Source organism: Streptomyces sp. NPDC001502, assembly GCF_042894785.1.
Lineage (GTDB): Bacteria > Actinomycetota > Actinomycetes > Streptomycetales > Streptomycetaceae > Streptomyces > Streptomyces kutzneri.
Genome location: NZ_JBIAVW010000016.1, coordinates 55,754 through 111,463, shown reverse-complemented (window position 1 = coordinate 111,463; position 55,710 = coordinate 55,754). Strand labels below are relative to the sequence as shown.

Sequence of the window (55,710 nt, the reverse complement as noted above, 5' to 3'; positions counted from 1 at the left end):
CAGGGCCACTCGTCAGGCGCGTGGGTACTTCCGGGGCCAACGTTCCTGGCAGGGCGACTTGCGTAGGGTCCCTGGGCTCGCCTTCAGGAGGGGTGTCGTCGCCTGACCCTGTTCGCCTCCTCGCGACGGGCCTTGAGCTGGTCCGGGCCGGGTCGCCCCGCCCGCCGCCGTCGAGAGGCCGACAGCGGGCGAGGAGTTGGCGGTGCAGGGGGCGGAGCTGACGCGCAGGGTGTAGCCCCGGCCGCGCCGTACTGTCGGGCAGGCAGGGACCTTACGGCCCTCAGCACATCTTCCCGATCTTCGATGCCCGCGCCCGCTCTCCGGAGTTCTCCGGGTGGATTCGCTCGGCCCCAGGCAGTGCCTGTGGGAGACGATGGTGTGGCTTCCCGGCCCGTCGTTGCTCCGCGAGTCCAGGACAAGGGCGTCTCCACCTGGGCTCATCGTGATCTGTTCACCACAGAAGTCGCAGCCCCAGGCCAGCGACTCCAGGTCGGCAGGTCGGATGCTGAGCCGTACTGATACCGGCGGATGCCGGCGATGGGTTTGCTCGATCACTGCATCGATCTGCGAACCGATGGGTGGAAAGAGCGCGAGGAGTTCGTCATGGCTGCTCGTGGTCCGGGAGAACTGCTGGATCATGTCGATGGAGGCCGACAGGCCGACGTTCTCGTAACCGGCGATCTCAACGACCACACCCCATGGGTGATGGCTGGCTTTCGCCCAGCAGGCCGCGCCCGGTAGCGCTCACGTCGGAGCCGACCATTGTGCTCCGGGCCTGCAAGACGTCATCGGATTGGCGGCGGTCGCACTGGAACGGACCGAAGTCCACATGGTCGCGGGTCTTGTGGTGCGGCTCCGGCTCGGCCCATCGCGCCGAGCTTGTCCACGCACAGGCGGGCCCGTCCGCTGCCCTCGGGACGACGATCTCCGCCTTCGCGTAGCCGGCCTCAGTGAGCCGGTCGGCCACCGGTGCGGCGGGCGGCGAACATGTCGCGCCGAACACCACCAGGGCCTCGACGGCCGCGACCGCGCCGGCCACCGCCGTACGCGGTACTGCCTCCTCCACCGCCGGGCGTGGTGGGTGATGCGGGTGATGATGGATACGCGGCAGCGTCGAGAACTACTCGGCTGAGGCCAGCCGACGCAGCAACCTCCGGCCCCGAGGTGTCAGGTTCGGGTCCTGGGCCAGCTCGTCGCGCACCGCCATTGCCGACGGATGGCCGACCTTGGCCCCGAGGTGCACCGCCACCACGCGCAGCTGCTCTTCCAGGTCGGGGTCGCGGGCGAAGCGCAGGAGATCCTCCGCGCCCCGGGGGTCGCTGTGGAGCGCGACCACGTAGGCCGCGTTGATCCGCGTCAGGGCCGGACAGGCGGGATCGTCGGCGATGGCCTTCAACCGCGCGACACCGTATGCCTCGTCGATCGCGACCACGGCAATCGCAGCCTTGAACCAGAACTCGCCCTCGGCACGGGCGTCGATCCAGCTGGCGAGGAGGTCGAGGCCGCGTTGCCGACGAAGATCGGTGAGCTGACATGCGATGCCGAGCCGGACGTCGTGGTCCAGCCCTGGATTGGACGCCAGGTCCACGATCAGGTCGAGGCCGCTCTCGTCACCGGCGCGGACAATTGCCGTTGCCGCCGCCATTTGGCCCTGCACACTGGTCAGCCTCGGCGAGAGGGCCAGCTCCCGCAGTGCCCCCAGGCCCTCGGCCCGGCTCTCGGCAAAGGCGAGCAACGCACTGGCCGCATCGACCCGGGAGTCGTCAATCGCCAGGGCGGCGAGGGTCTCGGCCATCGGCACAGAGCCCGGATCCAGCTGATTCACCCCGTCGATGTCGATCGAGGCCCCGAACCGGCCTCGCCTACCGACCTTGATGTGCTGCTTGAGCTTCTGTACGGCCCGGGCCTGCACCTCGGCCGGGAGGTAGGTGCCGAGCCGCTTCTGGGCGGCGAGGAACGTACAGCCGCTGATGCCGGCAGATGACGGCAGCTTGCCGAGATCCGCCGCGGCGGAGTCAGCGAGCCGGTCGATGAGGAAGCCGAGGTAGGACGTGTTCTCACCATAGGCAGACGCCCACATCCACTGGCCCCAGGCGCCTACAAGGCGGTAACCAGGAGCTGGCCGCCATGGCCAGTGGCGGTGCCGGTGGCCGTCGAGGACACGCCTCAGCTCCGTCAAGCCGCGCTCGCGCGGATCGCCGAAAGCGCAGGCGGCCAGGAACTCCTCGTACGTGCGATGCGCGAACTCCAGCTCCTCGCCCTGCTGCTGGAGCACCCCGCTGCGCCGGAAGCATGCGATGAGCTGCTCTCTCCACCACTTGACCGGCACTCCGCCGGGCGGCTTCGCGAGATCCTGCTCCAGCAGGACGTCCAGGACGGACCGGACCACGCTGCTTTCCCGCCGGCGGGCGGCTACCGTCTCCAGCAGCGTACGAAGGTCCGCGGGCGGCAGCGTGCCCAGAGCGACGACGCGTTCCCCCACCGTGGGGCTGCGCCAGGCCGGTGCCCCGGTGTCGCCTTGCTTGCCCGCGTGATGCTCCGGCCGGGTATCGGTGCGCGGCGTCGTCGCCATCAGCTGGCTGATGAAGAAGTCATAGATCTCCCCGCGGGTGCTACCCAGAGGCCGGTCGGGATGGGCCCGGTGCAACTGGCAGACAATGGCACCGATCATGGGCAGCTTGACCAGGTCGGCGAGACGTGCCTCGGCGACCGCAGCCATGAGGCTGTCGACGTGATCCGGACCGAGCCACGCCGCGGCCAGCTCCCGGACGTCACCCGCCTCCAACCGCAAGAGCTCGAAACAGACAGGCGCCACCTCCCTCAGATCACTCTGCTCCTCCTCGGACAGGTGTCGCGTGGCGATCACGAGGCGGTGGGTCTCTCGCCGTTCTGCGGCCCATCGGACCGTATCCCGCAGCACCTCCCGGCGTGCCTGTGCGTTGGTGATCTCGTCGAGGCCGTCGAGCAGAACCAACCAGTGAGAGCCGGGCGCAGGCGGGTGGGCGAAGAACGGTGCCGCGAGGGGCGCTTCGCTGAGTAACGGGGCGTGAACGAGGACCGGCAGCGCGGCAGACCGGACTCCGTTCCCCCACTGGCGGCAGACGTCGAGCAGGTGACGTCGTAGAAGCTCGGTCTTGCCGCCACCGGGATCCCCGAGCACCACTACGAGCGGCGCGCTGGTGAAGACGGCGGCGCTCGCCGGCTGGACCATCGAAGGGTCGGCGGGCCGCCCGTCGTGCCAACTCACCACCGACTGGGCAACATAGGGTTCGGAAGTCTCTGCCTGGCGGCAGACATCGGCGAGGTACGCCTCCAACTGGGTTCGGTCCTCGTCCACGAGGACCGTCTCACCGCTCCGTCCGCCCGTCTTGGCCGCGGACCGATCCGCGGCCGCATGCTCGCCCCGAGCCGGCTGGGCTCGCTCGACCAGCCTTCGCCAGTACTGCCCGTTCGGCTGTCCTTCTTCGGCCCAATCGGACCATAACCGAACCAGCGCCAACACCACGTCCGCGTCCTGAGGAACCTGGGCCTTCGCCACTTCTGTCGGGACCCATTCGCTGAGGGCCTTACCCCGAAACGTGATCGAATAGGGCGGCTTTTTGAGCGCCTTCTCGATCTCGCGCTGCGAGAACGCCTTACCGGCTTCGCCTCTGCGGGCCTCGGCCCGACCCTGCAGCGCGCGCATCTCGTCGTACAACCTGCGGGCGTCTCGTGTGGCGATGACGACCTCCTCGTTGCTGCCCGGGCCTGTCCGTGCCCGGCACGGGCACTGCGGGCACGGCCTACGACCAGCAGCGTAGGACGCTTTTGCCCAATCCGCCCGCCCTTCCGGACGGGCGGCCAGCTCCTGCGGAGCCTTGCTCCTGCACCCCGGCAACAGGCCGGGCACCCCTGGGAGTTCTCCGTGAAGAAGGACAAGAACAGCACCGCTCGGCGGCTCGGTCGTGCTGCGATGTTCAGCGCCGTACGCGGTTTGGCCTCGGCCGTCGGAGCTGCTTCCCTGGCCTGGGTCACCTGGTGGATCCAGAGCCGCTGAAGGAGCAAAGGAGCAGGGGATTTCGCCGACTGCCAGGATGCCGGCCCCCCGGTCCTCGTCATCGGCCTGGTACTCGCGGGAAGCGACCTGCTGGGCCGCCGTCGCCCGGATGCCCGGCGAGCAACGTCAGACGGCGCGGCTTCCTGAATGCCGCGTGGCGCAACTCATCGGCCGATTTCACAGAATCCGCCGGCAATCCGGAAGCACGTACGGGTGGCAAGCTAACGAGAAGGCCCTCACCTGGTCACTTGCACCGAGGGCAGCAGCGCGTCGCTGCGCGGCACCCCGTTCACCCCGCAGCGATGGCGCTTCTTCCTCGGACACCGCATCACCTGTTCCAGGCCCCGGGCAGCCGGTCGGGGCGCCGCGGGCAGCGAGGGCCGGTGCGCTGCGGGCCGGGCCGGCCGATCCGACCGCGCGTACGGGGACCGCCGGTGGCCGACCGCGTGCGGGACGCGGGGGAGAAGCGAGTGGTCGGGCACCTTGTCCGGTCCTCGGTAGCCGTAGGGGCGGCCGAGGACCGGGCGGGTCGTCGGGTCAGGGGTCAGGTCGTGCGGCGGATCTTGCGCGGGACGGCCATGAACCGGTTGCCCGGCGATGGGCACCCACACCAACTGCGCGCGCTCACCGGGGAACTCCAGCGTGCCGGTGGCGGCAGCGAGGATCTGCAACGCGCGGACCTGGTCCAGGGCGTCGACCACCGGGTCGGCCGAGGTGGTCGGCAGCGCGCTCCGGAGCACGTGCTCTCGTGTCTCGGAGCGGTCGACGCGTTCGCCGTGCCGGGACTCGGGATTCGGGGCTCAGGACAGCCAGCGGCCGGTGCCCTGTCCCATGCTCCGCCATCACGCGGAGGGCATCGGGTCTCCAGGACCGGAGTGCTCTTGTGCGGGGTGGGCCTGGCTAAGAAGACGGACGGGCCGGGGGCCGGGACGGGCTCGCGGGCCATGACGAGGGTTGGGCCGGTCACGAAGTGGCTCCGTTCTGCGCCCCGGCGCGGGCGGCGTGCTGCGGGGTCCAGGGCAGAGCCAGACCGTCCTCGGCCTGGCGGGGCACCACGTGGACGTGAAGGTGTTCTTCGCGGTTCGCATGTCTCATGAGACGTGGGCTCCTGGCCGTGAGGCGGTGGGGTGGTTCACCCGCTTCGGGTGTCGTGCGCAAGGTTGATGTCAGTGGGATGCGCAGGGTTATGACAGTGGTGGCGCAGAGTCCGTGAAGCTCCTATAGATCGTCAAGCGGTCTGGAGGAGCGATTTCGGTGTGATGTGTGGGCTGGTGAGGTGCTTGTAGACCTCGCGGGCGATGAAGCGTTTGAGGCAACGCAGGATGTCCTTCTTGGACATGCCTTGGGCCGTGCGGCGGGCGACGTAGTCCTTTGTCCGGTCGTCGTAGCGCATGCGGACGAGGGCGATCATGTGGAGGGCGTTGTTGGCGGCGCGGTCTCCGCCCCGGTCGAGGCGGTGGCGGTTGGTGCGGCCTGATGAGGCGGGGACGGGGGCTGCCGCGCACAGGTGCGCGAACGATGCCTCCGACCGGAGTCGTTCGGGGTTGTCCCCTGCGGTGATGAGGAGCTGGCCCGCCGTCTCGGTCCCGACTCCGAGGAGGGCGACCAGTTCCGGGGCGGCCTGGGCGACCAGGGGCCCCAGCTCGGCGTTGGCGTCGTTGATCTCCTCGGTGAGGTACTCGTGGCGGCGGGCCAGACGCCGCAGCGCGACCCGGACCGTGTGTATCGGGTCGCTGGTCTGGCCGGTGGGGCGGGAGCGTGCGAGCGTGTGGATCAGTTCGGTGGTGGGCAGGCCGCGCAGTTTCTCTCGGACCTCGCTGGGGGCGGTGACGATCAAGGTGCGAATCTGGTTGATGGTCTGGGTGCGGGACTTGACGGCGCTGCGGCGCACTACACGCAGGGAACGGATGGCCTCCACGACGCCGTCGCGGGTCTTGGGAGTGCCGCCGGCCCGGCCGGAGAGCACGGCGGTCGCCGCGGCGTAGGCGTCGACGGGGTCGGACTTGCCGTTGGCGCGGCGGGCCCTGCGGTCGGGCCGGTCCACGTCGACGACGGTGATCTGCTCTGCCCGCAGGTGGCGGGCGAGCTCTGCGCCGTAGGCGCCCGTCCCCTCGACGCCGACGGCCAAAAGATCGGCGTGGGAGCGAAGCCAGTGCAGCAGTCGGTGGTAGCCGTCGGGAGTGGTGGGGAACGCCTCGGTGGCCAGGTGGCGGCCGATGGAGTCGATCACGGCCGCCTGGTGGAAGTCGGTGTGGGTATCGACACCGCCGACCACCGCTATCTCATCTGCCATGCTGTTCGGTACTGCCCTTCTGACGCGCAATCGCGGGAGGGCACGCGCCGGTCGGGCGTCAGGACAAGACTGTGATGGGACCTTTGGCCGGGCTCCTATGAGGTCACAGGCGCCCGACCGGACACGTGCGGAACAGCACCGCCCGGACGGCCGACGGTTCACAAGAAGGACAGCGTGAGCGTCAGTCAGTAGGAGAGTCAGACCTCCGAGCGGTGCGATCTACATCCTCACAGTCAGTAGGTGCGGGCGGCTCGGGGAGCATTCGCAGGCTGCAGAGCACGTTGTCGTGAAAGCGGTCGATGATGTCGCCGTGGGTGACCATCTCGGCGGCGGCGAGGTCGTCGAGGGCTCGCGGCGGGTCCCTAGGGGTCCCGCAGGATGGCGGCGCCGTCCTGGCCGGGGGCGGCTCCTGATGAGGCTCTCTGAAATTGGCTCTGACCGGAGTCTCGGTTTCGTGAAGGCGTCGTTGCACGAGGAGTGGACGACATGGACGAGGGGGCGCGGGCGTAGCTGCTGAGTGCCTTTTTCGGGGAAGCCTTCGCTTCCATGCGCGGGTCTGATAGGAGTTGATCATGGATGTTGAAAATGTTGGCCCGATGGAACGCCTGATTGCCGAGCGGGCATGTGAGCGACTGATCATCGAGTTCGTCCGTCAGCTCGACCTCGGGGACCCGAGCTCGGTGGCGGACCTATTCACCCCGGACGGGGTCTGGGAATGGCCCGCCGGAGATCGCCGCATAGCGGGCCGCGAGGCGCTTCGTGACTACTTCGACGGTCGGCCCGCGGACCGGCTGTCGCGGCGGATGTGTACCAACATCCTGGTCACCGTGACCTCTCCGGACACGGCCGCTGCCACCACATACTTCGCCACGTACCGAGTCGACGGCTACTCCGAGGGCATGGTGCCGCCCCGGCCTCCGGCTCAAGTGGGGCATTACGAAGACACGTTCCGCAAGGTGGACGGAATCTGGCTGCTCGCCACCCGGACCCTGTTTCTGTCCTTCGCCGGTCCCACGGAACACCTCGCCCATCCCGGCCAATCGTGACGATGACCTGCCGAGCTCTGAGCTCCCAGGCGCCGTTGTCAAAGAGTCTCATCACTCCGGCGGAGGCCCGGCCGTCTCTACGCGCACACGTAGCCCTACGTAGACTCGCTCGGGCTGTCCAACTGGGCTAAACGGGGGATGAGATGACCATACGCACCATACGTACGGCCGCGCGGATCGTCGGCCGGCGTACCGCACTGCGCTACCTCGCGATCGGGGCCGGCGCGGCGTTCCTGGCGGCGTGTACGGGCAAGGACAAGCCGTCGGCACAGGCTTCCGCCGCCCCGCCCTCGGCCGACACGCCCTCGACAGCCGTCTCCGGCTCCGCTCCCCCCACTTCGTCCGCACCTTCGAAGACCCCCGGCGGGCAGGGTGTGATCGAGCGTTCCGTGGAGGCCTTCCTCACGGGCACCTGGAGCGTTCGGACCGCCACGCCCGGCGGCCAGACCCTTCGGGGCAGGGCGACCGTGCAGGGCCAGGAGGAGGCGAACGGGAGGTGGACCATCGAATGGGATGGTGGGGCCGGCACCTGGAAGGGAGGCTTCGTCTTCCGCGGCGACCGTCTGATGATGCAGGTCAACGAGGGCCCCAAGCAGGGCGCCAAGGGTGCCGCCTCCGCCCACGACGTACCCGGCCAAGTGGGCGACGGCTTCGACCTGACCCTGCCCTGGCAGCCTCCGGAGAAGGGCGGCACCGGCGACGGCGAGCGACTTTCGGTCGGTTACACGAAGAACACCCTCACCATCCGCCACGTCAATGCCTCGGGCAGCACGACCATCCACACCGCCACCCGGGCCTGACAGCGAGGGCGTGCCCCGCAACACAGTCCATACCGCCCAACCCCGTCACCAGGTCTGCGGGCGGGATGGGCTCGACCGTGAACTCCGGAACGGTCTGAGCCATGGGTTCCACAGAAGGGTGATCTTGCCGAAGCTCCCGCGCCGCGCTCGGTGCCTATTGGACGCCTCGGGTCGGTAGCCCGTAACCGCGCTCTGGTGCGGCGCCGGGCCGGCACCCTGGATCGCCAGGCTACGGCAGGCGAACCGGGCCTCCTTGGAACGCAACCGCACCGGCGGCCGGAGATCACCAACAGCATCCAGAAGTTGAGCCGGAATCTGAGACGGCTGGCTAGGCCGTCTCTTACGGATCTTGCCTGACCCTCCCCCAGCCCCAGGGGGCTGGGAGGTGCCCCCTGCCGCCTGGCACCGCACCTCATCCCCCGGACTTCGTCCGGGGGGACCCCCGGGTTGTCGGGGCGCCCAAGTACGTCCGGTACTCGGGCGCCCCTCCGCCCGGGGGCCCCTCCCAGCGGTAGCTGGGGGAGAGGCACGGCACCAGACGACACGGGCTTAGCCGGCAAGATCCGAAAGAGACGACCTAGCCCACAGGCCAGTGCGGGTTCGGCATGCCGTCATCGCTCATGTGCGCCCGCTGCCAGATCTCGTGCCACCTGTATGGGATCTCCGGCACGATCCGGTGCCGCCGCTCGCACGGACACGGCGTCGGCGCCCACGCGCACCGGCTGCACAGCTCGACCCAGCCGTGCCCGATCGAGTTCGGCTCCGGCGGTCCCTCGTTCCCGCAGGCCGTGCAGCCGGGCAGCTCAGCGCCGTCCAGAAGGGCGTTCTGCCGCCGGACGTACTCGGACAATCGCAGCGACGGGTGGCGGAACGGCGCGTCGTACCAGGCGCGGTCTGATCCCTCCCACCTGTTAGGCAGCCACCACGGCCGAGGGTTCGGTACATCCCGCTGCCCGGCCCGCTTCTCCGCCCGACGCTGCGCGGCGTACCCCTGCGCCCGCGCGAGCCACAGCAGCCGCGCCTCGTGCAGTTCCTCCACCGCCCGCACCAGCGCATCCGGATCCGCCTCCAGCCGCCGCGGGATCGCGGCGCTGAGCGTGAGGTGGTGGTACGTCGCCCGCAGGCCGTAGGGGGCAAAGACGGTGAGGCAGGTGCGCAGCGCGCTGTGCCGCTGGTGGAGGGGGAGCCGGACGTCGTGCACGCGCGCTCGGTGGGTCAGGAAGCTGGTCATGGTGTGGGCCCCAGGTCCAGGGCCCGGGCCAGGGCGGCGGTGACGGCGGCGGCGTGTGCCGGCAGGTGTTGTGCGGCCCAGGGTCCGGCGAGGCTGAGGAAGTCCAGCAAGTCCTGCTGGGCGCCGGTGACGAGCGCGCGTACCTGGTCCACTGGCAGCTCGATCACCGGGCTTCCCTCCTTCGCATGGGCGTCGAGAGTCAGCCGAACGGTGTCGCCGGCACGTTCGGCCGCTGAGGACGGGTCGTGGCCGAAGTAGGAGCAGCCGGTGCCGTCGAGCACCTCCAGCCAGTCCCGCCAGGTTTCCAGGCCGTTGCAGCAGCCCGGCTCGACGAAGACGGTGCCGGTGGCGGTGTCGGTCACCCGGAAGCCCCCGGCGGCGAACAGGTCGGTCATGGTGAGCAGCCCGTGCAGGAACGCGCCGAGCGGGTCGGTCGGGCACGGTCCGTGCTCCTCCTCCGGCTCGAAGTCGTTGCAGGCGGCGATCCTCATGACCGCCGTGCCGACCTCCGCCGGTGTCAGTTCCCCGTCCAGCACGAGGTAGCCGTACGGCTCGTGCTCGCCGACAGGCCAGAGCGCGAAGTCCTCGGCAGCGAAGATCTCCAGAACGGGTTGCATCACCATCACACAGGGATGATGCAGGACCCACTGCCACGCCGCCACGGGCTTTGGCTGCGGTGGCGGTCGGCGTACAGCGGCCGCAGCGACCGTGGCGGGCACGGCGGCCGTGGCCGGCACGGCGGCTCGGGCGCACGCGGTGTCAGGGCCGGGCGAAGGGCTGGACGGCGAAGCGGACGCCCTGCCCGGAGGCGGCGGGCGTCGCGGCGAGGAAGCCGGGTTCGGCCTGCACGATGTCGCCCGGCAGCACCTTTGATCCAGCCGGTGGGGCGCTGGAGATCGACGCGGAGCGCGGTGAAGTCCGAGAGCCGCACCCGGTGGGGGGCCGCGCTGCAACGGCGGGGCCACAGCCGAGTGCGGATCAGCTTCGCCGCCTCGGTGCCGTCGGGCCGGGCGGGCAAGCCGCGTGGGAAGCCCGGCAGGTGGCGGCGTGGACGTTGGCGCCCTGAGCGGCCTCCGTCTCCGTCATGACGTTGCCTGCGGCGGTGCGGTCCGCGCGGTGCGTGCAGCCGAGGCAGGCGACGGCGTAGAGCGTGCCTGGCGGAGTGCAGTTGTTCTGCAGCTGTCGCATTCCCGCCGAGGGCGGGGCGCGCATGTTGGGGCAAGTCCAGTGCAGGGCCCTGTTGTTGTGGTGTGCTGATCCGTGGACTCAGCAGAGCGCGGACTGCCGTAAACGTCGATGCGGAGATGCACATGGAGTTCGGAACCGCAACGCAACTGATCACTGTTGGAGCCACTCTGAGCGGCGTTGTCCTGACGCTTCTGGCCAACGCCTACCTCGAGCACCGCAGGGCGCGGGACACGCGCGAACTTGAGTCGATGCGTTTGGATGCGGAGCGTTCGACGTGGCTGCGGGAGGAGCGTACGAAGGCTTATGCCGGGCTCTCGCTTGCAGGCGAGGAGGTGCTGCAGTTCATACGTTCTGAGATGCCACTGCTCATCGGCCCGGCCGGTGCCGCTCGACGTGCTGATGCGGAGGCTCGCTGGCACGAACTTCGCACCGAGCTCCGGAAGGCCTATAACCAGGTCGCACTCTTTGGCGCCGACCAGGCACGGACAGCCAGTCGGCACATGTGGCGGACCGCACGTAGCGGAGGGAACGACTTTCTACGTGGCCTCGGCCCCGACGACGTATCCACCTCCGATCAGCTCGAACTCTCCGAGCAGATCAGGGCGATCACAGCGGACCTCGGGACGGCTGGCGATCGGTTCCTGGAAGCCTGCCGTAAAGATCTGCAGGGCGAATGACCCCCCGTGAGTAGTACGTGCAGCGCCCACAGCCCCGGAACTCGCCGGAAGGGCGGAGTTTTGGCCACGCGGCCACGTGGCGCCTTACGGCCAGGGCCTGTCGCTGGCGCCGATGACCGGCAAGTTGTTCGATGCGAACTTACGGCACGGAGTCGTCGGCGACCGCTCCGAAGATGGATGGGCCCTGTGAGCTGGCACCAGTGCCCATCCCGAATGCCGCGAATGCCGCCCAGATCCCTCTCTTCGCCGACGCGTGTGCCGGGACGGGGAGGGCACCACTGTCCCGTAGATCGTCAAGTGTGAGGAGGAGCTCGTCCCGGCCGTCCAGAAGGCTCGGATTGACAGGCAGACCCTTCATCGACTCGATGACCAACTGGAGGCTGAGGTTCGCCCCAATCCTACGGTTCATCTCCAACAGGACGGCGCACCAGAGGCTTCCGATCTCGTAGGTGGACAGAGTGCTCAGGGAGGCGAACCCGATCTTGTCTGCGGGGAAGTTCTCGTCATACGGGAACTGCCGCAATCCTCGGTCGTCGTCGGTGAGCCACTGCCCGATGAGCGAGGTGCCCAGCACGGCGCACGCGACGTAGTCGCCCCAGCCTTCGCCCATGCCGCGGCTTTGAGCTTCCAGTAGCGGGCTGCGGGTCGCTCCGCCGCCGACCAGCCGGCTGCTCACGCCGTGCATGTATTCGTGAATGACGATGGTCATGTCAAGGGCGGTATGCCGCCCGGTGTTCCGGTCAGGGCCCAAGCGCATGATCGGGATACTGGCCAGGTTCCACCAGTGAGCGGTGTTCAGGATGGGCGCTGCGTGGACTTCCACCTTCACTGGTCCGGAGGGCAGTCCGAGGGCGCTCACCACGCCGTCCTGGTAGCTCCCGTTCGGCTCGCGGAACCCCAGCAGGTAAGTCAGGTCGTGCATGAGGCACGTGCCGTAGAACGCGTTGAGGACCATTTGATCGACACCTTGGGCATCCGCGGGGTTGAAGATCACAGCGCCGTCGACGTTGTCGCCGGTGATGGACGGACCGCTCGCGCCTGACCGTGCCACCGACGCATAACCGGCGGTGTCGTGGCCGGCTACCCAGTCGGGGGGCGACGGAGGCAGGTCAGGAGGCGTCCCCAGCCCATAGGCCTGCCAGTCGAGCGGAAAGGTCACGACCGTTCTCGCAGTGTCCGGATCGCTTTGGTAGACGCTTCCCCGGCAGTGAGCGCCCGGCACGAGTTGCGTGCAGTACAGGATGGCTCCGTCACGGCCGTCGACCACGACGCGGAAAGCGCCGTCCATCTCGGAGAGTGCGATCGTGATGTCCCATGCCACCCGGAGCTCCTTCGCGAGGGGGAACCAGGTGAGGCTGGCCGTGACGGGCTCGTCGACCCCTTGTTGCTTCAGAACGGTCGGCTGGCCGGCCATGTGAGTGAAACGTGCCACGACTTCCGGGAGGTTCCATGTCACGCCTGCGGGCGCGGCAGGCCGAGGCGGTCCCGGCTGATCTCCCACGGCAGCGTGATTCTCGTCGGTTGCCAACACGTGCAGGGTGGCGTTGCGAACTGCTGCCTCGACCGTGACCTCTACGGACACTTCAGGGGGGCTCGCCTGGCCCACCAGCCGGGCCCGGGTGTCCTGAACTTCCTCTGACGACGAGAACCGTACCGACTGGCCGGCCTGAAAGACGGGCAGTCCGCGCCACTGCTGCTCAAGGTGAATCGTTGTCGCCCCCGCCCCGTTGGGCGGCGGAGCAGGCAGGGGGCTGAAGGTGACCGATTTCGACTGATCGGCGCCGAGAATCATGGTCGTGATCTGGGCGACCGTGAGCGCTCGCTCGACGAGACTGCCAGTGTTCTGCTGTGCCCCCAGGGGCAGATCCTGCTGATGGAGCGTGAAGGTCAGATACGCGTCTGCGTCGCGAAGATCGACCTCGATGGGCATGGTGACTCCCTTTTCTGCCTAGGCGTCCGTTTGTTCACCTGGCGAGACCGGTTCCGGGCAGCGGGGGCGTCGCGCAGCGCCGCAGCCACTGCGGCGAGAGCACGGCATGGGCCGAACCTGCACTGGCGAGGGCCAGTTGGGTGGCCGGGCCCAGGAAGCCCACCCACAGGTCAGGGGTGACGACCGACGGGTGTTCGGACGACCACACGGTGGCTCCGCCCTGCGCGTGGTGCAGCAGCCTCAAGGCGTCAGTGGCCTGAGCGATACGGTGACGGGCCCGGCCGGAGTGATCCGGCAGCGCCCCGAGCATGCGCCACGTCTCCAGCACCCCGGCCAGGCCGTGGCACATCGTGGGATTGTCCAGGACGGGCGTGGCTCGGTCGAACGCCGTGGCCGCCAGCTGCCAAGCAGCGTCGTCCGCGGCCCGGGGACCGGGGGACTGAAGGAGACACCACAGGTAGCCCGCCACTCCATGGCACCAGTGATGCGCCGCATGGCTGCCGCCCGACGTGGTCGTCAGAATGTTGGCCTTGTCGGCTGTCAGCCCGTGATCGGGGATACTGTTCAAGGCGTCGTAGGCGAGATCCGTCGTCGCCGTGCAGCCGGTGGACCTTCCCCATACCGCGAGGGCCATCGCCACACCTGCTGTTCCGTGTGCGGCCCCGACGTATACCCGTCCGGACGGATCGAACTCCGGATTGGGAAGCCAGCCGGCCAATCCGTCGACCAGCCGGGCTGAGGCCCGGACCCTCATCACCTGCTGTTCGGCGAGGCCGCGTCCCCAAGACGAACCCAGAACGGCGTCGAGAAGACTGCCTGCCCATACGATGCCGGCCGCTCCCGAAAAGAGGTCGTAGTCCGGGATGCGACTGTCGGCCGCATGCTCGAAGCGTCGCCGTGCAGCGGCGATGAGATCGGTTCGGCCCAGTCGCGCTCCCGCCACGGCCAGTGCCACCGACACACCGCTGTTGCCGGTGAAGAACCCCTGCGCATCCGGCAGCGGTGGCCGTGCTGCGAGCCATTCTGCCGCGAGCGTGATGTCATCGGTGAAGTGCAAGGTACCCAGCGCTGCGTCAAGCGTCGCCAGCGCGATGATGATCCCGGCAGCTCCCAGGTTCAGGCCTTCGCAGTCGTATGCGGCAAGAAGGTGTGAGTTGCGCCAGTGCTGGGTCCTGCCCCGGACCACCGTGAACTGCCGGGTCGCCGTCCCCGCGCTCATCGCCGCGCTGCATGCCCAGCGTCGGTCAAGTACGCCGCGGTACATTTCGGATTCGTCCATGGTCTCAGTCCGCATGGCGGGAAGGACTGCTCTCAGCTGTCGCGCCACTTGGTCCGCGGTGGGTCTATGTGGTGGATCAGGGTCGTGACATGCCTTCACGATCGAGGCGGCCGTCAAGTGCCCGTGTCGCCGCAGCAGGCCGATCTGGCGGCCGGCATTGTTCTGCGGCGGGAGATGGCCCGGGCAATGCCCCATGACCGCGTGGGTCACACAGGATCCGAGACCGTAGACGTCATACGCCGGGTCGACGGCGGCGTGCCACCCTTCCGGGGGTACGTATCCTTGTGTACCGGCTGGTACTGGGTGTTCTGCCCCAAACGGCGCGGCAAGTTCGAGGTCGACCAGGCGCAAACCCTCTGGTCCGATACGCACGTTGGACAGCTTCAGGTCCCGGTGCACAAGGCCACGTGCATGCAGCTTGGCCACTGTCGCCGCGAGTTCGGGCAGGTGCTCGATTCGATCGTGCCCGGGTAGCTGTTCCGGCTGGATTCCTCCCGCGTCGGAGACGACGAGTTTCCCGCCCGGCAGATCGTGAGCCAAAACCTCGGGGGCGATGCGCGAGTCCTTGAGGAGAAGCAGCGCTTGCCTCTCGTTCTCGAGCCGGGTCACCGCGTCGTTGCCGAAGTCGTCGCTTTCCACTCCTCGCTCCCGGTGCCGGATGATCACCAGGCGGCGGTCGGAGAGTCTCAGCGCAAGCACCACATGTCCGCGGAAATTCGCTGTGAGAACCTTCATCGGGAGGTATGTGGTGCCGTCGATCTCGATCGGGGCACCCGCCTGGGCGGTGCCCATCCGATGGGCGGCCGGCACAGGGGGAACAGCCCAGTCCGGCTGCCGGCCCCGAGTGTCGCGTACATCCGGATGCAGCGTTCCGTCCGGGGCTCGAAGGGCCGTCCGGATGACGCCTACGGAGTCGGTGACCACGCCGGTTGCCTGGAATGCTCCGTACCGGATGAACAAGGCGCCACCTGATCCCACCGGCAGATCGGACGTCACGGCGGGCGCGCGGTCGGGACGCCACAGCGTGTCCAGACGATCGATGAGCCCGGGAAGCGTGTCCTCGGAGGACGGATAGACGGTGACGATCTTGCCGACCTGGGACGCCCCTGCGAGCCCGGCGTTGATCCGAACCAGCGAATCCAGGTCAGCAGGGAGTTTGAACGTCGTTCCGGACTCCACCAGCTCGGGGAGCACGACCTGGAGCAGGTCGAGCGCATCGATCGGTGCGGCGGCGACGTGCAGCTTCCACCCCTGGCCAGGCAACTCGTATCCGAACTCGCACACCCGCCACGAGATCACACCGTCGCGTCGTACGCTCGTGCGCCAACCCCGTGCAAGCTGAGCCGTGAACGCATCGAGGGCAGCCGCGTACTGAGCGTGGAGGCGTTCACCGGTCACGGCGCATGCCATGGCATGCCTTCCGTCCGCCGACCGTCGGGCGCGCCAGAGCGATCACCGGGGCCGGCTACGAAGGCCAGCCAGGGCGGCGAACCGTCTGGCCACCGCAGGCGGCTGCCTCCGGGGCAGGGCGTCAAGGGCAGCTCAACGGCTGGACGGTCAAGCGCATGGTGCCGCATGGGCACATCGAGGGGCAGCGCCGTGTACGTGCCGGGCGGCCACGACATGGTCCGCTCGCCCGACGCGGGCCTCGCACAGTAGAAGTCCTGGGAGAGAAGTTTGCGGGCCGACGACAGTTCACCCTTGCACAAGTGGTCGCGGGCGTCGTTGACGCGAACCGGAGACCGATACCGATCGGTGACAGCGACACGAATCCCGAGGCGATCGCAGTACTTCTGAATGGTGGAAGCGCTGCCGCGAACACCTCGGCCGAGAGACTGGCCTTGGCCCAACAGGAATTCTTCGACCTTCACGTGCCGGCGAAGTCCGTTCAGAATGAGCGAAGCTCCTTCCTGTTCGACTTCCCAGCGGCTCAGGCTGATCACCAAGCGGCTCTGTACACCGCACTGCGCTTGGAACCACAACCGGTACTCGACGTCCTGGAATGCGGGACGGGTTTGTGGTCCCCGAAGGATGGCCACAGGGTCGGGGTCCAAAGTAACCACCAGGACGCTCAAGCCCTTGTCCTCAGCAGCCGACACCGTGTCACGGAAGAACGCAGCCTGGGCGTCAGAGACCGGGTCCCAAACGCCCACCACCGCGACGTGGCCTCCGGACGTCCTCGCGTCGACGCGTTCCCGCACCAAAAACCCCGCAGATCAGCCACTCAGCCTGAGTCGGTGCCTTAGGAAATAACAATGTTGGTGATGGCGCAGGTGATATAGCAGTCACCGCTCGCCCCGGCGACACCGGCCGCCAGCAGAAGCTCCCGCTGAACATCCAACGCCAGACCCCGTTCTGAAAGGACCGTACCGGGATCGGCCTCGAATCGGGCCTTGAGATCGGCATCCGTCGTGAGCGCGGCGTTGAACTGCGACCAGAACTCGCGTACAGCCGCCTCATCCGGGATGATCGTGGCTTCCTTGACCTGGACGTAAAAGCCCTGCTGCTGATTGGTAGACACAGGTAGCCCCTTCTACGATTCACGACGCTGGCCCCATACCTATCAGCAGGCCGAACACGTCGACTCGTCGGCGCGTCCACGCAAATGGGTGATGCCGTCAGACGAGTGTGGAGACAGCGCCAGAGGCGGAGTTGGCGCGCGAGGGACCGCAGGTGTGTGTCATCGTGCAACCCGCCCAGGGAGACGACCGGACGCGAGTCTCAGATCCGAGCAACCCGAACGAGTATCTGAGCTCCGTGCGAACACCGCCTACTGCCGATGTGATCAACGCATGCACGCCACTGACATGGATGCCGATACTCAGGTCCAGGTGGTCGTGGCCCGGCCGCTGCCTGATGCCGGAGCCGCTGATCTGCAGTGGTGCGGTGTGCGTCGCGATGGAGGAGCGGATCGGCTGGTCGACCAGTGCGAAGGCGCCACTGGAGGTCTCGCTGCCGATCTGAACGCGCGGGACGGTCAGCAGGTGGTGCAGCGCTTGGCCGAGGACTTCGGCCGCGCCGTTGAGCTGGATCAGAACCGCGCAGATACCGGAGAGGCCGAGCAGGGCTTTGGGGGACGTCGGGTTCGGGGGGCTGACATCCGAAGCCCGGCTCGGCGAGACGTTCGGCGGGTGGCGCCCGCATCGTTGAAGGACCCGATGCGCGAGGTCGACGACGCTTTCCGCGAGTGGACCGTCGCCGACGGCGCTTCCTACGTCACTATCGCCCGCCACCTGCTGAACCTGGAAGAGAACGCCCATGCCGCGCCGCGGTGAGTACACCCGGAACGTTCCGCTTCCCGGGCAAGCTGACAAGGAGCAACCTTTGGCGGGAGGCCGACGTCAGCCGAGCCACCATGAATCGCGCCACTTGTTTGTCAGCCATCTGTGACGCCTCAACGCGCGAACTCGGGGGCCTTCTCCGTTGGCAACGTGCGCATTGTGCGAAGCGGTGACAGGAAGTTGGAGAGGACACTCAGCGTCATGCCGGCTGCGCCAATCCACAAAGTGCCTGTTGCCCCGAACGCAGAGCCCGAGGCTCCACCCAAAAGCCCACCGAGAGGAATGCCACCCCAGGAAACAAATCGAGCTGTTGCGCTCATCCGACCCAGAAGCCGATCCGGCGTCAGGGCCTGTTGGATGCTTGACTGAGCCACCACGCGGACGACTCCACCCAGCGACAGAGCCGCGAGCCCGATCGCAGCCACATACACGCTCCAACCCGTTCGTGCCAACGGCATGAGCACGGTCAACGGACAGGTAACCAGCGACGCGATCCAGATGACCGGACCTTGCCCGATCCGCTTGGAGATCCTGGTTGCCGACAGTGCGCCCAGCAAGGCACCACAACCCATTCCCGACAGGATGAGGCCGATACCAAAGGACTGGAGGCCTATCTCTCGCTCCAAAAAGACCAGCAACATGGTCTGATACATGGCCAGGAAGAGGTTGAATATCGCATCCCCTAGCATGATCGCACGGAGAGTAGGGTACTTGATGACGAACTTCAGCCCCTCCTTGATCTCTCGGGCCAATTGAGGGTGTTCACTCGGCTCAGGCTTCTTTTCGCGTTTCCGGATGGTGATCGCGAGCAGTCCCGACATGGCCATCCCGGCCGAACTGGCCAAAAGCGTTGCAGGAGCTCCAACCAGGCCGACCAGCGGTCCCGCCACCGCCGGCCCGCCGATACTGGTCACCGAGCGTATGGCCGACAGTTTTGCGTTTCCTTCCACGAGATTGCTGCGTCCCACCAAGTGCGGGAGATAGCTGACGTACGCAACATCGAAGAAGACAGTCAGGACTCCGTGAATCAAGGCGACTGCATAGAGCCACCAGATGGTGAGAAGGCCCGCCCACCACGCCACCGGAACCGTCAAGAGGAACAGCGCGCGGGCGAGATCAGTGCTGATCAACACCGATCGCTTCCGCATGCGGTCCACCCACGCGCCTGCCGGCAACCCGACCAGGAGCGATCCTGCCGAAGTCATCGCGGTCAGTAATCCCACCTGAAACTCGTCGGCATGCAATGCCGCGATGGCAACCAAAGGCAAGGCCAGAAAGACAATGCGGTCGCCCCACTGGCCGAGTGCAGTGGCAGCGAACAATCGTCCAAAGTCCCGATTGCGTAAGAGGCCGAGCCCGGAGGATTTTGCCATGGGATACCCAACTGTCGGATTTTCGATGTCTCTCTCATGGCTTCAACGACTACGGACGGTCGACTCCGAACTCGTAGACCACTTCGCGACGCATGTCCGGAATGACTATGTCGGCCGTTTCCACCGGACGTCCGTCCGTGTCGAAGATGGTCCGCTCGATCTGCAGCACGAGGTCTCCCACGCTGATCCCCAGAAGGTTCGCCTGCACCTGGGTGGCACGAGCCGGGCGCGGCACCTCGACCACAGTCGAGATGACCACGCCAATGGAACGCATGCGCTCGACCACCCCCTTACCCGCCAGGGGGCCCATCTCGGGCAGCACAATCGGCGTTCCATCCGTGATAGCCATCGGCTCCCAGGATTCGGAAAGCTGGACAGGTTGCCCGTCGGCGAGGAACTCGTAATGCGTATGGACGCAGAGGTCCCCGGGGCTGACGGCGAGCCGCTCGGCGATTGGCTCGGGGGCAGGGACGCGCACCTGACTGTGTGAATCCCAGGCGTCGGCCCTGCCCCGCTCCCTCCTGTCCTGCCAGGGAAGAGAACCCTCCCGGCGTTCGCGGTGCCGCGAGCGGACCAGCCGGAGGCGCTCTCGCGGCCTGCGGACGTAGGTGCCCGAGCCGGCGCGTCCTTCGAGGAGACCCTCGATGATCAAACGGTCCATGGCCCTCTGTATGACGTTGCGTCCGACCTCGTAGTCCACGGCGAGCCGTGCCCGGGACGGCAGGCGCTCCCCGATCTCCCACTCTCCCGCGAGAATCCGCTCACGCAGCACGTCGGCTACTGCGAGGTAGGGCGCCTCTCGGGGCATGGATGATCCTCCGGTTGTCCTGCTCTGCGGCAGCTGGTCATTCCCCTGGGGTGTTGGCAAGTTACTGCACCAGGAAAAAGCTGCTGGAGTAGAAATACGCTCCGAGCTCATGCGCCCAGGGATGCGGTCGGCAAGCAGACCACGTCGACCTGCTGATCGGCTGTCGGCCGCCAAGGCGTGGATCCGGCGTGCCGGTGCCGGGGAAGCAGTCCGGCAGGACGACCGGCTTCTGCTGGCTCAGCGGATGCACGAGGCTGGAGGAAACCGAGAACTTCTGGCAGTCGTGCACGGGCGGATGGCGATGCCGGGCAGTTGCGACGGCCACCTCGTAGAGGTGCTGGGGCTCGTACACGGCGGTGGGTCCTCTCTTCCAGCAGGCCGCCCGCCGCACCAGGAAGGATGCGGCGCGCGGCCGAAGGGGGCGGGGAGCGCTGTGATGCGTCCCCGCGCCTGGACTGTGGGAGCCGGGTCGGAGAGCGTCAGGTATTGCGACAGCGGCTTGGTAGTCGCAGGCTCCGGAACGCGGACGCCGGGGCGGCGGGCAGGGCTGCGGGCGAACAGGCCGTCGATGAGCGCCTGGACCTCGGGCTGCCCAGGCGCGTGAACCGATCCACGATGGTGGCGACCGCATCGAGCATGACGACGAGGTGGGTGACGGCACGGGGCTGCTGCTTGAGCATGCGGTTCCCTGTCACGGTGGGCGGGTGTGAGCAGGAGGAGACCCAGCCCGTGACGGAGGTGATCGCGCTGGTGATGGCGGTGCCGCGCCAACACCTATCGGGCCGTTGACCTTGGATCGACGCTGGTTGCCGTGTACATGGGCGTGACGCAGCCATACTCCGAGCGGGCCGGAAAGGGCGGTACCGGATGAGCAGCACGGTGGTTCCGTTGGTGATCGCGTTCTTGGGGATCGTCGGAACGCTCGCATCAGGACTCATGACGCAGCGGCTGGCCGAGAAGACCAAACTCAAGGAGCTGGACCGTACCGAGAGGCAACGCGCCGAAGAGCGGCAGTACGAGTCAAAGCGTGTGACGGAGGAGGTTGTTCGGGCCTGTTACGTCATGCTGAACACCGCATCCCTGGACTATCACTCTGAACTGAACAACTTCTGGTACGCGCTCAAGGCCGACGCCGTCACGGATGACCTGAGGTCGCGTCTGGACGATGCGCGGCGCGAGCACCGTGCGCGGTTCTCCGAGGCGCAGATGCGGGTCCCCGACGACGTGCTCGTCAGCGCCGACGGTGTCCACCGCAGGCTCAGCCGGATATACGGGGTCCTCAAGCGCCTCGACGGCGGGTTCCCGCCGCGCCGGGACGGCGAGTCCCTGGAGCAGGCACACACTCAGATCGTGGAGCTCTGGGACGAACTCAGCGAGATGCGGCGCGTCATGCGACAGAGCATCGGCGTTCCCCCGGACTCGACCTAGTTCTTCAAGGCGGTCGGCGTGTTGCGGACGCTGCCGAGGCGGACTCCGCGCCCTCCGTCGGCGTTGACGGCGGCCAGGACCTCGTGCGCGGCGATGGGGCCGTCCGTGTCCTCGGGGACACGGGCGCTTCATCAGGTCCTCCCCGCGCGAGCGAAAGCAGTCCGCCGCGCGTCCGGCCGGCGCGGCGGGCGGGATGCTCGGCGTCACGGTGTGGGCGTAGTCTCCGCGCGGGCGGAGGGTGGCCTTGTTCACGAGAACGGGTTCTGGCTCAGGTTCTGTGGTGTCGCGTCACGCGGGCCGGTCGCCCGACGTCGCCCAAGCCGCCGGGCCGGCGATTCCCTTTCCCACCGACCGCGCTCTGCCGGGCGACCGCGAGCCGCACCACGGAAGGTGTGCAGAACCCCATTTCGGGAGGCAGCTCAGAGGGCCGCTGCAGCGGCAGCAGCGGCAGCACTTGTAGCCGGCGCTCAGTGACGGTAGGCGGCTGCCGCGATCTCGATGAAGGATCGGATCAACGGGTTGGTGTCACCTTCGTTGCACACCGCCACCACTCGGCTCGGCGCCATGTCGATCAGCGGCACCACTGCCAACTCTGCGGGCAGGTCGTGTCCGAGGGGGGCCAGGCCGACCGTGCCGTTCCACAGCACGGCGTGCAGGCATTCCTGGACGGCGCGCACCACTGGGCCCTCGCGCGGCGTGCCGCCGTTCCAGTACGACTGCCAGACGGGGTCGGTGCCCTGCGGGAACTGGAACCAGCGGCGGTCGTTCAGCTCGGCCAGCCGCAGCCGTTCGCGGCGGGCCAGCGGATCGTCGGCGCGCAGGACCACGCCGACCGGATCGGTTCGCAGCGTACGCACCGTCAGGGCGGTCTCGTCGAAGGGCGCCCGGGTCAGGGCGACGTCGACCAGTCCGGTGCGCAGCCCGCACGTCGGGTCGGTCAGATCGGTGTCGCGGATGCGGATGTCGATGCCGGGGTGGGTTCGGCGGTAGTCGGCGGCCAGCCTGGACACTCCCGGGTCGGTGCCGTCGCCCAGGATGCCGATGGTGATGGTCGCGGCGCCGGCCGCCGCGCTCACGCGTACCCGGACGCGGTCGGCATGGCCGAGCAGGGCCCGCGCCTCGTCGAGCAGCACCGTGCCCACCGGTGTGAGCGTGACGCCGGTCGACGAGCGGGCGAAGAGCAGGGCCCCGATCTCGGCTTCCAACTGCTTGACCGCTCGACTCAGCGGCGGCTGGCTCATGTGCAGTCGGGTGGCGGCCCGGCCGAAGTGGAGTTCCTCGGCAACCGCGACGAAATAGCGCAAGGTACGTAGCTCCACGCTGCAACGATACCCACCGCGTATCGGCGCCGTGGAAGAGGTCTTGGACACTGAAGCAGCTCGGGCGGTGCACTGGTGAGCATGACCGAAGAAGCACGAGACAGCGAGCCGCGGACCGGACCCGCGCTGTCGGTGGTGGGTCCTGGCGAGGGCGAGACGATCACTCTGGGCACCACGCGCATGCGCGTTCTGGAGGACGGCAGCCACACCGGGCACCGCCTCGCGATCACAGAGTCCGTCCTCGCCCCGCACACCCAGGGCCCACCTCAGCACCGCCACGGGCTGCACGACGAGGGCTTCTACGTCCTCTCCGGCACCGTCCGGTTCACCGTCGGGGACGAGGACCTCGACGCCACCACGGGCACGCTCGTGATGGTTCCGCCCGGCACCCCTCACACCTTTGCCAACCTGACCGACGAGCCCGCCGTCCTCCTCAGCACCTTCACCCCCGACCTGTACGTGCAGTACTTCCGGGACCTCCATGAGGTGCTCAAGGGCGCCCAGGGGCTGACGCCCCAGGCGAATGTCGACGCGATGAGCCGCTACGCGACCGAGCCTGCCACCGACCTCGACTGAAGAAGCAGTCGACGGGTCTCCGTGAACCGATGACTCATGAACGGGAACTATGTACATCGCCTACTGGATCGTCGCGGGACTGCTCGCCCTCTTCTACCTCTACTCGGGCACGCTGAAGGTGATCCGCAGCCGCGATCAGCTCCGGCCGATGATGTCCTGGGTCGACCGTATGCCCGTGCCCGTCCTCAGGGCGCTGGGGACGGTCGAAATACTCGGCGCGACCGGCCTGATCCTGCCGCCGCTGACGGGCATCGCGCTCCCGCTGGCGCCGGCCGCGGCCGGCGGCTTCGTCATCCTCCAGGGGGGTGCGATCGCCGTCCACCTGACCGGCGGAGACCGCCGGATCGCACTCAACGTCGGGCTCACCACCGCGGCGGCTGTGACCATCTGGCTGGCCACCAGGCTGTGATGGAGCACAGCCCTCGACGACTGGTGGATGCGACTGCAGGAACGGCCGCCACACGGCTGCTGCCATTCCCGCAACTCGTGGACAAAGCCAGGAGGCGGTCCCACGGCTGTCCTGCGCGGCACCATGGACGATCTGTGCTCTCCGCGCGAGCGGCGGCGTTCCGACGTGGAACCGACCGGTGGTCCAGGACGTGGCGCAAGCGGGAGTGCTCCGGCGCCGCTCCTGTGCGAGCGGTGGGCGGCCAGCGCCCCCGAATCCGCCGGGAGCGTCGCCGCCGTCGGCGTCGCCCCGAAGTCCGGCCGGCTCACCGTGCGCCCGGACTAGGAGCTGTCCGGCCGATCATGTAACCGTCGTTTGATCTGCGGCGACGTGGTCGGCCCGGTCCGGGCCGTGGTCTGGCCGCTGTTCTGAGCCCTCGGCCGGCGTCAGGCCGGGGGGACCAGGCGGTTCTCGTGGGCGAAGACCACGGCCTGGATCCGGTCGCGGAGTTCCAGCTTCAGCAGGACCCGCCCCAGATGGGACTTCACGGTCGCCTCCGCGAGGTACAGGGCGGCCGCGATCTCGGCGTTGGACAGGCCGCGACCGACCTTGACGAGCACCTCGCGCTCCCGGGCGCTGAGCCGGTCCAGCCGCTCGTCGCGGACGGCGGTGCCCCCGTCGGCCAGGTGCGGACGGAAGTCCTCCAGCAGGCGCCGGGTGATCCGCGGGGAGAGCACCGCGTCGCCCGACGCGACGTTGCGGATCGCGGTGAGCAGCTCCTCGGGCCGGGTGTTCTTCAGCAGGAAGCCCGAGGCCCCGGCGCCGAGCGCGGCGAAGGCGTAGGAGTCCAGGTCGAAGGTGGTCAGGATCAGCACCCTGCTCTCCGGGGAGACCTCGACGACCTGCCGGGTCGCCTCGATCCCGTCCGTCCCGGGCATCCGGACGTCCATCAGGACGACGTCGGGCCGCAGCTCCCGGGCGAGGCGGACGGCCTGGGCGCCGTCCGCAGCCTCGCCGACCGGCGTCATGTCGGGCTGGGCCTCCAGGACCGTGCCGAAGGCCATCCGGAGCAGCGCCTCGTCGTCGGCGATCACGATGCGGATCGTCATACGGCGCCCGTACTGCCGCTGTTGAGCAGGAGCCGGGTCCGCACGCCCCAGCCACCGCTCGGAAGCGGTCCGGCCCGCAGCGTCCCCCCGTAGGCGGCCGCGCGCTCGCGCATGCCGGGGATGCCGTGGCCGGACGGTGCGGCGGCGGGAAGCGCCGACCGGGGGCCGCTGTCGGTGACCTCCACGCCGACGCTCCCGGCCGAGCACTCGACCAGAACCGTCGCGCGGGTGCCGACGGGGGTGTGCTTGAGGGTGTTGGTCAACGCTTCCTGCACCAGGCGGTAGACGGTGAGTTGCGCGGTGGCCGGCACATGGGCGTGGCCGCCGCGGACCTCCAGGCCGGTCGGCAGCCCGGCGGCGGCCATCTGGTCGGCGAGCGCCTCCAGCTGGGCGATGCCGGGCAGCGGGTGGCGCTCGGCGTCCGGCTCGTCGGCCCGCAGGACGCCCAACGAGCGCCGCATGTCGGTGAGGGCCTGCCGGCCCGTCTCTGAGATCTGCAGCATCGCGGCGGTGGCCCGGTCCGGGGACCTGTGCTGCGCGTAGACGGCGGCGTCGGTGAGCGCGACCATGACGGACAGGTTGTGGGTGACGATGTCGTGCATCTCGCGGGTGATCCGGGCCCGCTCCCCGGCGACGGCCAGCAGCGCCTGCTGCTCCTGGTGCAGCGTCAGCCGTTCGGCCCGCTCCTGCACGGCGGCGAGGTAGGCCCGGCCGGTCCGCACGTTCACCCCGAGGACGGCGGCGGCGACCACCGTCGCGGAGAGCGCGACGAACGGGGTCAGGAACGCGCCGTTCGTCGCCCAGCGCAGGCAGGCCAGCACGGCCCCGCCCTCCACGACGGCGGCGGCGAGCAGCGTGCCGCGCCGGCCCGTGTGCGCGGCCGCCGTGTACAGGGCCACCAGCAGGGCGATGTCCGCGGGCAGTTGGACGTCCGCCAGCCACTGGACGAAGGCCGCAGCCACCACGGCGGCGAACACCGCGAGCGGGGCCCGGCGCCGCCACACCAGGGGCAGCGCCAGGGCGCCGGTGAGCGCCGCCGCCACCGGCAGCTCCCGCGCCGGGTACGTGGTCACGACGTTGAGCAGGAGCAGCGCCGGCAGCACCGAGTCCCACACCAGGGGCGGTACCCGGTCCCGGTGGCGCACCGTCACACCTCTCCGCCGATCGGTCGTCGTGGCGGCCCCGGCGGGGGCCGCCACCGCGTACAGCCGCAGCCTAGGCCCCGGGCCCGCGTCGCACATGAGCCCGGCGTCGGAGCGCACCGGGCCGGGGTACGACCACAGGAGGAGACCCGCCACCTCCCGAGGTCGCAGGCCGGGCGCCGGTCCGGGGTGCCCGGTTGCCACTCCGGTCGCACCGCGGCCCGCCTCGGTTGCCACGCCGGTCGCAGTCGGCGGCGACCCGGGGCCGATGCGGCGGTGCGGGCCCGGCGCCGAGCATGGCCGGGTGACCGAAACCATCCCGGGGCTGTCCCTGTCCCTGTCCCTTCCGGAAGTCCTCGTCCTGCTGGGCGCCGTCGCGCTGCTGGTGGCGCGCTGGCTCCCCCCGGCCGCCCGCCGGCCCGTCACCGTCGCGGCCGGGGCGGTCCTCGTACCGTCGGCGATCGTGCTGGGCATCGTGGGGATCCGCTGGCAGATGCTGCCGGTCCTGGCCGGCGCCGCCGTCGCCTCGGCGTTCGCCCTCCCGCCCCTGCTGCGGCGCCGTACCGGCCGACCGGCGCGGCGGGCCCGCTGGTGGCTGGCCCTGCCGGGATCGCTGGCCTGCGCCGGCCTGATCGCCACCGGCCCGGTGGCCGCCTGGGCCTTCCCCGTGCCCGTCTTCCCCGAGCCGACGGGCGCCTTCGCGGTCGGCACCCGGGTGGTGCAGTGGACCGACCCGCTCCGCCCCGAGAGCTTCACCGCCGATCCGGACGACCGGCGCACGGTCGTGGTCCAGCTCTGGTACCCGGCGCGGAAGAGCCCCGCGGGCGTCCCTCGGGCCCAGTACCTGGGACGCACGGAGGACGAGGCGCGGACCGTCTCCGAGGCCCTCGCCCGCGGGGTCGGCATGCCCGGTTTCCTGGTCGACGGCGTCCCGCGGGCCCGCAGCCGCGCGGTCGTCGACGCCCCGGTGGTCGGCGGGGGGCGGTTCCCGGTCGTCCTCCTCTCCCCGGGGTCGGGCGGGGTGCGGTCCCAGAACACCGCCTGGGCGGAGGAGCTGGCCAGCCACGGCTACCTGGTCGCCGCCCTCGACCACCCGTACGACTCCACCGTCGTCGTCCTCGCCGACGGCCGCACGATCCGCGCCACCACCGCCTCCTCCGGGGACCGCGACAGGGACGAGGAGCTGGCCGCCGGCTGGACCGCCGTCCGGGCCGCCGACCTCGGCTTCGTCCTCACCCAGCTGGAGCGACTGGACCGCGGTGAGACCGCCGACCCGCTGACCGGACGCCTGGACACCGGCCGCGCCGCGGTGGCCGGCCACTCCCTGGGCGGAGCCGCCGCCCTGCAGGCGGCCCGGCAGGACCGCCGGTTCGACGCCGTCGTCGACCTGGACGGCTACCCCCACGGCCCCACCTCGCCCGCCCTCGAACAGCCGGCGCTCGCGCTCACCCAGGAGATCACCGCCGGCACCGACCCGCGCTACCTGCCCCGGCTCACCGAGGCCCTTGAGCACAGCACCGCGACGAGCTACCGGCTCACCGTCCCCGGCGCCGGGCACCTCACCTTCATGGACGGCCCGCTCTACCTGCCGCCGGTGCCCTCGATCGTCGGCACCCTGGGCCGCACCGAGAGCCCGCGCGTCGTCGCCGCGGCCACCCTCGCCTTTCTGGACGCCACCCTGCGAGGCCGCCCCGGCGACCCGGCCGACACCCTCCGGGCCTACGGCACGGTCTCGTCATCAGGGGCTCGGGGAACTGCGACGCCAACCCCGTGATCGGCCTGACGCGCGTCTTCGGCCATCCACGGGGTCGGCCTCGCAGTTCCCCGAGCCCCGGAGCTGTCCGGCCGATTATGTAACCGTCGTTTGACCTGCTCGTTCCTTCCGGTACGGGGCGGGGAGAACGCGGTGATCTGTCGGACGCGGAGTGGGAACGGTTGCGGCCGTTCCTGCCGGTGAGCAACGGTTGGTGCGGGCGGTGGCGTGATCACCGGAGACGGTCTGTGAGCGCCATCGGTTGTGGTCGGCTGACGGCACCTGGGAACGTCTGCTGCAGCAGGTCCAGGGCGTGCCCGGAGCAGACCGGAGTCATCGCGGCCGCCAACGCCGCGGGGCCGTACGGTGGTGGGGGCCTGCGGATCCTGCCGCCCGGGGCTGTACCCGCGCCCGGCCGGTCCGGCGCCGCCCCGGCATCGGTCGAGCCGCCCGCCGCTCCGGTGCAGCGACGGACCTCGCCGGAGGGCTGCCGACGTGCCATCGAGGCGACGCACCGTGGGACCGTGCCGCCGCGTCAGGGGGACCCACCCGGGCATCGTGGCGGCGATGAGGCGGCAGTCTGCCGCGATGCGGGAGTTCAGCCGGTGGGCATTCCCCGACCCTGCGGTGGTTGCCGACGAGCAGCCGGGGCCGATCGGCACCGCCCTCCTCCGGGGCCGATCGGCACCGCCCTCCTCCGCGCCGCCGCGCATTCGCCGCCACCGAGAGCGCTGCCCTGCACCGAGCACGAGCCGAACGCGCCCTGCGGTCCGCGACATCCTGACCACCCGCACCCCTTGCCGCCGGACACCAAACGCCGACTACACGGCATTGGGCCTAGAAGGGGAGACCGACCAGGCCCCATCGCCGGGCGCCTGCCTCCGTGGCCACCTCGCCCCATTCGCGCAACAGCGCTGCGGCGGCGTCGAAGCCGGAGGGCCGGCCCGCCCAGCCGGCGGCCTCGGCTTCGAAGGGCCCGCGCAGTTCCTCCAGCCGGGGCGCGGCCACCTGCCAGGAGCGGGCCAGCTCCGACACCTCGTCGGGGGCGCTGAGCAGGAGCACCCGGGGGCGCCACGGAGCGGGGTCGTCGGGGAAGCCGCGTGCGGCGGGCCGTTCCTCCTCCGCGGCGGCCGTGGGGTCCGTCCCCGTGAGGTCGTCCGGGTCGTCCCAGAACAGGCCGCGCAGGAAGTGGTCCAGGGCGTCCCGCAGTTCGGGCGCCACCGAGGTCCGGACGTCCTCCCAGGCATTGCCCAAGCGGGAGTGCCAGCCGTAGGAACCGGTGGTTCCGTGGAACCGGTACTCGGCGCACCAGGACACCTGCCGCTGCCACACCCAGCCGCCCGTCACGGCGTAGTCGGCGTCTTCGCACGCCTCGCAGCAGAAGTCGGGGCAGGTGGTATCGCCCAGTACGCTCGCCCTGTCGTCCGCCGGTATCCGCGCCAGGTGCTCCCAGTCGACCATGAGCACGGTGATGTCGAGTCCCATCGGGGCAGGCTAGTACCAATGCCGTGTGGCCAGTGCCGGGGGCGGTGTGTCAAGCAGGCTGAAGGAGAGATGGGGCTCCGGCTGGAACCGTGTCGACCTCCTGACCCGCGGGTCACAAAGGGTGCTCTGCACGCCGGCGGAGGTGGTCCGTCGAGCCCGTGGCCGACGCTGGTGGGCACCGTGTCCTCTCCGCCCGAGCGGAGGTGATCCGGACCCGGCCCCGGCCGGGCTGCTCGCCGGTCGGGCTGCTGCTGATGGTGCTGACGACGGGTTCGACGGGCTGGCTGCAGCTGTGCGCCGGTTCGGTGGCGCTGACCGTGGGCTGGGCGTCTGGCGGCGACGCGCCCTGGAGCAAGCCCGCGTCGTGGCGGCCGCCGTTCCTGCGGCGGGCCGTACGGTCGTGCGCGCCCCGCGGATTCCGTCCTCGTGCCGTCCTCGTGCCGTGCCGTGCCGTGCCCGTGCCGGCCGACGCGCGCCAGCGCTCCGGCACGGCAGCTCTCGTCCGGGCTGAGCCGGTACGGAGGCGTCGCCGGACGGCAATCGCCGCGCACCGTGAGGCAGCGCCGGCCCGGCGAGCGGACACGGCCATGCCGGATGCGGTGGAGCGGCAGACCGGGCGATACGGGAGCTCAGCCAGCGCGCGTTCCCCAACCCGGACGTGGTACCGCAGGACGCGCCGTCGCCGATCCAGAACGCCGGCACGCAGCGGCGCCTCCGGGCGGCGGTCGTCGAGGACACCGGCTGCCGGAGGACACCGGCCGCCGCCCGACCCGCGCCGAGCGTGCCCAGCGCTCCGGAGCGACGGTCCTGTCGGCTGAGACCGCGACTCCGGCTCGACTCCCCCTGGTCCCGGGGGATATCCCCACCCGGGACGGGCCGGGTGGCATGATCGCCGAGGACGGGCACCCCCGGAGAGGCTGGGAGCGGAAACCGCTGGATTCCCAACGCTTCGTAGGAGTTGGCCCGTGCACGCACAGTCATGGCACACGTTTCGTCCTTCCCGTCGGCAGCAGCGTGGCCGGCGTAGAGCCGCGACGGCCGCGGCCGCGGTGGCCGTCTGCGCGATGACGCTGGGCGCCCTGGCTCCGCCCGCGGCATCCTCCGCCCGGCCGGACGCGGTCCAGCAGGCTCTCGACACGCTGGTGCGTTCCGACGGCCTGCCCGCCGCGCTGGCCGGCGTCCAGGACGCCAAGGGCCGTGCCCGTACGTACACCGCCGGGGTGGGCGACCTGGCCACGGGAGCGAAGGTGCCGGAGGACGGGCAGGTGCGCGTGGGCAGCACCACCAAGACCTTCACCGCGGTGGTCGTCCTGCAACTGGTGGCCGAGGGAAAGATCAGCCTCGACGACAAGCTCGACACCCATCTGCCGGGCCTCGTCCGCGGAGAAGGGATCGACGGGCGCGGCATCACCGTCCGTCAGCTGCTCCAGCACACCAGCGGGATTCCCGACTACGAGAAGGAGGTCGACCACGCCTTCCTCCAGCGCCGGTACCTGGAACCCCGAGACATCCTGGACATTGCCCTGCGGAAGAAGGCCGAGTTCGCACCGGGGACGAGCTGGGCCTACAGCAACACGAACTACGTGCTGGCCGGCCTGATCGTCCAGAAGGTCACCGGCCGGCCGCTCGGCGAGGAGATCGACAAGCGGGTGGTCCGGGCCGTCGGACTGCGCCACACCTACTTCCCGACCGCCGGTGACACGACCCTCCGGGAACGCCATCCCCGGGGCTACCGCCAGGAATCGGCGGGTGCGCCGTGGCGCGACGTCACGGACATCGACCCGTCCGCGAGCTGGGCGGCGGGACAGATGATCTCCACCAACTCCGACCTCAACCGGTTCTACACCGCGCTCCTGGCAGGCGACCTGCTGGGGGACTCGCAGCTCGCCGAGATGCGCACCACCGTCCCCCTCGGGGACACAGGCGCCGGGTACGGACTGGGGATCATGAGCAGGCCGCTGTCGTGCGGCGGCCTCTACTGGGGCCACGGCGGGGACATCATGGGGTACGAGACCCGCGGCGGTGTCACCGACGACGGCCGCGCGGCGGCGAACGTCACGGTGACCGCCGTGCCGGCCGACGTGGCGACCACGCGGCGCGTCGAGGGAGCCGTGGATACGGCCCTGTGTGCCGCGAAGCAGAAGTAGCAGAAGTAGCAGAAGCAGTGGGGTGTTGCGGGCTGAGTCGGTGTGGGTGGAGACGTTCACGGGCTTGCGGATGGACCGGTTCGCGAGGGTGGTGAGGGTGGTGCGGGAGCGGGCCCGGGAGCGGGCCCGGGAGCGGGAGCGGGCTCGGTAGCGGCCGGCCCTGGTGCCTGCCGCTGACAGACCGAGTGCTGCCGGTGGCCGTCCGCTACCGCACCAACCTCACGATGTGGCAGCTCGCACCGTCGTTCGGGATCTCCCCGGCGACGGTCTGCCGGGTCATCCAGCGCCTGAGTCCGCCGCCGGCCCTGGACCCGGACCCGAGGCCCGTCGCCGACGTGGACCGGTTGTGGCGCCCCGGACATCCGCGGCACCCTGTGGACTGCGATGTCCGGCCATGACCGCGTCGACGTGGACTGGGCAGGGGTGACCTTCGCGGATTGCTCAGGCCTGTCCGCGCTTCTGGCCGCCACCCGCGCGGCGGAGGCCGACGGCACCGAGACGCGGCTGCGCGCGGTACCGCACTCCTTGGCCCGGCTGCTGCGCAGCCGGCCCATGCGGTTGAGGCAGGCGACGACATGGCGGGCGGTGGAGCCGTTGTCCTTCCAGGCGGTCGGCAGCGGCGTCATGACGACGTGGGCTTCTTCGTCCCCGGGGAACCACCTCGATCCTGCGTCGCGGGCACCGTGTGATGATGTGCGTCCACTCCGGGGAGGCGATCGTGCTGAGAAGGGGCGCGCGGTGGGCCGCGGCCGCGGTGACCGCGGTCTGCCTGGTGCTGCTCCAGGGCGCCGGCGCACCGAGCGGTGGCCTTCCCCCTGCCAGGCCGCTGCCGTCCGACGCCGCCGAGGCGGTCGTACCGGACCGGGTCGGCACGTGGAACATCTGCAATCCGTGCGGGAGCGGCAACGACTTCGGCCGGGCGACCGAGATCGCCACGTACGCGCCGCAGGTCATTGCCCTGCAGGAGGCGTGCGTAGGTGACGTCGAGCGGATCCGCCGGTACCTGGAGGAGGTCTACGGGCTGGTCTACCGGGTCGAGTACGGGACGGTCCTGCGGAACTGGAACCGCTGCGGGGGGCTGCCGTGGCGGCCGGACGGCTACGGCCAGGCGATCCTCTCGGCGGCTCCGATGACGGACCGGGTGAACGTCGAATACCCCGTCGGCGGCTCCGAGGACCGCGGTTACCTGGCCGTCACCACACGGGTGGGCGGCCGGCCCGTCCGCGTCTTCAACACCCACCTCGCCGAGCGCCGGCAGGGCGAGGTGCGGGCGGGCCAGATTGAGGTGCTCGCCGCAGAAGTCGCCCGCCACGACCGTGCGATCGTCCTCGGCGACTTCAACGCCGTGCCGCACGCCCCCGAACTCGCCCCGATGTGGGCCCTGGCCCCGGACACGGACCCCGACTGTCACCCCTCGACCACCGATGCCGACACGGCCGCCTGCACGGCTACCACCGACTGGGACAGCAAGTTCGACTACGTGTTCCTGCGCGGCATCACCCCGCGCACACACCACGTCCGCCCCAGCCCGTACTCGGACCACCACGTGCTGTACACCGACCTGAACGACAGGGTGCCTGTGATCCGCCGGGACCGTCGCGGGCGAGTCCCGGCGGGCCAGGCCGGCGCGGGGGGACGGTGACGCGTCCCGAGGCCGCGAGCAGCAGGGCAAGGAGCAAAGGAACCGGTGCTTAAGGTTGCGTTCCATGACGAGGACCACGCCCCCACGCCCCCTCGACGTCGAGGTGCTCTTCCCTGAACTGGGTGCCTACCGAGGTACGACGACGCGGCTCCACCCGCGGCCGGGCAGCCCGCAGATGTCGGCCAGCTCGGTAGGCGGTCCGATGCTGTGGCCGGCGGACGAGCCGTGGCCGGTGTGCGGTGAGGCCCACGGCCACGGGCGGGGTCAGCGCCCGGCCGACATCCACCGCTACCGGCGGGTCCTGGCCGCCGCATGGGCCCGGGAACAGAACCCGGGCCCCACCGAGGAGGAACGAGAGCTCCTGGCCGAGCTCCGCCTGGAGCACCGGCTCCCCGAGGTGTCGGAGACGGATCCGCCGCCGATGATCGGCCTGGCGCAGCTGTACCGGCGGGACGTCCCGGACCTGCCGGCGGGGCCGGACGACTGCGACCTGCTCCAGGTGTTCTGGTGCCCTTTCAACGCGCACGGCCCGAGCCGATACGACTTGGAACTGCGCCTGCGCTGGCGGCGGTCGTGGGAAGTCGGAGAAGTACTGGCCACACCCCCGCAGCCGCCGGTCGTCGGGTCCGACGGGTTCGTGCCCGAGCCCTGCGCGCTGCACCCGGAGCAGGTGGTCAGCTACCCGTTTGCCGGCCTCCTGCCCGAGGAGCTGTGCGCCCGGCTCGACGCTTGGGACGAAGCCCAGGAAGAGGAGGCCGATCAGTCGACGGACGAGAAGGCGGCCGATCCGGTCGGCTACCAGTACGACCTCTCCATCCCGCCCGGCTGGCGCGTCGGCGGCTTCGCCTCCTGGCACGCCACCGACCCGTACCCCATGGACTGCCAGACCTGCAGGACGCCGATGAAACTACTGCTGACCATCGACAGCTCGGAATGGGACGGCGGCAGCGGCAGCTGGAAGCCGCTTGAGGACCGAGACCTGCCCACCCATCGGTACGCCACCCCCACCGACGTCACCGTGGGCCGATTCGGCGAACTCAACGTCTTCGCCTGCCCAACCGATCCAGACCACCCGCACCGCTGGAGCATCCAGTAGCTCGCGGGCGCCAGCCCCCACCCGGTGCGGCACTTTGCTCATCGGCGAGCGCGGGTGCCGTCGTTTCTCATGAACATCGAACACGCCGTGCCGCCGACGCCTCCCAAAACTCGTGTACAGCGGCTGTCGGTTCTCGTGCACGCCGGCCTCGGCAAGCCCCGGCCCGAACCCGCGCTGCCGTTGTAGGCAGTGCTTTCAGGACGGGGTGGGGGAGATGGCTTTTGGGACTTCCCCGGATTTCGCTGTTCAGCTCTTGCGGGCCAGCGGTTGCCCGGCGAAGCTCACTCCTGCCAGGCCATGGGCCATGAGGTTGCGGATGTTGCCGTGATCAGTGCCGTCCGGTGTCGCCAGCACGCTGCGGTAGTGCTCGCCGAATGCCTGCAGCGCCTCTTGGTCGCTCAGCCCTTCCAACAGGGCCAGTCCCAGGGTTTTGCAGGAACCCTCGTTCTCACCTGCGGCATTTTCCGCTTCTCCGTTGCGGAACGCCTGCGGCTGGTACGTGTAATGCGCGGTGATGAAGGCCAAGGTGGCGGCGAACTCGTGCTCACCGGACGCGAGGCTTGCCCGCAGCGAGTTCAGATCAGTCATGTCGCTTCCCCTGGGTTGAACAGACGAGCCGATTGCCGTCCGTGACCGGGGGACAATAGCCCCTTCAGGCCATCCGGTAGGAATCGGGCCACATGTCGGAACGAGTGGCGTCTCCGCAGGTCACGATGTGCGTCCGTGTCACCGGTCGAGAGCCGGTTCCGGTCCGGGCGATCGGCCGCGAGGGTGGTGCTGATCAGCAGGCCGTTGCCGTTACCGCCCTGGGCCGCGGGGCGGCCCGGTTGCGTGCCGTGGCGTTGTCAGTGCCGGGCAGGATGATGACCTGCATGACCGAAAACAGTGCCCTGCTCTCTCCTGCCGCCTACGTGGAGGCCGTGACCACCGCCGTGGCGGCGTCGGCCGCGTACTACGGCGACGGGACCACCCCGCTCGGTGACGACGAGTACGACGGGCTCCTGCGCGCCATCGCGGCCTACGAGGAGGCCCACCCGGACGAGGTGCTTGCCGAGTCGCCGACCGGCAAGGTGGCGGGCGGGGCTGTGCAGGGTGACGTGCCGCACTCGGTGCCGATGCTCTCCCTCGACAACGTCTTCGACGCCGACGAGCTCGCCGAGTGGGCCGCAGGGCTGGAACGGCGTCTCGGGCACCCCGTGGCCGGGTGGTGTGTGGAGCCGAAGCTCGACGGTCTCGCGGTGGCGGCCCGCTACCGGGGTGGCCGGCTCGTTCAGGTCCTCACCCGCGGCGACGGCTTGGCCGGCGAGGACATCACCCACGCCGCCGACGCCGTCCTCGGTCTGCCGCCGGTCCTCACCCAGCCGGTCGACGTCGAGTTGCGCGGCGAGGTGCTGCTGACGACCGCGCAGTTCGAGGAGGCCAACCGGATCCGGCTCGCCCACGAGGCCACGCCCTTCGCGCACCCGCGCAGCGGGGCGGCCGGCACCCTGCGGGCCAAGGACCGCCCCTACCGGATCGAGTTGACCTTCTTCGCCTACGGCGCGATCGGTCTGGACGACCTCGGCCACGTCGCTCTGCTGGAGAACCTGGCCGCGCTCGGCGCGAACACGGCCGCCGGCACGGCCGCCGCCCCGATGCGATACGAGACCGTGGAGCAGGTGCAGGAACGCATCGACGTGATCGCCGGCCTGCGCGCAGACCTGCCGTTCGGGATCGACGGTGTCGTCGTCAAGGCCGACACGGCCGAGGACCAGCGGCAGGCCGGAAGCGGCTCGCGCGCCCCGAGGTGGGCGGTGGCCCGGAAACTGGCGGCCGAACACAAGGTGACGCGCCTGCTGGCGGTGGAGTGGAACGTCGGCCGGACCGGGATCATCGCCCCGCGCGCTGTTCTGGAGCCGGTGGTCATCGACGGGGTGACGGTCACCTACGCCACGCTTCACAATCCGTCCGACATCACCCGGCGCGGGCTCATGATCGGCGACCAGGTGTTCGTGTACCGGGCCGGCGACGTGATTCCCCGGGTCGAGGCACCGCTGGTCGACCAGCGCACCGGCGCCGAGAGCCCGATCGTCTTCCCCGAGGCGTGTCCCCGCTGTGGCGACGCGATCGACACTTCCGAGCAGCGGTGGCGGTGCGTACGCGGCCGGAGCTGTCAGGCCGTGGCCTCGGTGATCTACGCGGCCGGCCGGGACCAGCTCGACATCGAAGGTCTCGGCGGCACGCGCGCGATCCAGCTGGTGGAGGCCGGTCTGGTCGACGACGTCGCCGACCTGTTCACGCTGACCCGCGAGCAGCTCCTCGGTCTGGAGCGGATGGGTGAGACCAGCGCCGCCAACCTTCTGGCCGCGATCGAGACCGCCCGCGGGGCTGCGTTGGGCCGCGTGTTCTGCGCCCTCGGTGTCCGCGGCACCGGGCGCACGATGTCCCGCCGGATCGCCGCGTACTTCGGCTCGATGGCCGCGATCCGGGCCGCCGACGCGGACACGCTGGCCGGGGTCGACGGCATCGGCGCCGAGAAGGCCCGCGTCATCGCGGCCGAACTCCTCGAACTCGCCCCACTCCTCGACAAGCTCCGGGCCCAGCAGGTCGGCACGCAGGTCGCCGAGCCGCAGAAGCCCGCGACCGGCGCGACCGACGCGACCGACGCGACCGGCGCCACCGGCGCGAACGACGGCGAGGACCCGGCGGGCGGCCCGCTGGCCGGACAGGCTGTCGTGGTGACCGGCTCCATGACCGGCCCCCTTGCGGTGTTGTCCCGGAACGAGATGAACGAGCTGATCGAGCGGGCCGGCGGCAAGGCGTCGTCGTCGGTGTCCAAGCGCACCACCCTCGTGGTGGCGGGCGAGAAGGCCGGCTCCAAGCGCACCAAGGCCGAAGAACTGGGCATCCGCATTCTCGACCCCGAGGAATTCGCCGTCCTCGTCGCCGGTCTCCTCCCCACCTAGTGCTGTGACCGGCAAGGTTCACCGGGTTGCGACGCCCGGTACGGCACCTCATCCCCCAGACTCCGTCCGGGGGACCCCCAGGTTGTCGGACCGCGCAAGTGCGTCCAGTACGAGCCGCGGCCCTCCGCCTTGCGATGCACCGCAATGGTGAGCGCCTGGTCGTCGTCGCCGAGAAGCGCGTGCAGGGTTTGGTGGGGCTCGCGGTCCTGCTGCGGCGGCTTGGCGAAAGGGTGCGGGGGCTTCTTCCTTGGCGCGGCCGGGCGTTCACGAGCCCGGATACGTCGAAGCCCCGCGGCGAGGCGGCGGTGCAAGGCGCCACAGCAGCCGTGCCCCCAAGGGGTGCGGGGTGGCCGTACCGGCGTGCTCAGCGAGGCGGCTCGCCCGGGGGCCGTCCGGGGATGGCAGCGGGGTCGACGCCGGTCAGGTCGCAGCTCGTGTCCCATAGCCGCGCCGCGAAGGAGGGGTCGGCAAGGTGGTTCCACACGCGTTCACGTCGCGGCTCGCCCCGCAGGCCGAAGACGCGCGGTCCCCACAGCTGACCGCCGCGCACAGCCGGGTAGAGCACCGCCCGGACCGCGGGCCACGCGCCGGCATGCTTGCCTTGCACGAGGAGGGCCGCAGGCGCCGCCCTCAGCCGGGCGCTGGTGGTTCGCACGTGAACCGGCGGGCGTGACGGGGTGAGCGAGTCCAGCGCGCCGCCGGGATGGACCACCACGCTCGTCACTGTGCTGCCGGCAGCGCGCAGGCGTCGGTCGAGTTCGATGCCGAAGTACATCTGTGCCAGTTTGGAGCGTCCGTAGGTGCGCTTGGGCTGGTAGGCCTTCCGGGACTGCAGGTCGTCCAGGTCGAGCCGCTCGGACTTTGCCGTGAAGCTGCCCATGGTCACGACGCGGGCCGCCGGCGCAGCCGACAGCAGCGGCATCAGCCACCGGGTCAAGGCGAAGTGCCCGAGGTGGTTCGTGCCGAACATGAGCTCGTGGCCGTCCTCGGTCTCCTTGCGCGGCGGGTCGTCGAGCGCGACTCCGGCGTTGTGGACCACCGCGTCGAGGCGTTCCACCCCTACTGATTCCACCGTTGATGCGAGCGACGACAGGTCGGCGAGGTCAAGCCGTACGGTCCGCACCCGTGCGCCGGGGACGCGTGCACGGATCGAGGCCGTGGCGGCTTCGGCCTTGGCGGGATTCCGGCTGCCGAGTACGACGGTGGCTCCGGTTGCCGACAGCTGCTCCGCGGCGAAGTACCCGATGCCGGCGTTGCCGCCGGTGACCAGGAAGACGCTGCCATCGGCACGCGGCAGCCGTTGGACATTCCAAGGCGGGGTGGAGAATGCGGATGACATGGCCACGGGGCTCCCTTGCTGGTGAAGGCGGCTGCGACTGTTCCGTCGGCAACCCGGCAATTCGGCACCCACGGTTCCAGCGGCCACCGACACATCGCCCATGGAGCACTGACAGTCCCGCCGGGCGGCCGACATCGCGCCCACAGGGTGCAGGCCCCTCGCCGCGCTGAGCGGGTGAGCGTCATGCCGGATCCCCTCCCGCCCCTGCCCCTGCCGCCGGACCTGGACCAGCTCCTGGTGACAAGCCGCTGGCCGGAGCTCACCCTCGCTCGCGTCGACGAGAGGATCAGCGTCGTCCGCGGGGCCGACGAGGAGCGGGTGGTGCCGCTGCTCATCGCTGCGTGCGGCGGGTGAGGCGGGCAGCGGCGAGGTGGAGCACATTGTCGATGGGGGTCCGGGGTGGGCTGTCGAGACTGACGGCGTGGCTGCGCAGTATCGAGACCAGGTGCAGGCCGGCCGACGGGGCTTCGGCGGGAATGCCTCCATCAAGGGCGGCGGCGAGCATGTTGGCGAGCTCGCGGGTGTGGTGGGCGAGGGCGGTGGCGGCGAGCCGGGCGGCCTCGGCGGGGCGGTGGCGGTGGGTGAGCTGCTGGGTGAGGGTGGCGAACGCTTCCCCGGGCAGGGCGGGGAGGAGCTGCTCGGGGTCGAGCTCGTCGGCGAGGCGGCGCAGCATGGCGGCGGCGGTGGCGCGCGGGAGGTTCGAGCGGACGTCGGCAGGGCCCCGGTTCGGGAGGGTGACGATCAGGCGGTGAGTGTCGAGGGAAGCGAGGGTGACGACGTCGGGTGTGCGGTTCACGGGGGTGGGACTCCTTGTCCGGGGTCGAAGTAGTGCTCACGCACGCGGACACGGCGAGGGGCTGGAACGGCACCTGTGAGCTGTTGTGTGGGGCCCATGGGTCATGGGTCGTGGGTCATGGGCGGAGTGGATGCGATGCGATGCGATGCGGAACGCGGCACTGCGACGCCTCCCGGGGTGGACCTTGAGTTCGGAGTCGTCGGCCAGGTTGCCGAAGACGGTCACAAGGGTCTTGTCCCAGGCGAACGTCTTCGTAATTTCCTCACATGTGGAAATTAATTTCAACGTATGCTGAAACTCTCGCCGAGGGGAAGCCCCCTCCTGCAACCGTTACGGAAGGTGATGCGGTGTGACTGGCCGAGGCCCTCGGGGTGAGCGCGGAGAGCAGGCGGACAAGATCCTCGCCGCCGCCCGCAGATCCTTCGCCACGCGCGGCTATGCCGCGACCTCACTCCGGTCGGTCGCTCAGGAGGCAGGTGTCGACCCCGGTCTGGTGAACTACTACTTCCGCACCAAGGCCGGGCTGTTGGAAGAGGTGATGCAACCTCCCGAGGCGTTCGGCGCAGCCGTGGCCGCCGCCGCCGAACAGCCCATGGACCGCCGGGGGCACGCCTTCGTGCAGGCCGCCCTGAACCTGTGGGAAGACCCCGTCTCTGCCGAGATCCTGCGCTCCATCATCCTCACCGCCGCCCAGGAACCCGCCGCCCTGCAGCGCCTGCGACAGCTCTTCTCCGAACTTGTCCTGGCTGTCGTCTCCCACAGCCTGCCCGACACCGAACGCAACCTGCGGGCCAGCCTCATCTCCACCCAGATCATCGGCATGGTCATGAACCGCTACATCTGGCAGATCGGCACCATCGCCACCCTCCCTGCCCCCTCCGTCACCGACCTCATCGCCCCCACCATCCAGCACTACCTCGCCGACCCCCTGCCCCCGAGCCTCGGCGACGACAGCCGGAGCCCGGGCTGACCCGACCGCTCCGGCGAATCCCGCCAACCGTTCTCCGGCGCCGCCGCAAAGCCGGCCAGGCGCGCGGCGCCGCTCTGCTCCCGCGCGCGCTGCGCCCGTTCCTCGATCAGCCGGCGAAAGCCCGTCCGCCGACGCGCTGGGCCCCGGCGTGACGTCCCGCTTCTACCGGTCCGGCGACACGCCCTGACCGGCGGGCAGCCGCGTAGTGGCGGCCATCGCCGTCGTCCTGGACCACACGGCCGCCGCCGCCCGGGTGGGGCCTGTACGAGGTCGCCCGGTCCTACGTTGGTCACCTGGTCACCTGGTCACCGGTGTCGGTATCGCGGGCCACGCATTCGTGTCCGAGGTCGAACGGCGGCTCGACGAAGCCGTGCCCGGCAGTGACGGAGAAGTCCACGTCACAGGAGGTGGCGGCGACGGGAGCCACGATCACGTCCCGGGCCGACTGGTGTCGGGCTGCTCGTGCACCGGCACCCATACCCGCAGCTCGGCCGCGCCCGGCCCGGCGGTATGCGCAGCCGCGTAGCGGGGTACGCGTATGGCGTGGGACGCGAACGGCTGATGTTCGACGGCTGGATCGCTGCCGTCGGCACGGGGTCCGGTACGCGCGTGATCGTGGGCCACTGGCCGCGGTCACCCTTCGGGCCGTTCAGTGACGTGATGCTGGAGCGCGCCGACGGGTGGCGCACGCTGCTCGCGCCCACCGCCCGGACGGCGGAGTACATCGCCGGCACCTACCACTTCGACGAGGTCCGGACGGACCCCGTGAGAGTGCAGATTCGCGACAGCTCGTGGGACGTCGCGGCGGGACCCCTGGACCTGCGCTTCCGGGTCGGGCATCAGGGAGCCCTCGGTCTGGCCCTGCGGGCCGTCCCCCGGGCGCTCGTTCGACGGCCGCTGTGGGCGGCCGTGACAGACGTGCCCGCCCGCCTGATGTCCGGCGTACGAACCCGGGGCAGCTCGCGCCCAGGATGTCGCCAGTGGTATGCGGCAGGCGGCCTGTGGCCGATCGTATCCGCCCGAACCTCCTTCGGCGGGACTGACCTCGGCGCACTGGCTCCCGTCATCCCGCCCGTGCGCTTCGGCTTCGCGTCGGCCCCTGCGTCACCGGCACTGGTGCGGGTGCTTTCCACCGTCGAACACGCGGTCACCTGAGCCCGCAGCAAACGCGCGGTACGGACCTGGCCCTGAACCCCGAACTCCACCGGTCACTGCTGGCAGCGCCCGAATGTCACGACGTAGGTTCCGGCCTGGCTCGCGCCGGCCCCGGCCGGGTCAGCCGAGCCCGGCTGGGCCCAGGCGCCGATCTCTCGCATCGACGGGTCGAGGATGATCTGGCGGTGGCCCCACGTGCTCACATTCATCCACCAGTTGACCGCGGCATTCGGGGTCCCCGAGCCGCCCCAGCCGGTGTACGTGATCTCCGCGACGGCCCATGACCTGGGGTTCGGGCAATAGCCCGCGGCTTTGATCCGGCTCTGCGGTGTCGAACCGGTCTGCGGGTTGCGGTGCGAATCCTTACCCGGTCCCCACCACTTCAGCTGCACGGCGGCGGCGGAGTGCTGCTGCGCCGCTGTTGTCAGTGCCTGGTTCGTGGTGAGGGCGGGCAGACCCCTCTGCGTGCGCTGGTTGTTGATGAGGCATACCAGCGCATTCCGTACGGCGCTGTCGTTGCTGCTGTTCGGGGCTCGGGCAGCGGCCGCCGCGTCGCACGTGACGGCTGTCGCCGGTGCTGCCGATACCGGTACCAGTGCGGCCGACAGGACTCCGGCCACAGCGAGACTCCGTGCGGTTGTGATGAACGAAGCGTGCCTGCTCAAGGAGGTCCACCTCCCGCGAACGCGAACAGTGGTTTCCAGCAGTGGAGGCGCCACGTCGCGCAAGTGGCGGCACGTGGCACAGCCCGCCGCTACGGCTTCTCCTCCAGGCTGCCAGCCGACGCGCCGACCCGCCATCCAGGCCCCGGGCAGACGTACGCGGACGCCGACGCCGCCGTGGTCGGAGCGCCACGAGCCTGACGGGGTGCGCTCGGTCTGGGCATCGCCCACCCCGTTGGTCGCCAGTGCGGCGGCCTCGCCCCGGAAGAGCACGCAGTCGATGCGCTGGGTGAGGCTGGAGGTGGGGTGGAAGGCCAAGCGGCCGAGCCGGGAACAGCCGGTCCGGTCGTCGCGGTTGCATCGACTGAGGGACCGGCGCCGCAAGGGCGGGGAACACGGAGACCACAAGGTCGTCCGCCCCACCAGAACCCGGGCTCCCAGGATCGCGGTACACCCGCCGCGCACTGTGACCAAGACGTATTTCCGCAGGAGGATTGTTTCGTGACTGACCGGCCCTTGACGCTCATGGCAGTGCACGCCCACCCCGACGACGAGGCCACCGGAACCGGAGGGGTCCTCGCGCGGTACGCGGCGGAAGGCATCCGCACGGTTCTCGTGACCTGTACCGACGGCCGTTGCGGTGACGGACCGGGGGGTGTCAAGCCGGGCGAACCCGGGCACGATCCGGCGACCGTCGCCTCGATGCGCCGACAAGAACTCGGGGCGAGCTGTGACGTCCTGAAGATCAGCGATCTGGAAACGCTGGACTACGCCGACTCCGGGATGATGGGCTGGCCGAGCAACGACGCCCCCGGATCCTTCTGGCAGACCCCCGTGGAGGAAGGCGCCGCCCGACTTGCGGAACTCATGCGGCACTACCGACCCGATGTGGTCGTCACCTACGACGAGAACGGCTTCTACGGCCACCCCGACCACATCCAGGCCCACCGCATCACGATGGCGGCGCTGGAGATGACCGCGCTGACACCGAAGGTGTACTGGACGACGATGCCCCGCTCGGGCATGCAGCGGTTCGGGGAGATCATGCGCGAGCTTCACGAGGACATGCCGGAGCCGGATCCCGCCGAGGCCGCCGCGATGGCCGAGATCGGCCTCCCCGACGATGAGATCACCACGTGGGTGGACACCATCGCGTTCAGCGGTCAGAAGTTCGACGCGCTGGCCGCACACGCCAGTCAGGGCGAGAACATCTTCTTCCTCAAGATGGGCAAGGAGCGGTTCGCCGGGTTGATGGGCACGGAGACCTTCGTACGTGTCAAGGACGCCACCGGCGCGGCCGTACCCGAGAACGACCTCTTCGCCGGACTGCGCTGATCCGTCTGCCTTCGTCCAGGACCGCGACCGGAGGTGGACCAGACCGGGTCGTCCTCGTCGGGCTGGATGACGACGAAGGTACTTCGCCACCACCGGCGAGGCCCGCACGGGCTTCTGACTCGGCCGCCGTTTTCAGGGCCAGGGCTACGGCACCCAGATGCGTGCCGTAGCCCTGGCCCTCGCATTCGACGGTCTGGAGGCCGCCCGGGTCACCTCCACGGCCTTCGCGGACAAGGCTCATGCCCATCTCGTTCCGGTCGGGATGGCTGGACTGTCCAGTGCGATCGAGTACTTCCGACGACCGACCCCTCGCCCAGGCCCGAGCCTGGGAGAATTCGGCTACCCGTGTCGAGTCTGAAGAGTCGATCGCGGACCGGACCGGACGGGACCGACCGGACCGGACCGGACCGGACCGGAGACGATGGCGCCGGCCAAACGGGCCTGCCCCTCGCTCCGGGCTCTGGGCAAGGCCGAAGAGTTCGGACAGCTGACGGAAGTCGTGTCGATGTCAATGAGGTGGCCCTGTGGCGTGGTTGGAACTATACGGTCGGGCCCTCACGGCGGACGGCGCCGCGGCCGGCAATTACAACCGGAACGTGGGAGTGCTCACGGCGGACGGCAAGGTCAATGTGCGTATCCCGCTGGCGGCCGCGGACGTCATGGATGTGCGCCTGTGGCGGGAGGAGCAAGTCCTCGCCTGCATCCGGCCCTATGTCTGCCGGGTCCCCGAGCTGCGCCACGTCTCCGAGGAGCCCCGCTTCCAGGTACACCACTTCATCGAGGGCCGGGTGCTCGACAGCTTTTCTCCGCGGAACAGCTCCGTACCCGACAACGTGCCGGCCGATGTGGTGACCCTCATGGACCAGCTGGTGCGGATCCCGCTGGAGAAGGCCCCCGGGATTCCCGATGACTGGCCCGCCTCGGGAGACAGCGCCGGCTTCGGACGGCTGCTGGCGAGGTTCACGCAGGACATCTACGCGATGTACCGGGACGAGTACCGGGTGGTCTTCGCCGAGATGGGAATCCCGGCCGACCCGCTGGCGGTGGTGGAGTCCCGGTGGGACACCCTGACCCCCCGCCCATTTGCCGTACTCCACGCCGATCTCCATCGCAAGAACATGATCGTGGCCGACGGCCATACCTGGTTCCTCGACTGGGAACTGGCCCTCTGGGGGGATCCGATGTACGAGATCGCGATCCACTTTCACAAAATGGACTATCCGCAGGATCAGCGCGCTGCGGTGTTCCAGCGGTGGCGGGAGAGGCTTCCGGCACCGTCCACAGCCGGTCCGCTCAGGGACCTGGACCTCTACATGGAGCACGAGCGGATCAAGTCGGCGATCGTCGACACGGTTCGCTACTCGAAGCAGCTCGCCGCTGCCGCGCCCCCGGAGCGGGACTTTCTCATCCGGCGCCTGGTCAGGAAGGTGAATGCCGCCCGCAGGGTGTGGGGCTCCCTCCCGGACCTCACCCCGCAGCGGGTCGCCCGCATCCTTGCCCCATGGTGGGAGGGGTAGTCGTGGATGCCCTTGCGCTGTACGAACAGGCGATGGGCCAGGACACGGCCCTGGCCGGCTTCTACCACCGGAACGTGCGAGTGGAATCCGACTGCGGACCCGTGCTGGTGCGGATCCGGTCCGGGGAATCGGAGCGCATGGACCTCACCCTCTGGCCCGAGGCCGAGCTCCTGCAGTCGATAGGCATGCACGTGGCCGCCGTCCCGTGCCTCCTGCACGCCTCACGGCAACCGGATTTCCAGATCCACGAGTACGTCCCCGGACGGCGGATCGACGAACTCGCGCCGGACGGGGAAGCGCTGCCGGAGGCCGTGCTCAAAGCGGTCGAAGGATTCTTCGCGGCGCTACTGCGTGTGCCTGGCGCCGTGCTGCCCCCGATGCCGGAGCACTGGCCGCAGGACGGCGACACGCCGGGCTTCGCCGGTCTGCTCCTGGCGCTCGTACGCGAGATCCGACGCAGGGGCGACCACGCGAACCTCAGTCTGTACGAGGCGCTCGGGGTCCCGGAGGATCCCTGCGCCGCGCTCGTCGAACGCGCCGGCCGGATGTCCCGGCGGCTCTTCCGACTGCTGCACGCCGACATCCACCGCAAGAACATGATCATGGCTGAGGACGGCCACGTTGCGTTCCTCGACTGGGAGCTCGCCCTGTGGGGCGACCCGGTGTACGACCTCGCGGACCACCTCCACAAGATGTCCTACACCCCGACCGAACGACGGGCCGTGACGCAAGCGTGGGAACGGTCCGCCCCCGAGGAGTGCCTCACCGGATGGCAGGCCGACCTCGACTTCTACCTCGCGTACGAAGCCACGAAATCCGCCGTGGTCGACACGGTGCGCTGGGGCCGCCTTATCGCCGACACGGACGACGAGAACGAGCGGCGCAGGCTGTGCGGTGAACTGGCCGACAAGCTCACCGCCGCCCACCCGCACTGGAGCTGGAGCACCGATGCTCCGCTGGTGACGGAACCCGGCGATATCGGGGAGGCGGTGGACCGCTGCCTGCGGCGGCCGTGAAAGGTGCGGCTCGGAGGCCGCCTCGATGCTCAGAGGCCCGAAGCCGCACGCCGGGCACGTGCGCGGGGAGGAGAGGACCAGAAACGGCACATCGCCCTCGTACCGGGAGCTCCAGCCGACCTGCGGCCGGCGCAAGGCCTCGCCCCGGCCGGCCGGCCGGGGCGAGATCGGCCGGCGGCGGCGAGGTCAGCTGCGGCCGAGGGCCCGCTACATCCAGCCGGCTTCGCGCCACTGATCGGTGTCGAGGGTGCCACGGGCGTCGATGACCTTGGGGCTGGTGGTGCGGGCGGCGAGCTGCTTGGGGTCGATGCGGGTGAACTGTGGCCACTCGGTGAGTTCATCCACCGCACCCGCACCCGCACCCGCACTGTGCTCGGCATCGCAGGGCGGGAGCGGCGTGGTCAGCGCCCGCCCGAGTGAGCACGGACGTACGCACGATGATGTGACCGCCCCCGTGCTCGGCGATCTCGCCGACACAGGCCGCGGTCAGGCGCCGCCATGCCGGGTCGTCCCGATGTTCCGGCCAACGGCCGGGTCGGCGGCCTCGTCACGGCCCGGCCAGCCGATCACGATGCGGCAGTCGGTCTTCTCCACGACGTGCCCGGCGGGGAGTGTGGAGTCGGGGGTGCCTGCGGGCATCACCGTCAGCCGGGGCGTGGCCCGGTCCCGCAGTTCCCGGTCCCAGGCATGGACTGCGGCGGCCAAGGTGTCCGCGGCGGTCTTGCCGTCCGGCCCGAAGCCCTGGACCCCGAACTCCCAGGTGGACGTGCCAGTGGCCTCATCGCGCTCGCGTCGTTCCGTCATCAGGCAGGCCAGCGAGCCCCCGAGGACGATGGCTTCGGCGCCCGACCTCTTCGGCAGCCGCACCGGGCCGGGCAGGTCCGGGTCGCCGGCCATCCGGCAGAAACCGCTCAGGGAAGTGGCCAGCCACAGCTGCAGGTCTTCGAGCGACTCGCCGCCGCGCACCGTCACCCCGGTCCACAGCTCCACCCCGCCTGCGGCCAGGGCTCGGTCCAAGCCGTCGAGCGGGGCAGGCGGGGTGTCCTCCCAGCGGATTCCGTAGCCGGTGTCCCCGATCGGGGACGGGGTGTCGTCCCATCGGCCGGCGCCCTGCATCGGGACGAACCCGCACGGGCTGATGTCCGTGGAGACCAGCGCAGAGTCCACCCTGCGGAGCCCGACGGCTCGGGTGAAGCCGCCGATCCGCAGCGGCACGACGAGGTGCCCGCCTTCTGCGAGCTGACTGGTCCAGCGCGAGGGCAGGTCGTTCGAGGCGACGGTGACGATGATCGCGTCGAAGCCGGTCTCCGGGATCAGGCGCTCCGGGGCTCCATGGGCGCCGTCGCCGAGGACGGACCGGACCCGGTCCGCGTACCCGGTCTCAGTCAGGAAGCGCTCCGTGCGGGCGTGCACGTACGGGTCGATCTCCACGCACACCACCGACCCGTGGGGGCCGACGAGTTCGGCGATGAGGGAGGCGTTGCAGCCGCCGCCCCCGATCTCCAGGACGTGCCCGCCCGGCCGGAGGTTGGCCCGGCGCAGCATGATTGCCTGCATCTCGGGCTGCGACACCGAGCTCATCGACCGCCCGGCGTCGTCGCACACGGTGGCCACCGCCTCGTTGACGTACGCCCGGGCGAGCGCCTGCTCGGGCAGGAAGGCGTGGCGTGGCACGGTCGTGAACGCCCGCCGCAGCTCCGGGGTGTCGGTCCATCCGGCTGCTGTGAGGTCCCGGACCAGCTGCTCGCGGAGCCGGACCGCCGCGGCCGGTTCCGCGAACGTCAGCGGTACGTCTCCGGCGGGCCGGGGAGTGAGGTGCGCGGGCGGGACCTCGGGCAGAAGGCCCGGCCACACCACGTTCAGGGCCTGGGCGGAAGCGGTGAACAGCGGCTGCGGCAGGCTCCGCACGGCGGACGGGGTGTGCCACTCCCACCGGGTGGTCGACTCGGGCTCCCGTGCCGAGGGCCGGCCGGTGTGGTCGGTGATGCGGGCGATCTCGGTGATCCGGGTGAATCCGTGGGTGGTGTCGCACAGCGTCCCCAGCAGGAGCACCGACTCCGGCCGGGCGCGCAGACCGGTTTCCTCGGCGAGTTCGCGTACCGCCGTGGCCTCGAACGCCTCGCTCGGATCCACCGTGCCCGCGGGGAGTTCCCACATGCCGCGGGAGGGGTTCCAGCCGAGGAGGACCTGCCCGCGGTCGTTGGTGACCACGACCGCGACACCGGCCATCGCGGCCGGCTTCGGGTTCCGCTTCTCACGGTAGGCGACGGGGCCGGTCTTGGGCCCGCGCAGCAGCAGGACGGTGGAGTCGCCGGCCTCGATGCGCTCGGTGTGCTGCCAGCCGTCGGCGACGAGGTCGATCTCGGCGTCGTCCAGACAGATCCCGCGGAGATCCTCCGGGTGCCGGTCGGCGTGCGGGGTGATCACGCACAGCGTGCCGTCCTCGTCGAGCAGGACGGCGAGTTCGGCGATCGTGCGGGTGCGGTCGGGCAGGTGGGCCAGGGCCCGGCGCAGGGTGATGAGCCGATAGCCGGCACCAGGCGGGCAGAGGGAGGAGAGGTCCCCGCCGGTGATGTCGAGCTGAAGGCAGTTGACGCCGTTCGACGCCGCGGCGGCGCGCTCGACGGCGGACCGGGCCCAGTCCACCGCGTCGACCCGGTACCCGGCCGCGGCGAGGAAGCGAGCGAGTTCGCCGGTCCCGCAGGCCACCTCCAAGGCCCGGGCCTCCTGAGTGTCCTCCGGCAGGGTCAGGTTCTCGGTGAGGACGGCCTTCTCGGTGTCGGTCAGCGGGCGGAAGTCGCGGCCGGCCTCGTAGTGGGCGTGCCAGTCGAGGGCGGTGTGCGTGTTGCTCATGCCGTGCGTGTTCCCTTCGTCGGGTTGCTCAGGCGAGATCGCCGAGGTGCCGGGAGACGGGTCCGTAGAGGGCGGCCGGTTCACCGCTCATCAGGGCCCAGTAACGGTCGCCGAAGGACCAGTGCCACCACTCCGTCCCGTAGTTGACGAGCCCGGCGGCCGTGAGCGCACGGCTCAGGGTGGCGCGGTGCAGCCGGGCCTGGTGGGGGAGGCCGTCGGCAAGGGTGTGGCAGGCGCCCGCGCTCTCTTCCGGGGTGGAGTTGACCCGGGTGCCCATGTCCAGCTCGGTGCCGTCCGCGTCCACGAGGGTCAGGTCGACGGCAGCGCCGGCACTGTGCGCGGCGATCTCCGGAGGCGACACGTACCGGGGCGCTCGCCGGGCACGGCTACGCCGCCGGGCCATTGCCAGGGGTGGGTGCCGGCGTAGGTGGCGCGCAGCTGGACGGGCCGTTCGTTCTCGTCGGTGAAGAACACGGCTCCGGAGACCGTGGCCTTCGGCAGGGTCGCGGCGAACTCGTCGGGAGGCAGCCACTGCCTGCTCATGATCCGCTCCGCTCGACCGAGCCCGGGAAGCGGGTCATGCGCATCAGCGCCGGGTCGGCCCTGAAGCCGAGGCCCTCGTACAGCGGTGCGGAGCCCTCGCCGGCATACAGTTCGTACAAGGTCACCCCCTCGCGCTCCAGCTGGTCGAGGAGAGCGGAGAGCGCGGCCTTGGCGTGGCCGCGGCGCCGGTGGGCGGGGTCGGTGGCGACCGCGTGGATCCGCACGGCCAGCCCCTCGGGGTACTTCGGGGCCGGCAGCACGGCGTGGACGAGACCGAGGGCGCAGGTGGCGAGGCCGCCGGTGGGGGAGTCGACGACGTACGCACGGGCGTCACCCCCGGCCTGGAGGCGTAAGGCGAGCTGATCGGCACACCGGGTGAGCCAGTCGGCGTCCAGGGGCTCGCTCAGGATGTTCTCGGAACGCAGGCGGGCGATCTCGGCGGCATCGGCAGGGGTGGCGGGGCGGGGCTCGGGCACGGGGTTTCCTTCCTTCGAAGGGCGAGTGGACCTACGGGCTATCGGTGCTCGGTGGCGTGGAGTCGCCGCAGGGTGCGGTGGCCCCGTTCGGTCACCTCGGGGTCGTCGTGGCTGGTGCCGTAGGCGATGCCGGAGACGGCGTCGAAGGCGGCCTCGCAGTCCAGGCGAAGCTCCTCGGCAGGGGTGAGCGGTCTGCCGTAGCCGTCGAGGAACGCGGCGCGCAGGTCCGGCCGGCCGGTCCAGGTGTCGCTCAGCCGCACCAGGTCCCCGGTCGCGGTGCCGTACTCGGTCCGTTCGAAGTCGAACAGCTGCGGTTCGCCGTCGTCGGTGAGCAGGACGTTGCGGTACTGCAGGTCTCCGTGGGTGGGCACGAGCATGGGCTGCGCGAGATCCGCGTAGGCGCGCGCCAGAGTGAGGACCAGGTCCTCGTCCCCGTCGGCCAGGTACGGACGAGCCCCCTCCAGATGGCGCTTGACCTTGTCGGCGGCCGTCGCGGATCCGGCGGGCCGCTCGGGCCCGCTGTCATGGAAGGCACGGGTGAGGCCGCCCAGACCGTGCTGGACGCGCGCCTCGGCGGCGGCGCCGAGGACCATGCCGTGCGGCGACCGTCCGGTCAGCGCGGTGACGACGACGGCCTGCAGCGCGGTGTCGGCCGCGACGAGACGGGGAGCCCGCGGCTCCAGCGCCGGCACCCACGACCGGTACGCGGCCACTTCCCGGTCATGGAACTTCGACCCGCGGTGCCGCTTCAGGAACCAGGTGCCACCACCAGCCCCGGTGAGCCGCCACACCCGGCTGCCGGTGCGTACCCAGGACACCTCCGTCGCGTGCGCGATCCTGCCGATGGCCTGCTCCGCGAACACCCGCAGCCGATACGGCAACTCCACCCCACCGGTCGCGGGCCCGGCCAGGAGACGGGTGCGGTCGGGACCGTCCGGGCCGTACTCGATGGCGTCGCCGGGCTGCTGGAAGTGCACCGCGGCGGGCAGGCCGGCGCGGTAGGCGTCCAGCCCGGCCCGGCAGTACGCCACCATCGGCCCGGGGAGGGCGTCCAGCGGGTACCAGTCCATGCCGTCGCAGCGGTCCGGCTCCATGAGCAGTGGCTGCCCGGACCAGCGGCGCACCTCGAAGAAGACGCCGAGGCGGGACCGGGAGCCGACGGGCGGGTGGTGGTGGACGGTGACGGCCGCGGTCACGTCCTCCGCCGCGATGAGGACCCCGGTCTCCTCGCGGGCCTCCCGGATCACCGCCTCGACCATGTCCTCGCACGGGTCGAGATGTCCGGACGGGAGATGCCACATCCCGGCCGCGTACACGGGACCGGCCCGGCGGGACAGCAGCACCTCCGGGCCGCTTTCACCGTCGCGCCGCAGGACGAGGTGGACGTCGACCGGCACCGTGTGCCGGGCCCCGCCGCTCACCGAGAGGTCCCGGGGCGCCGGGCGAGCAGCACGGTGAACACGCCGTCCTCGTGCAGGACTCCGTCCTGGGCGGCGTGGCGTCGGAGGAGGGCCTGGGCCTGCTCCTCGAATCCGGTGTGGTCGGCGAAGAGGTCGGGCCGGGCGAAGCTGGTGGACCGCAGGTAGCCCAGGACCCCGCGAGGGGTCCACGGCCGGGTGAAGGGGAAGCGGTGCTCGGTGATGTCGCCGAACACGGAATCGGCGAGGTCGTCCTCGTAGCGGCGGCCGGGCTCACGGTAGGCGCCGGTGGTGCCGGCGCGGCGGTCTTCTCCGAGGTGGGACCGGATCAGATTCCTGAGCGCGGCCGTCCACTCGGCCGGGTGGGTCCACAGGCTGCCGTCCCCCATGATCGCGACGGCGGCGTGCGGCGCGGCAAACCGGTCCGCCATGGCCAGCACCGCGGGACGGTCCATCCAGTGGAAGGCCCGGCAACAGGTGATCAGATCGGTCTGGTACCCGGGCTGGGCGGGGACGAACTGTTCGGCCGGGACGGCGTGCACCGTGGCGGTGCGCTCGCTCAGGTGCGGTCGGAGCTCGTCGAGTGCGGTGCGGAGCATGCCCGGGTCCTGGTCCACGAGGTCCAGGTGGGCCGTGGGAGGCAGGGCGGGAAGCATGGAGAGGGCGACCTGTCCGGTGCCGGCGCCGAGGTCCAGCAGCGTGGGCGCCTGCGTCCCTCGCCATGTGTGGGCCAGGAGCTGGACGACCTTGTCCGGCAGTCTGGGGCGGTAACGGGCGTAGTGGCGGTCCACCGAGTCGAACAGGGGCACGGGTATCCGATCTCCTGGCGCGGGCGTGGTGCTCAGCTGTGGGGGCGGTCGCGGGTGTCGGGGACCTGGGGCGGCCAGGGCACGGCGTTCCGGCAACTGCGGGTGTGGGGGTGGTCGGGCTGTCCGGAGACCGTGGACTGGATCTTGCCGCACAGGCAGCCGCCGGACCGGGGCGTGGTGACAGCGGTGGTGGGCGGGGTCATTGGCCCGTCTCCTTCGGTGACGGGCCGGGGATCCGGCTGCCTGCCGGCGGGTGGCGGTGTCCTGGGCCGTTGCGTGGTGTCACGAGGCACCTCCCCCCATGGAGCCCTCCGGGTGTCCATCAGCAGGCGCCGGCCCTGGGGCGGGCACGGCCGCGAAGGGGGCCGGCCTGGGGCGTCCGGCCGGACCGGTCGGGTCATGCGGCTCGGGCGGAGGATCGGGCATGTGCCGCAGAGCGCGCAACGGCGAGAACGCCAGGACTGCGAGCGGTACGACGAGCAGGCAGGTACCGACGACGAGTGCGGGCCGTACTCCGGCCCAGGTACCCAGGCCGCCGGCCAGCAGCGCCCCCAGCGGGCGGGCACCGGACGTCAGACAGGTGCTCACGGCCTGCATCCGAGCCTGCATGCGGTACTCGGTGACGATCTGCCGGATGGACCGCTGGGTGGTGCCCGCGGCTGCGGCACAGGCCAGCTGCAGGAACAGGGTCGCGCCGATCGTGATCTCCCAGCCGAGCCCCGGGGAGGCCAGCAGCAGCGGGAACTGGGTGAGCGGGGTGAGGGCAAGCGCGCCGAGCATCATCGGCCCGAGTCCGCATCGTCGTGCGAACGCGGGCGCGGCGAAGGCGCCGACGGCCGCCCCCGACGCGCCGACTCCCAGGACCACGCCGAAGACGGTCGCACTCATCTCCAGGACCCGCAGCAGGTACAGCGCCCACAACGTGTTGAGAACGGCCAAGGCCAGCGAGGTCGTGGCGTTGACCCAGGTCAGCACCCTCAGTCTGTGGTCAGCGTGCACGTACCGCAGGCCCTCGGCGATCTCCGTCCGTAGCCGGCGCTTCTCCGCCCGGGCCGGGCTGCTCTCGCGGGTCCGGATCCGGGCCGTGCACCAGGCGCTCACAAGGTAGGACGCGACGTCGCCGAGCAGGGCTCGGGCCGGGCCGAGCAACGCGGTCAGGGCGGCGCCGAGGCTGCTCCCGCCGGTCGCCGCGATCGCGAACAGGCTCCCGATCCGGCTGTTGCTCCGCTGGATCAAGGACCTCTCGACCAGCTTCGGCAGCAGGCTGATCGCCGCCGCGTCGTGCAGCACACCCGCGGCACCCTGGACCGCCGCAACGACCATGAGCTGTCTCAGAGTCAGCACGCCAAAGGCTGCTGCCAGCGGCACGGTCGCCAGGGCGGCGGCGCTGACCAGGTCGCCGATGATCATCTGGCGGCGCTTGGAGTGCCGGTCGGCAAGCGCACCGGCATGCAGCGCCAGCAGCGCGGGCGGCAGCTGTCCCAGGAACGCCAGCCAGGCGACCTGTCCGGCGGTGGCGTCCAGTTCGAGCACGGCCAGCACGGGGAGCGCCATCGAGGTGATGGAGCTGCCGGCCACGCCGGCGGTCTGGCCGGTCAGGTAGCGCCGGAAGTCGCGGTGGCGCCACAACGACGCGGGTACGGTGGCGGACTCAGGCGAGACGGTCACGGAGCACCTCCTCCGCCTCGGCCAGACGCTCGGTGAGCACCCTCACGGCGGCGTGCCGGGCTCGCCCGTACCTCTCAAGCTCGGGGGTGACCGCGGCCGGATGGTCCACGGGTTCGGACAGCGGGTAGACCGAGCAGGCCATGTAACCGGTCGCCACTCGGGGCACGGCGAGCAGATCCACCAACGGGAGCCCGGAGTTCGCCTCCCGGTAGGCCGCGACCGCCTCGGCCAGGCCTGCAGGCCAGCCCGGGCCGGCGAGCACCGTACGCGGATCGAGGACGATCCGGCCCAGCTCCCACGCAGCACTGCGGTGACGGGGCGGACGGAAGTCGATCAGGCCCGCCACCTCCTGCTCGCGCAGCAACACATTCGGGGAGGCCAGATCCCCGTGCACGATCTGAGCCGTCAGCATCGGCGGAAGCCCTCCGACCACGGTCGCCACGCGGGGCAAGGCGGCGAAGCGCTCCTCTGCGGCACGGCGCGCCCACGCGGCGAACTCCCCGTCGGCGGTGGTTCCTCTCCCGTACAGGGCGAGCAGCCTCTCCAGACGCCGACGGGCCCGCGCGACGTCGCAGACCTCGCTCGCCGGAACGGGCCGCGGGGACCCGGCCGGATGCCGGGCCAGAGCCCGGTGCAGCGCACCCACCGCCTCGCCGACCGCTGCCCACCTGCGGCCGTGCAGACCGGCCTCGGCAGTGTGCGCGCCATCGACGTACTCGCAGACGGACACGGCCGTACCTTCGGCAGTCACGATGAGCTCGCCGGCCGGTGACCGGCGCACTGCCGGTACCGGAACCCCGCTGCCGCGTGCGAACTCACCGAGCCGCAGCGCCTCCTGCTCACCCTGGAGGTCCGTGCCCGGCGGATAGACCTTGACGAACCAACGCCGGCTGTCGCGCTCCCGGGCCAGGTAGTTGCGCGTCGCGGTCCCCCGTGGGCCGTCGACGACCGAGGCGGGGACGATCCGGTAGCAGCGCGACAGGATGCCTGCCACGGCCACCACCTCGGACTCCGCGTTCACCGTGACACGCCCGACGGGACCAGACGCCCCTCGGGCTGCTCGGCGCCCGGGAACGGAGTGGGACACCGTGCGGTGGTGAGCACGGTCGCCAGGGTGCCTTCAGGGCAGGGCAGGCTGTCGGCGTCCCGCAGGCGCAGCAGGCGGCGGCCACGGAAGTCAGCCGGCAGCGCGGCGGTCTTGCGCGGGACGTCCGACACGGTCATCACAAGCTCCTTGACGTGGGGATGGAGAGGTCGTGCCGAGCGGCTGGGGGGCCGGGGGCCGGGGCGCGCCGCAGCGGCGTCAGGTCCGAGCTCACGACCGGTCCCGTGCCGGCAGCGCGTCGTGGTCGCCGCCGGGCTGGGCCGGGACGGAGGCGTCGAAGGCGGCGGCCTGGACGAGGTAGGCGTCGCGGAAGTCCCCGGTGCCGGTCGTCTCGTTCATCAGCGCGGTGAAGGTTCCCGACTCCGCTACCCGGCCGTCCTTGAGGACGTGGATCAGGTCTGCGTGGCGCACGGAGTGCAGGCGGTGGGTGATGAGCACGATGGTCTGCCCGGTGGTCGCGGCAAGTGCCCGGATCTGGTCGAAGACCCGCTGCTCGGCGACGGCGTCGAGCGCGCTGGTGGGCTCGTCGACGATCAGGATGTCCGCTTGCCGGTACTTGGCGCGGGCGATCCCGACGCGCTGCCACTGGCCGCCGGAGATCTGGTGCCCGCCGCGGTATCCGCGTGCCAGCAGCGTGCCGAGCCCGCGTGGCAGGCCGGCGAGGACCTCGTCGGCTCCGGAGAAGCCGGCCGCCTTCTCCACCGCAGGGTCGTCGATGGCCTGGCCGGGCTGGCCGATGCCGACGTTGACGCGGAAGGTGAAGGGCCAGTGGTAGAAGTCCTGCGACATCAGGGCGACGCGGCCGAAGATCTGATCGCGGTCCGCGGTGCACGCGTCGACGTCGTCCCACCAGATCCTCCCGCTGCCCTCGTCGGGCAGGTACAGGCCGGCCAGCAGCTTGACCAGCGTGGACTTGCCGGACCCGTTCGCGCCCACCAGCGCGATGATCTTTCCCGTGGGGAACGCCAGGCTGACGTCGTGCAGCGTCGGTTCCGGCTCGGCCGCGCCGCTGCCGGGGTAGGTGAAGGTGACCTTCTCGAACCGGACCTCCCGCAGCCGCTCGGGAAGCGGCCGCC

Annotated in this window: 53 protein-coding genes and 4 pseudogenes (1 of these 57 running past the window's edge); 22 read left to right on the top strand and 35 right to left on the bottom strand. The window is 70.4% G+C overall.

The features are described 5' to 3' along the window. Positions 1-682: 682 nt before the first annotated feature. Together ACFY0D_RS26305 and ACFY0D_RS26300 are read right to left on the bottom strand one after the other, a co-directional pair. Positions 683-1,039, bottom strand: coding sequence for a hypothetical protein (locus tag ACFY0D_RS26305; RefSeq protein WP_390800518.1), 357 nt, complete (start codon positions 1,037-1,039; stop codon positions 683-685). An 81-nt stretch (positions 1,040-1,120) separates the two neighbouring features. Beyond that, positions 1,121-3,697 (bottom strand): NACHT domain-containing protein, encoded by a 2,577-nt coding sequence (locus tag ACFY0D_RS26300; RefSeq protein ID WP_390800517.1) that lies wholly within the window; start codon positions 3,695-3,697, stop codon positions 1,121-1,123. Between the two features lie 207 nt (positions 3,698-3,904). On the opposite strand from ACFY0D_RS26300, the gene ACFY0D_RS26295 reads away from it, so the two are divergent. Then, positions 3,905-4,036, top strand: a complete 132-nt coding sequence (locus ACFY0D_RS26295) for a hypothetical protein (RefSeq protein WP_390800516.1) — start codon at positions 3,905-3,907, stop codon at positions 4,034-4,036. Positions 4,037-4,272: 236 nt separating this feature from the next. Here ACFY0D_RS26295 and ACFY0D_RS26290 read toward each other — a convergent pair whose 3' ends face one another. From ACFY0D_RS26290 to ACFY0D_RS26280, 3 genes are all read right to left on the bottom strand, one after another. After that, positions 4,273-4,776, bottom strand: a complete 504-nt coding sequence (locus ACFY0D_RS26290; RefSeq protein WP_390800515.1) for a hypothetical protein — start codon at positions 4,774-4,776, stop codon at positions 4,273-4,275. Between the two features lie 223 nt (positions 4,777-4,999). Then, positions 5,000-5,131: a hypothetical protein gene (locus ACFY0D_RS26285; protein WP_390800514.1), complete on the bottom strand. Its 132-nt coding sequence runs from the start codon at positions 5,129-5,131 to the stop codon at positions 5,000-5,002. A gap of 133 nt (positions 5,132-5,264) precedes the next feature. Beyond that, positions 5,265-6,329, bottom strand: a complete 1,065-nt coding sequence (locus ACFY0D_RS26280) for an IS110 family transposase (RefSeq protein ID WP_390800513.1) — start codon at positions 6,327-6,329, stop codon at positions 5,265-5,267. 572 nt (positions 6,330-6,901) lie between these two features. Between ACFY0D_RS26280 and ACFY0D_RS26275 the strand changes: the two genes are divergently transcribed. Together ACFY0D_RS26275 and ACFY0D_RS26270 are read left to right on the top strand one after the other, a co-directional pair. Continuing rightward, complete coding sequence (locus tag ACFY0D_RS26275; RefSeq protein WP_390800512.1) at positions 6,902-7,375, top strand: nuclear transport factor 2 family protein; 474 nt, start codon at positions 6,902-6,904, stop codon at positions 7,373-7,375. Between the two features lie 143 nt (positions 7,376-7,518). Then, positions 7,519-8,175: a hypothetical protein gene (locus ACFY0D_RS26270; protein WP_390800511.1), complete on the top strand. Its 657-nt coding sequence runs from the start codon at positions 7,519-7,521 to the stop codon at positions 8,173-8,175. 577 nt (positions 8,176-8,752) lie between these two features. On the opposite strand, the gene ACFY0D_RS26265 is transcribed toward ACFY0D_RS26270, so the two are convergent. Next, entirely contained in the window at positions 8,753-9,406 is a 654-nt protein-coding gene (locus ACFY0D_RS26265; RefSeq protein ID WP_390800510.1) for a hypothetical protein, read from the bottom strand. Then, positions 9,403-10,029, bottom strand: coding sequence for a hypothetical protein (locus tag ACFY0D_RS26260; RefSeq protein WP_390800509.1), 627 nt, complete (start codon positions 10,027-10,029; stop codon positions 9,403-9,405). The genes ACFY0D_RS26265 and ACFY0D_RS26260 overlap by 4 nt, the downstream gene beginning before the upstream one ends. Positions 10,030-10,716: 687 nt before the next feature. On the opposite strand from ACFY0D_RS26260, the gene ACFY0D_RS26255 reads away from it, so the two are divergent. Next, a complete protein-coding gene (locus ACFY0D_RS26255; protein WP_390800508.1) occupies positions 10,717-11,271 on the top strand; it encodes a hypothetical protein in 555 nt (184 codons plus the stop codon). Positions 11,272-11,410: 139 nt separating this feature from the next. Here ACFY0D_RS26255 and ACFY0D_RS26250 read toward each other — a convergent pair whose 3' ends face one another. The 4 genes from ACFY0D_RS26250 to ACFY0D_RS26235 are packed head-to-tail and all read right to left on the bottom strand — an operon-like array spanning position 11,411 to position 17,001. Then, on the bottom strand, positions 11,411-13,201 hold the full coding sequence (locus ACFY0D_RS26250; RefSeq protein WP_390800507.1) for a M36 family metallopeptidase: 1,791 nt from the start codon (positions 13,199-13,201) through the stop codon (positions 11,411-11,413). Between the two features lie 34 nt (positions 13,202-13,235). Further along, entirely contained in the window at positions 13,236-15,878 is a 2,643-nt protein-coding gene (locus ACFY0D_RS26245) for a lanthionine synthetase LanC family protein (protein ID WP_390800506.1), read from the bottom strand. Next, the gene (locus tag ACFY0D_RS26240) at positions 15,875-16,681 is read right to left on the bottom strand and encodes a hypothetical protein (RefSeq protein WP_390800505.1); all 807 of its coding nucleotides are present in this window, start codon (positions 16,679-16,681) and stop codon (positions 15,875-15,877) included. The genes ACFY0D_RS26245 and ACFY0D_RS26240 overlap by 4 nt, the downstream gene beginning before the upstream one ends. A gap of 41 nt (positions 16,682-16,722) precedes the next feature. After that, positions 16,723-17,001 (bottom strand): hypothetical protein, encoded by a 279-nt coding sequence (locus tag ACFY0D_RS26235; protein ID WP_390800504.1) that lies wholly within the window; start codon positions 16,999-17,001, stop codon positions 16,723-16,725. A gap of 271 nt (positions 17,002-17,272) precedes the next feature. On the opposite strand from ACFY0D_RS26235, the gene ACFY0D_RS26230 reads away from it, so the two are divergent. After that, on the top strand, positions 17,273-17,755 hold the full coding sequence (locus ACFY0D_RS26230; protein WP_390800503.1) for a hypothetical protein: 483 nt from the start codon (positions 17,273-17,275) through the stop codon (positions 17,753-17,755). 119 nt (positions 17,756-17,874) lie between these two features. Here ACFY0D_RS26230 and ACFY0D_RS26225 read toward each other — a convergent pair whose 3' ends face one another. The 3 genes from ACFY0D_RS26225 to ACFY0D_RS26215 form a co-directional block, all read right to left on the bottom strand. Next, positions 17,875-19,134 (bottom strand): MFS transporter, encoded by a 1,260-nt coding sequence (locus ACFY0D_RS26225; protein ID WP_390800502.1) that lies wholly within the window; start codon positions 19,132-19,134, stop codon positions 17,875-17,877. Between the two features lie 49 nt (positions 19,135-19,183). Continuing rightward, a complete protein-coding gene (locus ACFY0D_RS26220) occupies positions 19,184-19,942 on the bottom strand; it encodes a GntR family transcriptional regulator (RefSeq protein ID WP_390800501.1) in 759 nt (252 codons plus the stop codon). A gap of 61 nt (positions 19,943-20,003) precedes the next feature. Then, positions 20,004-20,294 (bottom strand): hypothetical protein, encoded by a 291-nt coding sequence (locus tag ACFY0D_RS26215; protein WP_390800500.1) that lies wholly within the window; start codon positions 20,292-20,294, stop codon positions 20,004-20,006. 515 nt (positions 20,295-20,809) lie between these two features. Between ACFY0D_RS26215 and ACFY0D_RS26210 the strand changes: the two genes are divergently transcribed. Then, on the top strand, positions 20,810-21,370 hold the full coding sequence (locus tag ACFY0D_RS26210) for a hypothetical protein (RefSeq protein WP_390800499.1): 561 nt from the start codon (positions 20,810-20,812) through the stop codon (positions 21,368-21,370). A gap of 467 nt (positions 21,371-21,837) precedes the next feature. Here ACFY0D_RS26210 and ACFY0D_RS26205 read toward each other — a convergent pair whose 3' ends face one another. After that, positions 21,838-22,689, bottom strand: a complete 852-nt coding sequence (locus tag ACFY0D_RS26205) for a LysR family transcriptional regulator (RefSeq protein ID WP_390800498.1) — start codon at positions 22,687-22,689, stop codon at positions 21,838-21,840. 81 nt (positions 22,690-22,770) lie between these two features. Here ACFY0D_RS26205 and ACFY0D_RS26200 point away from each other — a divergent pair, with 81 nt between their 5' ends. Next, positions 22,771-23,265 carry a cupin domain-containing protein gene (locus tag ACFY0D_RS26200; RefSeq protein ID WP_390800497.1) on the top strand — a complete coding sequence of 165 codons (495 nt, stop codon included), beginning with the start codon at positions 22,771-22,773 and terminating at the stop codon, positions 23,263-23,265. Positions 23,266-23,314: 49 nt separating this feature from the next. Then, a complete protein-coding gene (locus ACFY0D_RS26195) occupies positions 23,315-23,674 on the top strand; it encodes a DoxX family protein (protein WP_390800496.1) in 360 nt (119 codons plus the stop codon). A gap of 425 nt (positions 23,675-24,099) precedes the next feature. On the opposite strand, the gene ACFY0D_RS26190 is transcribed toward ACFY0D_RS26195, so the two are convergent. Then, positions 24,100-24,762, bottom strand: a complete 663-nt coding sequence (locus ACFY0D_RS26190; protein WP_390800495.1) for a response regulator — start codon at positions 24,760-24,762, stop codon at positions 24,100-24,102. Beyond that, the gene (locus tag ACFY0D_RS26185; protein WP_390800594.1) at positions 24,759-25,913 is read right to left on the bottom strand and encodes a sensor histidine kinase; all 1,155 of its coding nucleotides are present in this window, start codon (positions 25,911-25,913) and stop codon (positions 24,759-24,761) included. Before ACFY0D_RS26185 ends, ACFY0D_RS26190 begins: the two co-directional genes overlap by 4 nt. Before the next feature lie 259 nt (positions 25,914-26,172). Here ACFY0D_RS26185 and ACFY0D_RS26180 point away from each other — a divergent pair, with 259 nt between their 5' ends. Both ACFY0D_RS26180 and ACFY0D_RS26175 read left to right on the top strand, forming a co-directional pair. Next, positions 26,173-27,678 (top strand): alpha/beta hydrolase family protein, encoded by a 1,506-nt coding sequence (locus tag ACFY0D_RS26180; RefSeq protein WP_390800494.1) that lies wholly within the window; start codon positions 26,173-26,175, stop codon positions 27,676-27,678. Between the two features lie 95 nt (positions 27,679-27,773). Continuing rightward, positions 27,774-28,003: pseudogene (locus tag ACFY0D_RS26175) on the top strand (hypothetical protein); the annotation flags it as partial. 491 nt (positions 28,004-28,494) lie between these two features. On the opposite strand, the gene ACFY0D_RS26170 reads toward ACFY0D_RS26175, so the two are convergent. Next, positions 28,495-29,142: a hypothetical protein gene (locus tag ACFY0D_RS26170; RefSeq protein WP_390800493.1), complete on the bottom strand. Its 648-nt coding sequence runs from the start codon at positions 29,140-29,142 to the stop codon at positions 28,495-28,497. Positions 29,143-30,206: 1,064 nt separating this feature from the next. On the opposite strand from ACFY0D_RS26170, the gene ACFY0D_RS26165 reads away from it, so the two are divergent. From ACFY0D_RS26165 to ACFY0D_RS26145, 5 genes and pseudogenes are all read left to right on the top strand, one after another. Beyond that, the gene (locus ACFY0D_RS26165; protein ID WP_390800492.1) at positions 30,207-31,289 is read left to right on the top strand and encodes a serine hydrolase domain-containing protein; all 1,083 of its coding nucleotides are present in this window, start codon (positions 30,207-30,209) and stop codon (positions 31,287-31,289) included. A 70-nt stretch (positions 31,290-31,359) separates the two neighbouring features. Further along, positions 31,360-31,639, top strand: a pseudogene (locus tag ACFY0D_RS26160) (transposase family protein); the annotation flags it as partial. Positions 31,640-31,649: 10 nt separating this feature from the next. Continuing rightward, a pseudogene (locus tag ACFY0D_RS26155) lies at positions 31,650-31,820 on the top strand (STAS domain-containing protein); the annotation flags it as partial. A 160-nt stretch (positions 31,821-31,980) separates the two neighbouring features. After that, the gene (locus ACFY0D_RS26150) at positions 31,981-32,931 is read left to right on the top strand and encodes an endonuclease/exonuclease/phosphatase family protein (RefSeq protein WP_390800491.1); all 951 of its coding nucleotides are present in this window, start codon (positions 31,981-31,983) and stop codon (positions 32,929-32,931) included. 64 nt (positions 32,932-32,995) lie between these two features. Next, a complete protein-coding gene (locus ACFY0D_RS26145; RefSeq protein WP_390800490.1) occupies positions 32,996-34,027 on the top strand; it encodes a hypothetical protein in 1,032 nt (343 codons plus the stop codon). 246 nt (positions 34,028-34,273) lie between these two features. On the opposite strand, the gene ACFY0D_RS26140 is transcribed toward ACFY0D_RS26145, so the two are convergent. After that, positions 34,274-34,615 (bottom strand): HopJ type III effector protein, encoded by a 342-nt coding sequence (locus ACFY0D_RS26140; protein ID WP_390800489.1) that lies wholly within the window; start codon positions 34,613-34,615, stop codon positions 34,274-34,276. Between the two features lie 275 nt (positions 34,616-34,890). On the opposite strand from ACFY0D_RS26140, the gene ligA reads away from it, so the two are divergent. Further along, positions 34,891-36,972 carry an NAD-dependent DNA ligase LigA gene (gene ligA / locus ACFY0D_RS26135; RefSeq protein ID WP_390800593.1) on the top strand — a complete coding sequence of 694 codons (2,082 nt, stop codon included), beginning with the start codon at positions 34,891-34,893 and terminating at the stop codon, positions 36,970-36,972. 364 nt (positions 36,973-37,336) lie between these two features. Here the strand turns inward: ligA and ACFY0D_RS26130 are convergent, their stop codons facing one another. After that, positions 37,337-38,311, bottom strand: a complete 975-nt coding sequence (locus ACFY0D_RS26130; protein ID WP_390800488.1) for an SDR family NAD(P)-dependent oxidoreductase — start codon at positions 38,309-38,311, stop codon at positions 37,337-37,339. Positions 38,312-38,494: 183 nt separating this feature from the next. Here ACFY0D_RS26130 and ACFY0D_RS26125 point away from each other — a divergent pair, with 183 nt between their 5' ends. Continuing rightward, complete coding sequence (locus ACFY0D_RS26125; RefSeq protein WP_390800487.1) at positions 38,495-38,665, top strand: hypothetical protein; 171 nt, start codon at positions 38,495-38,497, stop codon at positions 38,663-38,665. On the opposite strand, the gene ACFY0D_RS26120 is transcribed toward ACFY0D_RS26125, so the two are convergent. After that, entirely contained in the window at positions 38,643-39,107 is a 465-nt protein-coding gene (locus tag ACFY0D_RS26120; protein ID WP_390800486.1) for a hypothetical protein, read from the bottom strand. The genes ACFY0D_RS26125 and ACFY0D_RS26120 overlap by 23 nt on opposite strands. 349 nt (positions 39,108-39,456) lie before the next feature. On the opposite strand from ACFY0D_RS26120, the gene ACFY0D_RS26115 reads away from it, so the two are divergent. Further along, entirely contained in the window at positions 39,457-40,077 is a 621-nt protein-coding gene (locus ACFY0D_RS26115; RefSeq protein WP_390800485.1) for a TetR family transcriptional regulator, read from the top strand. Positions 40,078-40,366: 289 nt separating this feature from the next. Here ACFY0D_RS26115 and ACFY0D_RS26110 read toward each other — a convergent pair whose 3' ends face one another. Continuing rightward, positions 40,367-40,504, bottom strand: coding sequence for a hypothetical protein (locus ACFY0D_RS26110; RefSeq protein ID WP_390800484.1), 138 nt, complete (start codon positions 40,502-40,504; stop codon positions 40,367-40,369). 116 nt (positions 40,505-40,620) lie between these two features. Here ACFY0D_RS26110 and ACFY0D_RS26105 point away from each other — a divergent pair, with 116 nt between their 5' ends. Next, complete coding sequence (locus tag ACFY0D_RS26105; protein ID WP_390800483.1) at positions 40,621-41,232, top strand: hypothetical protein; 612 nt, start codon at positions 40,621-40,623, stop codon at positions 41,230-41,232. Positions 41,233-41,285: 53 nt separating this feature from the next. On the opposite strand, the gene ACFY0D_RS26100 is transcribed toward ACFY0D_RS26105, so the two are convergent. After that, positions 41,286-41,852 (bottom strand): CAP domain-containing protein, encoded by a 567-nt coding sequence (locus ACFY0D_RS26100; RefSeq protein ID WP_390800482.1) that lies wholly within the window; start codon positions 41,850-41,852, stop codon positions 41,286-41,288. Positions 41,853-42,395: 543 nt separating this feature from the next. Here ACFY0D_RS26100 and ACFY0D_RS26095 point away from each other — a divergent pair. The 3 genes from ACFY0D_RS26095 (at position 42,396) to ACFY0D_RS26085 (ending at position 45,762) form a co-directional block, all read left to right on the top strand. Beyond that, positions 42,396-43,229: a PIG-L family deacetylase gene (locus ACFY0D_RS26095; RefSeq protein ID WP_390800481.1), complete on the top strand. Its 834-nt coding sequence runs from the start codon at positions 42,396-42,398 to the stop codon at positions 43,227-43,229. Positions 43,230-43,753: 524 nt separating this feature from the next. Then, positions 43,754-44,746 (top strand): phosphotransferase family protein, encoded by a 993-nt coding sequence (locus ACFY0D_RS26090; protein ID WP_390800480.1) that lies wholly within the window; start codon positions 43,754-43,756, stop codon positions 44,744-44,746. Beyond that, positions 44,731-45,762, top strand: coding sequence for an aminoglycoside phosphotransferase family protein (locus ACFY0D_RS26085; protein ID WP_390800479.1), 1,032 nt, complete (start codon positions 44,731-44,733; stop codon positions 45,760-45,762). The genes ACFY0D_RS26090 and ACFY0D_RS26085 overlap by 16 nt, the downstream gene beginning before the upstream one ends. Positions 45,763-45,969: 207 nt before the next feature. Here ACFY0D_RS26085 and ACFY0D_RS26080 read toward each other — a convergent pair whose 3' ends face one another. The 12 genes and pseudogenes from ACFY0D_RS26080 to ACFY0D_RS26025 form a co-directional block, all read right to left on the bottom strand. Continuing rightward, positions 45,970-46,107: a hypothetical protein gene (locus ACFY0D_RS26080; RefSeq protein WP_390800478.1), complete on the bottom strand. Its 138-nt coding sequence runs from the start codon at positions 46,105-46,107 to the stop codon at positions 45,970-45,972. Between the two features lie 141 nt (positions 46,108-46,248). Next, a complete protein-coding gene (gene fxlM, locus ACFY0D_RS26075) occupies positions 46,249-48,615 on the bottom strand; it encodes a methyltransferase, FxLD system (RefSeq protein ID WP_390800477.1) in 2,367 nt (788 codons plus the stop codon). 28 nt (positions 48,616-48,643) lie between these two features. After that, positions 48,644-48,988: pseudogene (locus ACFY0D_RS26070) on the bottom strand (M15 family metallopeptidase); the annotation flags it as partial. After that, positions 48,925-49,158, bottom strand: a complete 234-nt coding sequence (locus ACFY0D_RS26065; RefSeq protein ID WP_390800476.1) for a hypothetical protein — start codon at positions 49,156-49,158, stop codon at positions 48,925-48,927. The gene ACFY0D_RS26065 and the pseudogene ACFY0D_RS26070, both read right to left, overlap by 64 nt. Next, the gene (locus ACFY0D_RS26060) at positions 49,155-49,634 is read right to left on the bottom strand and encodes a GNAT family N-acetyltransferase (RefSeq protein ID WP_390800475.1); all 480 of its coding nucleotides are present in this window, start codon (positions 49,632-49,634) and stop codon (positions 49,155-49,157) included. The genes ACFY0D_RS26065 and ACFY0D_RS26060 overlap by 4 nt, the downstream gene beginning before the upstream one ends. 38 nt (positions 49,635-49,672) lie before the next feature. After that, positions 49,673-51,055 (bottom strand): phosphotransferase, encoded by a 1,383-nt coding sequence (locus ACFY0D_RS26055; protein ID WP_390800474.1) that lies wholly within the window; start codon positions 51,053-51,055, stop codon positions 49,673-49,675. After that, the gene (locus ACFY0D_RS26050) at positions 51,052-51,861 is read right to left on the bottom strand and encodes a class I SAM-dependent methyltransferase (protein WP_390800473.1); all 810 of its coding nucleotides are present in this window, start codon (positions 51,859-51,861) and stop codon (positions 51,052-51,054) included. The genes ACFY0D_RS26055 and ACFY0D_RS26050 overlap by 4 nt, the downstream gene beginning before the upstream one ends. A gap of 32 nt (positions 51,862-51,893) precedes the next feature. Beyond that, entirely contained in the window at positions 51,894-52,064 is a 171-nt protein-coding gene (locus ACFY0D_RS26045; protein ID WP_390800472.1) for a hypothetical protein, read from the bottom strand. A gap of 79 nt (positions 52,065-52,143) precedes the next feature. Next, the gene (locus ACFY0D_RS26040) at positions 52,144-53,529 is read right to left on the bottom strand and encodes an MFS transporter (RefSeq protein WP_390800471.1); all 1,386 of its coding nucleotides are present in this window, start codon (positions 53,527-53,529) and stop codon (positions 52,144-52,146) included. Continuing rightward, positions 53,513-54,523, bottom strand: a complete 1,011-nt coding sequence (locus ACFY0D_RS26035) for a phosphotransferase enzyme family protein (protein WP_390800470.1) — start codon at positions 54,521-54,523, stop codon at positions 53,513-53,515. The genes ACFY0D_RS26040 and ACFY0D_RS26035 overlap by 17 nt, the downstream gene beginning before the upstream one ends. A 23-nt stretch (positions 54,524-54,546) precedes the next feature. Continuing rightward, positions 54,547-54,753 (bottom strand): hypothetical protein, encoded by a 207-nt coding sequence (locus ACFY0D_RS26030; RefSeq protein ID WP_390800469.1) that lies wholly within the window; start codon positions 54,751-54,753, stop codon positions 54,547-54,549. Between the two features lie 91 nt (positions 54,754-54,844). Then, positions 54,845-55,710, bottom strand: partial view of an ATP-binding cassette domain-containing protein gene (locus ACFY0D_RS26025; protein ID WP_390800468.1) — the 3' portion only. Its footprint extends 1,144 nt past the window's final position; the window shows 866 of its 2,010 coding nt (coding positions 1,145-2,010); its start codon lies off the right edge, out of view; it ends in the stop codon at positions 54,845-54,847.

Coding starts and splice junctions, on each gene's coding strand:
- ACFY0D_RS26285 (WP_390800514.1), bottom strand. CDS start 5,131: ATGAGACATGCGAACCGCGAAGAACACCTTCACGTCCACGTGGTGCCC.
- ACFY0D_RS26180 (WP_390800494.1), top strand. CDS start 26,173: ATGCGGCGGTGCGGGCCCGGCGCCGAGCATGGCCGGGTGACCGAAACC.
- ACFY0D_RS26260 (WP_390800509.1), bottom strand. CDS start 10,029: ATGGTGATGCAACCCGTTCTGGAGATCTTCGCTGCCGAGGACTTCGCG.
- ACFY0D_RS26250 (WP_390800507.1), bottom strand. CDS start 13,201: ATGCCCATCGAGGTCGATCTTCGCGACGCAGACGCGTATCTGACCTTC.
- ACFY0D_RS26275 (WP_390800512.1), top strand. CDS start 6,902: ATGGATGTTGAAAATGTTGGCCCGATGGAACGCCTGATTGCCGAGCGG.
- ACFY0D_RS26230 (WP_390800503.1), top strand. CDS start 17,273: ATGCACGCCACTGACATGGATGCCGATACTCAGGTCCAGGTGGTCGTG.
- ACFY0D_RS26210 (WP_390800499.1), top strand. CDS start 20,810: ATGAGCAGCACGGTGGTTCCGTTGGTGATCGCGTTCTTGGGGATCGTC.
- ACFY0D_RS26265 (WP_390800510.1), bottom strand. CDS start 9,406: ATGACCAGCTTCCTGACCCACCGAGCGCGCGTGCACGACGTCCGGCTC.
- ACFY0D_RS26150 (WP_390800491.1), top strand. CDS start 31,981: ATGTGCGTCCACTCCGGGGAGGCGATCGTGCTGAGAAGGGGCGCGCGG.
- ACFY0D_RS26145 (WP_390800490.1), top strand. CDS start 32,996: ATGACGAGGACCACGCCCCCACGCCCCCTCGACGTCGAGGTGCTCTTC.
- ACFY0D_RS26280 (WP_390800513.1), bottom strand. CDS start 6,329: ATGGCAGATGAGATAGCGGTGGTCGGCGGTGTCGATACCCACACCGAC.
- ACFY0D_RS26220 (WP_390800501.1), bottom strand. CDS start 19,942: ATGCCCCGAGAGGCGCCCTACCTCGCAGTAGCCGACGTGCTGCGTGAG.
- ACFY0D_RS26045 (WP_390800472.1), bottom strand. CDS start 52,064: ATGACCCCGCCCACCACCGCTGTCACCACGCCCCGGTCCGGCGGCTGC.
- ACFY0D_RS26140 (WP_390800489.1), bottom strand. CDS start 34,615: ATGACTGATCTGAACTCGCTGCGGGCAAGCCTCGCGTCCGGTGAGCAC.
- ACFY0D_RS26170 (WP_390800493.1), bottom strand. CDS start 29,142: ATGGGACTCGACATCACCGTGCTCATGGTCGACTGGGAGCACCTGGCG.
- ACFY0D_RS26200 (WP_390800497.1), top strand. CDS start 22,771: ATGACCGAAGAAGCACGAGACAGCGAGCCGCGGACCGGACCCGCGCTG.
- ACFY0D_RS26195 (WP_390800496.1), top strand. CDS start 23,315: ATGTACATCGCCTACTGGATCGTCGCGGGACTGCTCGCCCTCTTCTAC.
- ACFY0D_RS26065 (WP_390800476.1), bottom strand. CDS start 49,158: ATGAGCAGGCAGTGGCTGCCTCCCGACGAGTTCGCCGCGACCCTGCCG.
- ligA (WP_390800593.1), top strand. CDS start 34,891: ATGACCTGCATGACCGAAAACAGTGCCCTGCTCTCTCCTGCCGCCTAC.
- ACFY0D_RS26125 (WP_390800487.1), top strand. CDS start 38,495: ATGCCGGATCCCCTCCCGCCCCTGCCCCTGCCGCCGGACCTGGACCAG.
- ACFY0D_RS26225 (WP_390800502.1), bottom strand. CDS start 19,134: ATGGCAAAATCCTCCGGGCTCGGCCTCTTACGCAATCGGGACTTTGGA.
- ACFY0D_RS26085 (WP_390800479.1), top strand. CDS start 44,731: ATGGTGGGAGGGGTAGTCGTGGATGCCCTTGCGCTGTACGAACAGGCG.
- fxlM (WP_390800477.1), bottom strand. CDS start 48,615: ATGAGCAACACGCACACCGCCCTCGACTGGCACGCCCACTACGAGGCC.
- ACFY0D_RS26030 (WP_390800469.1), bottom strand. CDS start 54,753: ATGACCGTGTCGGACGTCCCGCGCAAGACCGCCGCGCTGCCGGCTGAC.
- ACFY0D_RS26130 (WP_390800488.1), bottom strand. CDS start 38,311: ATGTCATCCGCATTCTCCACCCCGCCTTGGAATGTCCAACGGCTGCCG.
- ACFY0D_RS26190 (WP_390800495.1), bottom strand. CDS start 24,762: ATGACGATCCGCATCGTGATCGCCGACGACGAGGCGCTGCTCCGGATG.
- ACFY0D_RS26270 (WP_390800511.1), top strand. CDS start 7,519: ATGACCATACGCACCATACGTACGGCCGCGCGGATCGTCGGCCGGCGT.
- ACFY0D_RS26255 (WP_390800508.1), top strand. CDS start 10,717: ATGGAGTTCGGAACCGCAACGCAACTGATCACTGTTGGAGCCACTCTG.
- ACFY0D_RS26165 (WP_390800492.1), top strand. CDS start 30,207: ATGACGCTGGGCGCCCTGGCTCCGCCCGCGGCATCCTCCGCCCGGCCG.